The following is a 42,139-nucleotide window of genomic DNA, read 5'->3' on the forward strand; positions in this document are numbered from 1 at the left end:
ACGCCCATCTACCACCCACCCCACACCCCCCCCCCCCCCCCCCCCCCCCCCCCCCCCCCCCCCCCCCCCCCCCCCCCCCGGGCGCCAGCCCCGCGACTACGCCCGGACCGGCAGCCGGGTACAGACCGCCCCCGCCGCCAGCGGCGCGGCCTCGGCGCCCAGCGCGGTCAGGGTGAAGTCCGTGATCAGCGCATTGATGTCGGCGCTCTGCCGGACCAGGTAGTGGCTCCCGCCGGGCACCTCGTACCGCGCGAGGTCGGGCGCGACCTCCCGGGCGCGCAGCGCGTACTCCAGCGACTGGGCGGCGTTGGCCGCGCTGTGGTCGGCGGTGCCGTGCACGATCAGCACCCGCCGCCCGGCGAGCTGGTCGACCCGGTCGCCGGTGGGCAGCCAGGGGGCGAGCCCGGCCACCCCGACGACGTTCGGGTGCCCCGCGCACCAGAACGCGGCCCGTCCACCGAGCGAGTTCCCGATGAGCACCACCGGCACGCCCGGGTAGCGGCGGTCGAGTTCCTCCAGCGCCCACCGGGTGTCGACGGCGGTGTCGGCGTCGGCGCCGTTCCAGCCGCCGTGGCGGTAGCGCAGCAGGTGCACCGCGAGGCCGTGCGGGCGGCCGCGGTCGGCGAGTTCGGCGGTGAGTCCCTGGAGGCCGAGCTCGGCGAGCCGCAGCGGTCCGCGCCGGCTGCGGATGAACCCGCCGGGGAGCAGCAGGGCGACGCCGGAGACCGGTCCGTCGCCCTCCCACGGGGTGAGCTGTGCGGTGTGCGGGCGCTGCGCTCGGAACACGCCGATCCTTCCTGCGGACGGTCGGGGGACGGTGCTGCCAGGGGTGGCCCCTCGGCGGGACGGCCGGATTCCCCGAACGGCAGGGCTCCCGAACGGCCGGGTTCCCGAAGGGCTGGGCTCCCGGAACACCCGGATTCTACGGTTCCGGCGGTGGGTCGCAATGCGTGAGGAGGGACCACCGGACCCAGTCGTTGACCCGATGGCCAGGGGAAGCACCGGGGCACAGCAGAACGAGCGGCTGTGCGTCCACGTACGGTCGGGCGCCGCGACCCACCCGGTCGGGGCGCCCGCCTCCCGCCGCGCCTCAACCCGGCTCGGGAGTACGGTCGTTGGTCACCGGTCGCGACGGAGCGCGGGCGCGTCGAGCACGGCGGCGAGCAGGCCGGGGAGGCGGGCGTCGAGCTCGTCGCGGCGGAGCGTGACCAGGCGGGCCCGGCCGCTGGTGCGGACGGTGACCAGGCCGGCCTCGCGGAGGATCCGCCAGTGGTTGGACAGCGTCGACTTGGGGACGGTGAGCCCCTCGGGGCTGCAGGTGGTCTCGCCCTCCTCGGCGAGGCGGCGGACGAGTTGGAGCCGGACCGGGTCGCCGAGGGCGTGCAGGACGGTGGCGAGGTCGAAGTCCTCGGGGTGGGGCTGGGTCAGGGTCCGCATCGGGGTCCTCGGGCTCCTCGGGTCCGGCACTGGTTCCGGCCGGCCCTGGCGGTGGGGCGGCGCGCTGTCTAGTATCCCAGTTCGACAGTTCGGGAAATTCGAACTGTCCTGACGGTCGACTGGATCCTGCGGAGGTTGTGACGATGAAGGTGCTGGAGACGCTGGCCCGGGTGTACGTGGACGACCTCGACACGGTCCTGCCCACGCTGCGCGAACTCACCGGCGAGCGCGAGGGGTTGCGCTTCCCCTACGCGGGGGTGGAGGTCGCGCGGATCGGCGGCCTGCTGGTCGTCGCCGGCCCGGAGGAGGCGCTGGCGCGCTTCCGCAGGGTGCAGAGCACGCTGCTGGTCGACGACCTGGACGGCCTCGGGCCGCTGCTGGCCGCCTTGGGGGGCGAACTGCTGGACGGCCCCAACGAGGTGCCGACCGGCCGCAACGCGACCGTCCGGCACCCTGGCGGGGCGGTGTTCGAGTACGTCGAGTTCGTGAAGGACCGGGCCGTCTTCGCGGACTGACACGTCGTCCCCACGCGGGTGGGAGCCGGCCTCGGGGTCCGGCCTCGGGGTCCGGCCTCGGGGTCCGGCCTCGGGGTCGGGGAAATCCGGTGCGGACGGGCGCCGACGGGGATAGGGTCCGCCGGTGACTGGTGATCGTGGGGGAATCGTGGAGACCGGCACCACCGAGCCGGAGCCGAAGCCGGAGCCAGCGGCCGAGACGGAGCCCGGGACGGGGCCGGAGCCCGGCCCCGAAGCCGGCGCCCGGGCGCCGCGGGTGGGCTTGCAGGTCGCCCTCGCGGTCGTCCTGGTGGGGGCGCTGCTGGCCGGCCTCTGGTACCTGACCGGGGACGGCCGGGGCCTCGGGCCGAGCAACACGCCGGCGAAGTGCAGTCCGGCGAAGCCGACGGACTCGGCCAGGTACCCGGCGCTGTGCGCCGCGCTCAACCGCCCCGACCTGCCGGTGCTGATGGGCGTGCCGAAGGAGCGGGTGCTGGTGGCGCAGGCCGGGATGACGCTGAGCGGCGGGCCGGGCCTGGACAAGGACGGCTACGGCGCGGCGGAGGTGCAGTTCGGCGAGCTCTACGTCCAGCTCGCGGACAGTACGGACGTCGACGTGGACGACTACGCCCGGCTCTACCCGTCGGCGGACCCGCGCGCACCCGTCCTCGGGCACAAGGCGCTGTTCTACCGCGCCCCCACGATGACGCTGTCCTTCTCCCTCGGCGGCGGCAAGTCCACCACGGGCACCGGCGCCCCCGCCCACGCGCTCGCCGTGGCGAAGAACCCGGACGGGAGCGGCGGCAGCTTCGAGGTCAGCGTCTGGCGCAAGGACTCGCTGCCGATCGACGACGCCGCCCTCTACCGCCTCGCCGAGGCGGTGCTTCCGGGCCTCCCGGGCTGGGCGGCGAGCTGACGACGGGCCGCGGCTGACGAGGAGGGGGCGGAGATGCTGGTGACGCTGACCGGCGGGGCCGGTGCGGGCAAGACAACGCTGGCCGTGACGCTGGCGGCCACCGTCGGCCCGGAGCGGGTGCGGGTGCTGCACGGGGACGACTACTACTTCGCCGAGCCGGGCCGAGCCGGCGTGTGGGCGCCGGACGAGACCGGGGTGCTGCGGCTGGACGTGGGGCACCCGGAGTCGGTGGACGGCGGGCGGCTGGCCGCCGACGTCGACGCCGCGCTCGCCCGGACCCCGGTGGTGGTCGTGGAGGGGCTGTTCGCCCGCCGGGTCGCCCCGCAGCGCCCCTGCCGTCGCGTCGACGTGTTCGTCGACCTGGCGGCGGACCTCCGGCTGGTCCGCAAGATCGATCGCAAGTGCCTCGCGGGCGGCTTTCCGCTGGAGGTGCTGCTGCGCAACTACGTCCGGCACCGGCGGGCCGCCCACGAGCGCCACGTCGAGCCGCTGCGGTGGGAGTGCGACCTGGTGGTCGACGGTGCCCGGGCTCCGGAGGCGCTGGCCGGGCAGGTGTGGGAGGCGGTGCGCGGGGCGGCCGGCCCCGGGGCTGTAGGGCGCGATTCGTAACGATCGCGCCGGTCAGGGCCTCCCATGTGCAGGGCAGGACGTGGTTTTTCCTGCTCTTTGTTCAGGAATTTGCCCTGCTCTGCGACGATCCGATGATCGACGCCCCACTGCGGGGGCGGCGCTTCGCAGGGGAGAGACGGGCATGGCCGAGCGGCCCGAGGACAGCGTCGTCCGGGCAAGGTCGAGGTGGGCCGCCAGGTTCGCCGAGCACAGGGAGACCGGGGCCGTACTGACCGGCGGCGTGCTCGGGGCCCTGTTCGCGAGCATGGGCCTGGCCGTGCTGTTCGGCCCCGCGAACGGGTTCGGCGGCGAGAGCCTGGGCTACCTGGGCGCCATCAGCATCCTCGGCCTGCTGCCCTGCGGCGCCGGCTTCGTCTGGGCGCTGATCCACCCCAGGCGCGGGCTCCCCGCGGCGGCCGTCGGCACCGTGCTGGGCCTGGGGGTCTTCTTCTGCTTCGCCGGGGACGGCCTCAACGACTCCTGGAAGGCCCCGGCGGACCACCCGGCCACCGTCCGCGCCGTCGGCAGCTGGACCAACGGCAGCCTGGTCGTGCGGGTCCGTCCCGACCAGGTGGTGGCCTACCGCAGCGGCGGCGGGTCGGTCGCCTGGCAGTGGACGCCGCCGGGCTCCGACTCCGTGTGCACGATGAGCCGGGGGATCGGAGCGGGTGGCATCGGCCTGGTCGGGCATTCGCCGCGCGGCAAGCCCTGCGCGGCGGTGACCTCGCTGGACCTCGCGGACGGCAAGCAGGGCTGGACCGCCACCGTGAATGCCCCCGCCCGGGACGGGGACAGCGCGGACTCCGACCTCGTCGCGGTGGCGGGCGCCCAGGCCGTGCTGCAGGGCACCGACGGCTGGCGGGCCGTCCGGCTGACCGACGGCCAGGAGCTGTGGCGCAGCGCGCCCGACGCCGGGTGCACCCCGATCGAGGTCGCGGGCGGGGACCAGGACGTGGTGACGGCCGCGGCGTGCGGTGACGGGACGGCGGTCGTGCGCACCCTGGTGCCCGGGGACGGGCAGGGGCGGACGCGGGCGGCCATGGCGGCCGAGGGCGGGCTCAAGAACTTCATGGTGGTGTCCGTCGACCCGCTCGCGGTCTGGGTCGACGCCCAGGCCGAGCGCGGCACCCACGCGGTGCTCAGCTTCGACCGGACGGGCCGCCGGCGCGCGGCGATCCCCGTCTCCGGGGACGAGTACGACCTGGACGTGATGCTGGGCGGGGTCCACGCCTTCGACGAGTTCACCGCCCGGCCCCTGCTCGGCGGGATGGTGGTCGGAGACCTGTTCATCGTGCCGGGGGAGCGGCAGGGCGACGTCAGCATCAGCGGCGGCCCGCACCCGAGCCGCACCGCCACCGGGCGGCTGGTCGCCTACTCCCTCGCGGACGGCACCAAGCAGTGGACGGCGGGCCTGGACGACCAGGTGACGGGCGTGCTGGTCGACGGGACGTCGGTGTGGGCGATGACCCGCGACAAGCTGACCCGGATCGACGCGGCGACCGGACGGCAGAGCCGCGAGCTGGACGTCAACGACACGGCCTCGCTGTACCCGGTGGACCTGTCGGTGGCGGGCAGGGAGCAGTTCACGGTCGTCGCGGAGGACGGGACCAGGGACGAGCCGCCGGTCCGGGGAATCGGCTGAGCACGGCCCGGCCCGTTGGTGAACGGGCCGGGCCGGAGGGTCTGTCAGGCGGTGAAGCGGGGGTCGCGGGCTTCGATGGCCTGGACGAAGGCGGTCCACTCGGCCTGGTCGAAGGCGAGGTGGGGGCGGTTGGGGTTCTTGTCGTCGCCGAGCCAGACGTCGCCATTGGCGAAGCGGGCGATGGTCACGCAGTCGCCGTTGTCATCGGCGGAGAAAGGGGACTTGACCCACTGGGCGTCGGCGGGGTTGTGGTTGTACGGGTTGTGCATGATTGCCTCCCGATGGCCGGTGGCCCTGCTCGTTGTGTCGAGCAGGGCCGCTGTCAGGTTAGGCGGTGAAGTGGGGGGCGCGGGCTTCGATGGCCTGGATGAAGGCGGTCCACTCGGCGTGGTTGAAGGCGAGGTGGGGGCGGTTGGGGTTCTTGTCGTCGCCGAGCCAGACGTCGCCGTTGTCGAAGCGGGCGATGATCACGCAACTGCCGTTGTCGTCACCGGAGAAGGGGGACTTGACCCACTGGGCGTCGGCGGGGTTGTGGTTGTACGGGTTGTGCATGATTGCCTCCCGATGGCCGGTGGCCCTGCTCGTTGTGTCGAGCAGGGCCACTGTCAGGTTAGGCGGTGAAGCGGGGGTCGCGGGCTTCGATGGCCTGGACGAAGGCGGTCCACTCGGCCTGGTCGAAGGCGAGGTGGGGGCGGTCGGGGTTCTTGTCGTCGCCGAGCCAGACGTCGCCGTTGTCGAAGCGGGCGATGATCACGCAGTTGCCGTTGGAGTCGCCGGAGAAAGGGGACTTGACCCAGTCGGCGTCAGCAGGATCGTGGGAGTAGGGGTCGTGCTTGCTGATCACGTCAACTCTTCCAACTTGTGCTCAAGTGCGGTGATGGTGTCCTCCGGCGACAGCGAATGTCGCTTCAGCCGAGCGAAGGCGCGTTCGGCTCGTCGTACATCGCGTCCCGACTTACGCGGGAGCATACCTCCGGCGGCTTCGATGAAGACGAAGCTCTCCTCGCCGGAGAAGTGCATCAGGGTGAGGCCGGAAGAGAGGATTGCTTGGCGTCCTGCGCTCAGCGGGACCATGCGCAGGGTCACGTTCGGCTGCTGTGCCACATCGATGGCATGACGGATCTGACCAGCCAGAATGTCGCGGTCGCCACCGACCAGGAGCGCGACCTCACCGAAGTAAGCCTCCAGATTGATCCGGGGTTCCTCGGTCAGTCGGCGCTGGCGTAGGACTCGAATCTCTGCCGCGGCCTCACGCTGGTCGTCGCTGAGGCCGTCGAGACCGGCGGCGATCACCTCTCGCGCATAACTCTCGGTCTGGAGCAGACCGGGGAAGGCGGACAGGAAGTAGTCGAGCATGTGCGTCGCATCAGCTTCGAGGCCGAGGAACTCCGCGAACGCGGCGCTGATTGTGTCGGCAAACTCGTGGTCTTCCCACCAGTGCTTCGAAGGACTGTCCGTGGCGAGACGCTCGATCTCGGCGCGGTCATCCCCCGTGATCCCGCAGTGGTCCAGGTAGGTGGCCAAGTCGGCGGCGCTCACTGGTAGACGGGCTCGTTCGATCTTGCTCAGCCGGGCAGGATTCCAGCCCCTCAGACCGGCGGTGACGTCGGCCAGCGTCTTGTTGTTCTCCAGCCGCCACTGCCGTAGTTCCTCGCCGAGGCGGATGTTCCTGATCGCTGACGGGTCTGTGCCCAACGCTGCCCTCCCTTGGATGTGCGGCCAGTCTAGCCGCGTTCAAGATCAACTAATTTGTTTCTTCTTTGGTGGCGTTCGGGTTGCAAATTCGAATCGAACTCCCCCACACTCAACGTGACCGCACGGACACGCACCTGACGTCGTGTCGAAGCGAAGGGGCACCCATGTCCGCGTTGAGCACACCTCTCCTCCGCACCTCCGAGCTCACCCTCACCGAGCACTCCACCTCGGTCCGCACCGCCCGCCACCACATCCGCAACCAGCTGGGCTTCTGGGGCTACTGCGGCGACACGGTCGACGACCTCGTCCTCATCGGCTCCGAGCTCGTCACCAACGCCGTCGTCCACGCCTGCCAGGGCCACGGCGAAATCCGCCTCTACCTCCAGGAGTTCGGCGGCGACTGCCGCCTCGAAGTGTGGGACCCGCGCTTCGACCTGCCGCTCCAGAAGCCCCGCCTGCGCCGCTTCAACGAGGGCGGCCGGGGCATCCAGCTCGTCCGTGAGCTCTCGCTCGACTTCGGCGTCGTCGTCCGCCGGGGCTCGGGCAAGCGCGTCTGGGCGCGCGTCCTCCTCACCTGACCCCCGCCGACCCTCCACCTACCCCGAGGAAGTCCACCCGCCATGCACCCCGCCGCGATCGCCTTCCGCAACCCCGCCGCCCTGCACGCCCGTTGCGACTACGGCCGCCCCCGCCGGCTCTACTTCGAGCCCGACTACGAGACCTGCGCCGTCGTCCCCGACCCCGACGCCTGGGAGCCCCTGCCCGGCGGCTACCCCGAGCGGTTCGCCCCCGGCTACTTCACCCCCGCCTCCGGTCTGGTCGAGCTGTTCCGGCTCCCCGACACCGTCACCGACCGCGACACCGTCGCCGCCCTGGTCGAGACCCTCGGCGACCCCCACCCGATCACCCTCGGTGACGCCGAGGACCCGCCGGGCCTGCCCACCACCCACGTCCTCCCCGAGTCCGCCCGACGTCCCGGCCTCCACGTCGACAACCACCAGAACCTCCCCTACGGCGAGCGCCGGAAGGCCCGCCGACGACTCTGCGTGAACCTCGGCCCCGGCCCCCGCTACCTCCTCCTCGCCGACACCGACATCCTGACCATCTGCCGCTGCGTCCAGGACCGCTACGAGGACCACCACCCCTCCACCGACGACCTGCGCGCCTACCTCGCCCTGCACCGCCCGCTGCGCCTGCTCCGCCTGCGCATCGACCCCGGTGAGGGCTGGTTCGCGCCCACCTCCTTCCTCCCGTACGACGAGTCCACCGAGGGCCTGGCCCTGCCCTCCTCCACCTGCTCCTGGCTCGGTCACTGGGAGCCCCACCTCTTCGAGTCCCCGATCTGACCGGACCGTCCGTCCCGCCTGACCGGACTGTCCGTTCCGCGTGCCTGTGTCAGGCTGGTGAGGGAGCACCGCCGAGATCGGGAGGCTCGTGATGGCCGAGATCAGGGTGAACGGGGTCGGGCTGCACTACGAGGCCCAAGGCGAAGGCCCCGGTGTCGTCCTGGTGCACGGCTCGTGGACCGACGGTGACTCGTGGGCCCGGGTGATGCCGGGCCTGGCCGAGTCCACCACCGTCGTCGCCTACGACCGCCGGGGCCACAGCCGCAGCGAGGACCCGCTGACCCAGGGCTCGGTGCACGAGGACGCCGCCGACCTGGCCGGGCTGATCGAGGGCCTCGGGCTCGCTCCGGCCTTCGTCGCCGGGAACTCGTACGGTGCGCTGATCGCGCTGCGGCTCGCCTCCGTCCGGCCCGACCTGCTACGGGGCCTCGCTGTGCACGAGCCGCCCGGCACCGGCATCCTGCTCACCGACCCGGAGCTGCGGCCGATCGCCGCCGCCCTCGCCTCCCGGACCGCCGCCGTCCGGGAGCTGCTGGAGCAGGCGGAGTCGGCCGCGGCAGCGGAGCTGTTCGTGGAGACCGTCGCCTTCGGGCCGGGGGCGTGGGCCCAGTTGCCCGCGCCGGTGCGGCACACCTTCATCCGCAATGCCCCGACCTACCTGGACGAGCTGCGGGACCCGGACGCGCTGGATCTGGACCTGACCGCGCTCAGCGGCTTCAACGAGGCCGTGCTGCTCACGCAGAGCGACGACAGTCCGCCGATGTACGGCGAGGTGCTGGACATCATCGACCTCACCCTCCCGAAGGCGGAACGGCACCTCTACCAGGGCGCCGGTCACGCTCCGCACCTGTCGCAGCCGGAGGAATGGGTGCGGGTGGTGCTCCCGCGCGCGTTGGTGTGAAACGGACCTGAGGGGCGCGAAATCAGGAGCACGCGCCCGCTCATGCGCCCATCGCCGTGCGCTCCGCAGTGCGCTCATCGGTGCGCTCCTCAGTGCGACGTCACCAGCTCCTCCCCGCGCGGCGTCCGCCGGTACAGCACCTCCCGCCCGCTGCGCACCCGGCTGACCAGCCCCGAGCGGTGCAGCACCCCCAGGTGGTACGAGACCGTTCCGGGGCTGAGGAAGTGCCGGGCGGCCAGCGCCGCGGTGGTCGCCGGGTCCACCAGTGCGGCCAGCAGGTCCGCCCGGGTCGGCCCGACCAGCTGGGCCAGGGCGGGTGCGGGTGTCCGGGGCGCGGGCACGGACGGCGTGATCGGGTACATCAGCGTCGGCGCCCGGTGGCAGCCGTCGACCGTGTCGAGGATGACGTGGATCGAGCGGCTGACCAGCGTCGGCATCAGCAGCACCATGCGGGCCGGCAGGTCCACCTCGAAGCGGCTCTCCAGCTGGATCAGCCCGTCCGACCAGGAGAGTTCCGGGGAGAGCGAGTTGAACAGCGACCCGGTGCCGTACCGGGCGACGTGCCGGCCGCGCTGGTCGATCTCGGCCTCCAGTACCGCGCGGGCGTCCGGCCAGTACGGGGCGACCGCCAGCTCCCAGTACCGCCCCAGCTCGTCCGCGACCCGCTCGGCGAAGTGGCGCGGGCCGCGCCGCAGCGCGCTCAGCACCACGTCCGGCAGCGGCCGGCCGGCCAGGTTGGCGGCGGGCAGCCCGTGGCGGACGGTGTCCAACTCGGCCAGCACCCGGTCCGGGTCGGCGCGGCGGACGGCCTCCAGCTGCTCGGCGATCGTCGGGTCCGGCCCGGTCGGGTGCGGGGCGAGGAAGTCGGGGAGGTAGCCGCCGGCCCGCTCCAGCGCCAGCCCGGACAGCAGCTCCAGCCCCTCCCGGCGCAGCACCCGGCGGGACCGGCCGACCCAGGCGTACGGGCCGGTACGGGAGTTGAGCGCGGAGGCGGCCGTCAGGGTGTTGACCGCCTCGTGCAACGGCGAGACGACGAACCGGGTGCGGGCGAGCCCGGTCGAGTCGATCGTGAGCCGGATCATGCCGTCCACCCCTCTGCCAGCCTGCCGGAACGGTCGGGTTTGTCGTCCTTTCGGTCGTCAACCCTTCGACCCTGGTCGAATCCTGGCACGAATGCTCGCCTTCGAAGTCACCCGGGCGCAGGCTTCTTCCCGTGACCGCGTCAGGACGGACGCGGCGCGAGCGGAAGGAACCCCGACGAACATGACGAGCACGCGCGGCCGCATCGCCGCCCTGCTGGGCGCCGTCGCGGTGGTCGCCGGCACCACCCTGGCCGGCCCCGCCGTCGCCGCCCCGGCCGAACCCCAGCGCCACGGCGGCGGCGTCACCGGGCAGGCCCCCTGCCAGGGCGCGCCCGAATTCACCTGTGGAACCATCACCGTGCCGCTCGACCACAGCGGCCGGACCCCCGGCACCCTCCAGCTCGACGTGGCGATGACCGGCAACGCCGACGCCCCCAAGGGCGACCTGCTGTTCCTCACCGGCGGCCCCGGCCAGCCCGGCGTCCCGCTGATCCGCCGGATCGCGGGCAAGATCGCACCCGTCCTCAAGGACTACCGCCTGATCATGTACGACCAGCGCGGCACCGGGGAGCGGGCCCTCCAGTGCCCCGGCCTCCAGGAGGACATGGGCTCCTCCGACCTCGCCTTACCCCGCAAGCAGTCCATCGCCGACTGCGCCACCGCCCTCGGCCCGAACGCCCGCTTCTACAGCAGCGCGGACACCGTCGCCGACATCGACCTGCTCCGCCAGGCCCTCGGCGACCACCGGCTGACCCTGGACGGCGTCTCCTACGGCACCTTCGTCGCCGAGCGCTACGCCCTCGCCCACCCGGCGCACGTGAACCGGCTGGTGCTCGACTCGGTGGTGCCGCAGGGCGGCTACGACCCGATGGACCTGGTCGCGCTGCCCGCCACCGCCCGGGTGCTGCGCACCGCCTGCCAGGCCACCGGCTGCACCACCGACCCGGCCGCCGACCTCGCCGCCACCGTGCGGAAGTACGGCAACGGCGCGCAGATCCTGGACGCGCTCACCAGCTACGAGTTCGCCGACCCCAACTACGGCGGGGTACCGGAAGCCCTGCACGAAGCGGCCGGCGGCAACCCGCAGAAGCTCCAGGCCTTCATCGACGACGTCCACAAGAACGACGCCGCCCCGGCCGAACTGCTCAGCCAGGGCCTGCACGCCGCCACCCTGTGCGCCGACGGGCGCTACCCGTGGGGCTCCTCGGACACCCCGGTGGCGGGGCGGGCGGCCGCGCTGGAGCGCACCCGGCAGCGGCTGACCGCCGAGCAGACCTGGCCGTACGACCCGGCGACCGCGACCGGCCTGGGCAGCCTGCTGGTCTGCCTGGACTGGCCGCGCGAGCCGGTGCCGCCGCTGCCGCCGGCGCACCGCAAGCTGCCCGACGTGCCGGTGCTGCTGCTCGGCGGGGACCGGGACCTCTCCACCCCGTACGAGTGGCTGTACCAGCAGGCGAAGCTGACGCACGACCCGCAGATCGTGATCGTCCCGGGGGCGGCGCACTCGGTGCAGACCCGGGCGGCCAACCCGGTCGGGCGGCAGGCGGTCTACGACTTCCTGCTCAAGTAGCCGGTCGACTTCCTGCTCAAGTAGCCGGTCGGCGGCGGGCCGTTCCGCACAGGGGACGGAACGGCCCGGCGCCGGCTCAGAGTTCGGCCGCACCCCAGCCGTCGTCCGGCAGGGTGCGGTCCCGCTCGGGGCAGTCGGGGTGGTCGTAGCCCCAGAGGCCGACCTTGTACAACAGCCAGTCGTCCAGGGGCGGTTCGTCCCGGGAGATCCGGTCGGCCAGCACGAACGCGACCCGGACGTCCTCGGTCGGCGCCACCTCCAGGGTGCGCTGGTCGGGGATGTTCTCGTAGGTCACGGTCTCCCAGGCGAGGCCGGCCGCCGTCAGCGCGGCGACCAGCGCGGACTCGGTGACGCGGGTGTCGTACGTCAGCAACTCCGGGCCGTCCGCCGGGAGTTCGAGCTCCCCGTGCCAGGTCGGCAGCGAGAAGGAGCGGAGCCGGCGGCAGCGGCAGAACACCGTCCACGCGTCGCCCCAGCCGAAGGCGTGCGGCCAGCGGGTGCCCCTGTGGACCGGCCCCGAGTCGTACGGGTCGCCGAAGCGGGCGGCGAGTCGGGGCAGCGAGGCGTCGTAGCCCAGCCCGCCGAGGTCGGCGGTGGCGGCGAGTCCGATCAGCCGGTCGAGGAACGCCGTCACCCCAGGCACCCGCGCAGCGCCTCGATGAGCCGGTTGGCGCGGGCGTCGCCGTGGCCGATCATCCGGTTGGCGACGTAGCCGAAGCCGACGCCGAACTCGTCGTCGCCGAAGGCGAACTGGCCGCCGGCGCCGTCGTTGCCGAAGCTGCGCGCGCCGAGCAGCGGGCGGAACCCGGCGGAGTCCAGCAGCAGGCCGGAGCCCCAGCGGGCACCCAGGTCGAAGCCCAGGAAGCCCGCACCGGAGGAGACTTCGCGCACCGCGTCGGTCAGGGTGTCGGCGGACAGCAGCCGCTCGCCGCCGTCCAGGCCGGTGGCCGCGGCCGCGTAGAGGCCGGCCAGCCCGGTGGCGGAGGCGACCGCGCCCGCGCCGGGGAGCTCGACCGCGTGCAGGTCGGGGTCGTTCCAGCCGTGCGGCACGTCCAGGCCGGGGAAGACCAGGGCGCCGTTCATGGTGACGATCCGGGTGAGCAGGTGCTCCGGGCCGGGCATCGGGCGGCGGCCGTCGGCCTCCACCAGCCGGGCCAGGTGCGGGAGTTCGCTCTCCGGCAGGCCGATCCACAGCGGCAGGCCGAGCGGCTCGGCGATCTCCTTGCGCAGGAACGCGCCCGGGGTCAGGCCGGTGATCCGGCGGATCACCTCGCCGACCGCGAAGCCGAACACATGGCCGTGGTACTCGTAGGTGGTGCCCGGCTCCCAGAGCGGCTGCTGGGCCTCGATCGCGCGGATCACCGGCTCCCAGGCGGCGACCTCCTCGAACGGCAGCACCGCGTCCAGCGCCGGGATGCCGGCCCGGTGGCCGAGGATCATCCGGGTGGTGATGTCCTGCTTGCCGTGGCGCGCGAACTCGGGCCAGTAGCGGGCGACCGGGGCGTCCAGGTCGAGCCGGCCCCGCTGGGCGAGCAGCAGGGCGCTGATGCTCACCGCGCCCTTGGCGCAGGAGAACACCGGGACGACGGTGTCCTGCGTCCAGGCCCGGCCGGTGCGTTCGTCGGCGGTGCCGCCCCACAGCTCGACCACCTTGCGGCCGCCGACGAAGACCGTGACGGCGGAGCCGAGTTCGGGGAAGTCGGCGAAGTTGCCGGCGAAGGCGTCCGCGACGGCGCCGTAGTGTTCGTCGACCCAGCCCTGGTAGTCCTGCATGGTGTACCGCCCGCTCCGCGTGCTCCAAGATCGTTGACCGGACCACGGTACGGCGTCGGGACGGCCGGGGCGAGGGGAATTCCCCGGGGCGGGGAGGGTGGTACGGATGGGGCGGCCGGGGCGGGCCGTCCGGCTCAGTCCGCGGCGGGGTCGTACAGCGGCAGGAAGTTGACCACCGGCTCCTCGTAGGGGTGGGCGGCGCGTACGGCCGCCAGCACGGCGGCGGCCTGCTCCCGCTCGCAGGAGGACTCCACCCGGCACTCCTCGGCCCGTTCCACCTCGCCGGCCGTGCCCAGGTAGGGCCGGGCGGCGGGGGAGGGCAGCCAACTGCCGGTGATCCGCCAGACGCTGGTGCAGCGGGCGTACTCCCCGAGCCGGCCGGCGCCGGCGGCGTGGAGGGCGTCGACGACCTGCTCGACGTGGCTCTCGGGGACGGAGATCTCGATCTTCACGCGGGTCATGCCGGGGACTCTAGCGGGCGGCCGGTCGGGTCGGTCGGGTCGGTGGGCCGCTTCGGCGAGGCGTGTGCCGGGCGCGGTCAGCGGGGGAAGCGGAGAACGAGCTCCTCCCAGAGACGGCGCTCCAGGGGGCTCAAGCGGTCGGTGGCGAGGGCTTCGGGGTGGCCGGACGGCAGGGCCGGGTGCGGGTCGGGAGCGGCGGTGTGGGCGGCGGGTACCCGGGTGGGCCCCGGACAGTAGGGGGGCGGGGGTGCCCAGCCCATCAGGTATCCCAGGTCGCCGACCCCCTGCCACCAGCGGAGCAGGGCCGGGATGGCGGTGCGCCATCTCGCTCGGTGCGGCATTGCGGTTCCTCCACCGTCCGTGGGTGCCGGTCTCCCAGCCTGTGGAGGTCGATTGTCGGAACGGCCGCTAAGTCGGGGCTAAGTGCTTCCGGCCGCCCCGACCCGGGGGCGGAGGTGCCGGGTCGGGGCGCGAGCAGGCTAGCCGGAGGCAAGTCCTGTATTAGCCCTGCGGGGGACCATGGCCGGGACAACGGCCAGGACGGCGGTTCAGGGAGCACCCGTGGAAGGATCCGGATGGCAGCGAACCGTATCGAAGCACTGAACGACCTGCTGGACGAGCCCCGGGACGACGCGTTCGACCAGGCGGACTTCCGGCGGGTGCTGGGCCACTTCGCCTCCGGCGTGGTGGCGGTGACCGGGACGGACGGCGGGGAGCCGGTCGGGCTGTTGGTGAGCTCGTTCACGTCCGTCTCGCTGGACCCGCCGCTGGTGGCGTTCTGCGTGGCGCACACCAGTACCAGTTGGCCCCGGCTGCGGGGCGGCCGGCGGCACGGCATCTGCTTCCTGGCGGCCGGCCAGTACGGGCAGGCCCGGCGGCTGGCCACGGCCAGCGGGGACTCCAAGTTCCACGGGGTGGCCTGGTCGGCGTCGCCCGCGGGGATGCCGGTCCTCGACGGTGCGTTGGCCTGGCTGGAGTGCTCGGTGGAGGCTGAGCATCCGGCGGGCGACCACATGATCGTGGTCGCCCGGGTGCACCGGCTCGCCAAAACCGGGTGCAGCGCCGAGGCCGGGCCGATGGTGCTGTTCCGCGGTGGCTACGGGCGGTTCACCGCGGTCGCCCCGGCCCCGGTCGACGCCGCCGCGGAGGCCTCGCCGTGAGCCTGCCCGTCGGATCGGGGCTACCGACGCGGTCCTGAGGCCGCCGCCCGGGACGGTGCTCTCCGCGACGCCGGCCCCGGCGTCGCGCCACGCATATACCGTTGGGGGCTTGGACAGTGACGGACATTCAGGTGCCGGCCCGGGGGTGTGCGGGCCTCCGCGAGGGCCGGGCCGGTGCATAGGCTTCGGGCGATGAGAGGAGGACGGGGGCGGCTGACCGTCCGGCGCGTTCCGGCCGGCCCCCTGACCAGCCATGACCGCAGACGAACCGATGGGCATGCGGGCCCGCAACAAGCAGGCCACCCGTGAGGCGATCGGTGCCGCCGCGCTGCGGCTGGCGCTGGAGAAGGGCCCCGAGGGGCTGGCCCTGGTGCGGGTGCGCGACATTGCCGAAGCCGCCGGCGTGGCGCCCCGGACGTACAACAACTACTTCTCCAGCCGGGAGGAGGCGATCTGCGCCGGCCAGACCGACCAGTCCCGCCGCCTCGGCGGGGCGCTGCGGGCCAGGCCCGCGGAGGAGCCGCTCGGCGAGGCCCTCATCGCGGTGGTGGTCGAGGTCTTCGCCGATCCCGAGCCCGACCGGGCCGGGCTCGCGATGATCATGTCCACGCCCGCGCTGCAGGGTGAGGCGCTGAAGGCGTTCAGCATGGCCGAGGAGCCGCTGGCGGACGCGATCGCCGAGCGGACCGGCGCCGAACGCTGGGAACTGGCCCCGGCGGTGACGGCCGCCGTGGTCGCCGGGGCCGTCCGGGTGGCGGGCCGGTACTGGCTCAGCAGCGTCAACCCCCCGTCGTTCGCCGAGGTGCTGCGCGAGGCCCTGCGCCACGCCCTGGGGATCGGCCCCGGGCCCGACGGCCGCGCGGGGTGCGGCTGAGCCGCCGGTTTTAGATCCGACCAGGCTCGCTGTTAGGGACGGCGGCGAACCTGTCCCCGTGGGCACCCACTGAGGGTGCCCAGGGGGGGACGCTTCGTCCCGACGCGGCTCGGCCGATCGGTCGTGCCGCCGGTACCGGCTGCCCGGACAGGCCCAGACGGAGCGGAGCTCCGGCCGGCCCCGGCCGGGTCGAACTCCTGCACCTGGTCGACCGGGAACCCCGGCAGACCCGAGCCACGCCCTGGATCCGCCCGGCGGAAGCGCGCCGCACCGACAACGGCTACGGAGGTACCACCACATGGGTGAGGACAAGGAAGCGATCCTGAAGCTGGTGAGGGACTACCACCAGAGCCAGGCCGAGGGAGAGTTCGTCCCGGGGAGGACCCCGGTGCTCACCTCCGGCGCGGTCCTCGACGAGGAGGACCGCGCGGCGCTGGTCGAGGCGGCGTTGGACATGCGGATCGCGGCGGGCCCCAGCGCGCGCCGCTTCGAGCGCGACCTTGCCAGGTACTTCAAGCGGCGCAAGGCCCACCTGACCAACTCGGGGTCGTCGGCGAACCTGGTCGCGCTGACCGCGCTGACCTCACCGCAGCTGGGGGACGTGCGGCTGCGCCCCGGCGACGAGGTGATCACCGCCGCCGCGGGCTTCCCCACCACCGTCAACCCGATCCTCCAGAACGGGCTCGTCCCGGTCTTCGTCGACGTCGAACTCGGCACCTACAACCCGACGCCGGAGGCCATCGCCGCCGCGATCGGGCCGCGCACCCGGGCGATCATGACCGCGCACGCGCTCGGCAACCCGTTCGCCGCCGAGGAGGTCGCCGAACTGGCGCGTCAGCACGACCTGTTCCTGATCGAGGACAACTGCGACGCCGTCGGCTCGCGCTACCGGGGCAGGCTCACCGGCACGTTCGGCGACCTCTCGACGGTGAGCTTCTACCCGGCCCACCACATCACGGTCGGCGAGGGCGGCTGTGTGGTCACCAACGACCTGGCACTCGCGCGACTGGTGGAGTCGATCCGCGACTGGGGCCGGGACTGCTGGTGCGAGCCGGGCGAGGACGACCGCTGCCTGAAGCGCTTCGACCAGCAGCTCGGCACCCTCCCGCCGGGCTACGACCACAAGTACATCTTCTCCCACGTCGGTTACAACCTGAAGAGCACCGACCTCCAGGCCTCGATGGGCGTGACCCAGCTGCGCCGCATCGAGGAGTTCGGCGAGGCGCGCCGACGCAACTGGCGGCTGCTGCGGGAGGGGCTGGACGGGGTCCCCGGCCTGCTGCTGCCCGAGCCGACCCCCGACTCCGACCCGAGCTGGTTCGGCTTCGTGCTGACCGTCGAGCAGGACGCGCCGTACACCCGCCGCGAGTTGGTGGCGTTCCTGGAGGAGCGGCGGATCGCGACCCGTCGGCTCTTCGGCGGCAACCTCACGCGCCACCCGGCGTACGCGGACGTCACGTTCCGGGTGTCGGGCGACCTCTCGGTCAGCGACATCGTCACCGAGGACACCTTCTGGATCGGGGTGTACCCCGGGATCACCCCCGAGATGATCGACTACGTGGTCGGCTCGATCAGGGAGTTCGCGGGAGTTCCCCGCTGAGGGCGAGTTGGTCCCGCATCGTGGCCAGGGCGTCCTCGATGCGGGAGAACCGCACCCCGAGTACCCGGGTCGCGTGCTCGTTGGACACGTTCAGCCAGCGCGGGTACGGGCGTCCGGCGTCGCGCAGGTAGTCCGCGAGGCGGCCGCGGGCGGCGGGGGCCGCGTCGAGCCCGAAGGTGCGGGCCACCGTCACCGTGAGGTCGTAGGGGGACAGCGAGCTGCCGCCCGCGCAGTGGAACAGGCCCTCCAGCGGCCGGAGTTGTGCCACCCGCTCGACGGCCGCGGCGAACTCGTCGACGAAGGTGGGGGTCACCAGGGTGTCCTCGAACATCGGCGGGATCCGGCCGGCGGCGAGCCAGCCGACCAGCTTGCGGACCAGGTCCTCCTTGCGCCGATAGCGGGCCCGGAACGGGAAGCTGGGGCGGAGGACGGAGAACGCGCAGCCGGACTCCTGCACCTCGCGCTCGGCCCAGAGCTTGGTCCGGCTGTACCAGTCCAGCGGGTCGGGCCGGTCGGTCTCCCGGTACGGCTCCTCCTGGTCGCCGCTGAACACGTAGTCGGTGGAGACGTGGATCAGGTAGCGGCCGTGCCGGCGGCACGCGGCGGCGAGGTTCGCGGTCCCGTCGACGTTCACCCGGTAGCAGGGGCCGTCGCGGTCGCCGGTCTGCGCCGCCGCCGCGTTGAGGTCGGTGAACGCGGCGAAGTGCGCGACCACCTCGGCGGGGCTCTCGGCGACCGCCCGGTCCACCGCGGCGGCGTCCGTGAGGTCGCACTCCAGCTGGTGCCAGCGGTTGCGGCCGCCGAGTTCGGCGGCCCGGTCGCCGACCAGGCCGCGCAGGCCGGTGCCGGCCAGGGGGGACGACTGTTCGGTGTCCACGGGTTCTCCCGTCATCGGTGTCCGACGGCCCGTCGGAGGAGGCCGGCGCACGGCTGGCGACGACCGGCGGGCGCCGGGGCAGACATGGGGGGAGGCCGCCGGAACCGGCGGCCTCCCCCGTGCGGGCGCTCAGTCCTCGATCGACAGCGCCCGGGCCGGGCACAGGCTGACCGCGACCCGCACGGTCGCGGTCGTGCCGGGGTCGGGACGGTCGGTCAGCAGCTCGACCATGCCGTCCTCGTCGTTCTGCTGGAAGACGCGGGGCTCGGTGAGCACGCACTGGCCGGCGCCGATACAGACGTCGCGGTCGACGACGATGCGCACGGGGGGGGTCCTTTCCGTTCGGAGTGGTCCGGGGAGGTGGCCGGGGCGGTCAGGAGCCCGCCCGGCGCCGGGCGGACCGTCACCAGGTGACGGGCAGCTCGTGCAGGCCGTAGGTGTTGGAGTCCTGCTTGAACGGAAGCTCCGACACGGGCACGGCCAGCCGCAGACCCGGCAGCCGCGCGAACAGCGTGGTGAAGACGATCTCCAGCTCCGCCCGGGCGAGGTTCTGGCCCAGGCACTGGTGGATGCCGTAGCCGAACGCCATGTGGTGCCGCGCGCCCCGGTGGATGTCCAGCCGGTCGGGGCTGTCGAAGACCGTCTCGTCCCGGTTGGCCGAGCCCAGGCCGAGCAGGACGCCGTCGTCCTTGCGGATCGTCACGCCGTCGATCTCGATGTCCTCGCGGGCCGTCCTGAGCAGCACGTCCGAGATGGTGAAGTACCGGAGCAGTTCCTCGACGGTCCGGCCGATCCGGCTCGGGTCCGCGATCAGCTCGGCCACCACCTCCGGGTTCTCCAGCAGGCCGGTGGTGCCCAGCGCGATCATGTTCGCGGTCGTCTCGTTGCCGGCGACCAGCAGCAGGTAGGCCATCTGGATCAGGCCCATGTGGGTGAACACCCCGGTCTCCCGGTTGTTCACGACGAGCCGGCCGAGCACGTCGTCGGTCGGCTCCTGTTCCTTCTCCCGGATCAGGCCGTCGATGAAGGTGGCCAGTTCGATCATGGCGGTGCGGCGTTCCTCGGGGGTGCTCGCGCGGCTGAGCATCGCCGAGGTGCGGGTGTGGAAGAACTCGCGGTCGGGCGGGTGGACGCCGAGCAGTTCGGACAGCACCATCGAGGGCACGCGCACCGCGACCGTGCCGACCAGGTCCGCGCCGGGGCCGGCGGCGATCAGGTCGTCGATGCAGCTCTCCACGATCTCCGTGATGCGGGGCCGCAGCTCCTGGATCCGCCGGACGGTGAACTCGGCGATGACCATCCGCCGCGGCGCGGAGTGCTCCGGCGGGTCCAGCCCCACCAGGGTGTTGCCCATCGCCTGGGACTCCCCGCCCTGGGCGCCCTCCTCGGAGAGGCCGAGCGGGACGAGCAGCGGCAGGTTGGGGTGGTGGTGGTCCGAGCTGATCCTCGGATCGGTCACCAGCGCGCGCACGTGCGCGTAGCTCGTGACCAGCCAGGCTTTCTGCCCGCTGGGCAGCGCGACCTGGGTGACCGGCCGCTCGGTGCGCAGCCGCGTGTACATCGGCGCCGGGTCGAGCGGGCAGCCGCGCGACATCGGGAAGTCGGGCACCTCGGGAAGGTCGCCACTGTGCGGTGCCGACGTGGCCTCGGTCATGGCAGCTCCTGTTTCGGCGGCGGTGCGGCACGGCCGGAATCGTCGGATTTCCGGCGCCGCGGGATTACCGACACCACGGGAATACCGGCGTCATGGGATTGCCGGTGCCGCGGTCGTCGGAATTCGTTTGTCCATGGCGGATGTCAGGCTAGCGGTGAAATCTAAAATCTCACTAATATGCGGTCCCGGGTATTTTTTCCCACGACAGGCCGCCGGTTCGTTGATAAATTGGGCCGCTGTCGCGGGCCGCGAAACGGGATTCGCCGGAATCCCGCGGCCCGATACGGGAGGTGTGATGAGCACGGGCGAAACCGTCCGGATGCCGCTGTTCACCGACGGCGGCGCCGAGCTCCTGGAATGGATGCGGCGGATGCGCGACGAGCAGCCGCTCTGGCAGGACGAGCGCGGCCACTATTTCGTCTTCCGGTACGACGACGTCCAGGAGGTGTTCTCCGACCCGGCGCGCTTCTCGTCGAACATCGGCCGGCTCATGCCGGTCTTCGGCGAGGAGAAGCTCAGCGCGAACCTGCCCTGGCAGGATCCGCCGGACCACCGGAAGCTGCGGCAGCTGGTCAGCCAGGCGTTCACCCCGAAGACCGTCGCCGCCCTGCGGCCACGCATCGGTGAGATCGTCCAGGAGCTGCTGGCCGCCGCCCCGGACGACACCTTCGACTTCGTCGAGTACCTGGCCTACCCGCTGCCGGTCATCGTGATCGCCGAACTCCTCGGCATCTCGCCGGCCGACCGGGCGTTCTTCCGGCAGTGCGCCGACCGGCTGCTCGGCATCCGGGCCGACGACTCGGAGTCCGACCAGGCCGCGGCCCAGGCCATCGCGGACACCACCAAGGAGCTCGACGAGTACCTGGTGGCCGAGGTCCGGCGCCGGCGCTCGGACGGGTCGACCGGGGACGTGCTCGGCGCGCTGGCCGCGGCGGAGCTCGACGGGCAGCGGCTGACCGACCTCCAGGTGGCCACCTTCGCGGCCCTGCTGCTCAACACCGGCCACATCACCACCACGCTGCTGCTCGGCAACACCCTGCTCTGCCTGGGGGACACCCCGGAGGCCGAGGCCCGGATCCGGGCCGACCGGTCCCTGGTGCCCGCGGCGCTGGAGGAGGTCGTCCGGTGGCGCCCGCCGTTCCCCCGGGCGCTGCGGATCGCCACCGAGGAGCTGGAGTTGGCCGGCGGCGTCATCCCGGCCAACGGGATCGTCATGCCGTCGATCCTGTCGGCCAACCACGACGAGCGGCAGTTCCGGGAGCCGGAGCGGTTCGACATCGACCGCGACCCGAACCGCCACGTCGGGTTCGGCCACGGCATCCACTTCTGCCTCGGTGCGCCGCTGGCCCGGCTGGAGACCGAGATCGCCCTCAACGGACTCATGGACGCCTTCACCGAGCTGCGGGCCACGGGCGACGCGGTCTTCCACGACTCGGAGTTCTACGGGGTCAAGAAGATGACGGTGTCCGCTCGGCGGTCGTGAACGACGGCCGGCCGGCCGGCCGGACGATGACGGGACGACGACGGGCGGGACGCCTCCCGGTGCCGGGAGGCGTCCCGCCGGGCCGGGGCCGGCCGGTGCGGTCAGGCCAGCTGCTCCAGCGTGCGCACCAGGTCGGCGGGCGACGGGGCGGCGGCGATCTCGTCGCGCATCTTCCGGGCGGCGGCCCGGATCCCGTCGTCGGCGAGCACCGAGTCGACCGCGGCGCCGATGGCCTCGGTGCCGGCATCGGTGCCGCTCAGGGTGATGCCCGCGCCGCTCTCGCAGAAGTTCGCCGCGTTCGGCGGCCGTTCCACCAGGGGGAGCAGGACCTGCGGGGCGCCGAGCGAGGCGGCGGTGAGGATGGTGTTGGTGCCGCCCTCGCTGATCACGGCGGCGCAGTCGGGCACGAGCGCGTGCAGCGGAAGGCCGTCGGCGAGGCGGATCCGGTCCGGGAGCGGGCGGTGCCGGACCCGGTCGATCCCGCTGCCGGTGAGGACGACGTCGACGTCCCGGGCGGCGAGCGCGTCGAGGACGCGGGTGAGGACGGGCGCCTCACCGACCCCGCCGTCGGGCTCGCCCCGCTCGCCCCAGCTGACGCAGACCTGCGGGCGGCCGCTCGGCTCCGGGGTCCGGTCGGGCGCGGCGGCCGCGCCGTCGTACGGGACGAAGCGCACGGGGATGCGGGCGGGTGCGTCCGGTACCTGCACGCTGCCCGGCCAGGGGTCGATGCTGCCCGACGCGTAGTCGTCGCGGACCGCCGCGCCGAACTCCGCGAAGAGCTCGGCCAGCCCGGTGGGCCAGTTGGGGGTGTACTCGTCGCCGGTCGTCGGCCCGTGCATCGGGTTGTGGGTGCGGTGCATGATGTCGGGCCCGGTGAGGTGGCGCAGCAACGGGATGTCCCGCGCCGCCGCGACCAGCGGTGCGGCGAAGGCCATCGGATCGGCGACGACGAGCTGCGGGCGCCAGTACTCGGCGAACCGCACCAGGTCGGGGGCGGTGCGGACGGCCGTGTCGACCAGGGGGGCGAACCTGAGGTCGAGGAGCCTGCGGCGCTCGTCGTCGGATGCCTCGGCGAGGAGGCCGGGAGTGGCGGGCCGGCCGCCGGGAGGGGTGGGCGCCGCGGGTGCCGCCGGGTGCGGTCCGGCACCGATCTCGGCCGGGGTCAGTCCGGCCCGGACCACCGCCTCGGTGAGGTCGGGCGGTGCGGCGATCCGCACCTCGTGCCCGGCCGCCCGGCAGGCCCAGGCCAGCGGTGCGACGAAGTACAGGTGGGAAGCCCTGGGGAGCGGGGCGAAAAGGATACGCACAGGGTCACCTCTCGGGATGCTGGGGGCCCATGGAAGCCCGGTGCGCTAAAGGAGGGCTGAACCCTCCCCGGCTCGGCCGCCGAGCCGTCGTGATCGGCAGACTTCTGCAGAGTCTGCAACTGGTTGCGTGTCACGCAAGCTTGTGGGAGCCTGATGCCGTGATCGAAAGGCCCGGATATGCGGACGTTCGCGAGGGAGTCTGATGGCGCAGAGTTCGAGTGACGCCCAGCCCGCAGGCAAGAGCCAGCCGTTACCACCGGAGCTGCTGAGAGTCGCCGGGGTCGTCCTGATCGGCCTGCTGGTGATGCAGCTCGACGGGACCATGGTCAGCGTGGCGCTCAACACGCTCGCCCACGACCTGTCGGCCTCGGTGGCGACCCTGCAGTGGGTGGTGACCGCCTACCTGCTCGCCCTGATGGTCGGCATGCCGCTCGCCGGCTGGGCCGCGGACCGCTTCGGGCCCCGGACGATGTGGATCGTCTCGCTGGCCGTCTTCCTGGTCGGATCGGTCCTGTGCGGCCTGTCCACCTCGATCTGGATGCTGGTGGCGGCCCGTGTGCTGCAGGGCCTCGGCGGCGGGATGATGGTCCCGGTCGGCCAGGCGATGCTGATGCGGCTCGCCGGCATGGAGCACCGGGCGAAACTGGTCGCCCTGATGGCGATCCCCGGCATGATCGGCCCGACACTCGGCCCGGTCCTCGGCGGGGTCATCGTCGACGGCATCGACTGGCGGTGGATGTTCTTCATCAACATCCCGATCGGGGTGATCGCCTTCCTGGTGGCGGGCCGCAACCTGCCGAACATGAAGGCGGAGACCGCCGCCAAGCTGGACGTGCTCGGGGTGCTGCTGCTCGTCCCCGGCCTGGTGGCCATCGTCTACGGCTTCTCCCGGGCGGGCGCGGTCGGCTTCGGCAGCGGCCAGGTGATCGCGCTGCTCGCGGTCGGCGGAGCGCTGCTCGCCGGATTCGGCGTGCACGCCGCGCGGCCGAACGTCGACGCGCTGGTGTCGATGCAGATGTTCAAGTACCGGGGCTTCGCGACGTCCTGCACCCTGCTGCTGCTGGTCGGGCTCACCATGGGCGCCGGCATCGTCCAGCCGCTGTTCCTGCAGCAGGTCCACGGCGAGAGCCCGATGAGCACCGGCGTGCTGCTGGTCGCCTTCGGGGTGGGCTCGGTGGTCACCTCCGTCCTGCTCGGCCGGGTGTTCAACAAGCTCGGCCCGCGGCTCGTCGGCGTGGTGGGCATCGTCCTGGCGATCGCGGGCGCCGCCTTCTACCCGATGTTCGACGCGGGCACCTCGCGGGTCCTCATCATCACGGCCATGCTGGTCTCCGGCGTGGGCCTGGCGATGGTGGTGCTGACCATGTCGACCGCACTCTACGTCGGGCTGCCGCCGCAGCAGATCGCCCGGGCGACCGGCGCCTCGCGGATCTTCCAGCAACTCGGCCTGTCGGCCGGCACCGCCGTGATCAGTGTGGTGCTCCAGATCCAGCTGTCCGACCAGACTGACCGGGCGCCCGACGGCACCGTCGGCCCGACCGGTCTGGCACACGCCTACAGCACCACCTTCTGGTGGGGCGTCGGCTTCCTGGTCCTCGCGGTCGTGCCGACCCTGTTCCTGCCGAAGACGGTGGTGGCGCCCGCGCCGGTTCCGCGACAGGCGGCCGAGGCCGCCCAGTCGCAGGGGGCCCAGCCGCAGGAGGCGTGACCGGCCCTGTGCGGCGATCCGGCCCGGCGGTGTCCGCACTGCCGGGCCGCGTGCGTCGGGGGCTCCCGACCTGCTCAGACCTGACCTGTCCAACCGACAACCCGAGGATGCACACACATGACCACCACCACGGCCTCCTCCGCCGGAGAATTCCTGCTCGGCGGTGACCTGCGGGTCAACCGGCTCGGTTTCGGAGCGATGCGGATCGCCCTCGGCGGCTCGGTGCGCGACCCCGAGTCGGCCGTCGCCGTCCTGCGCCGCGCCGTCGAACTCGGCGTGAACCACATCGACACCGCGGGCTTCTACGGCTTCGGCGACCTCCAGTCGCACGAGACGATCCGTCAGGCGCTCTCCCCGTACCGCGACGACCTGGTGATCGCCACCAAGGTCGGCCCGATGCTGGAGGGCGGTGTGGTGCCCACCGCCGAGGCCACCCCCGAGCAGCTGCGCGGCCTGGTCGAGGAGGACCTGCGCCGGCTCGGCGTGGACCGCCTCGACCTGGTCTACCTGCGGGTCGGCGGCATGGGCGAGCCGGGTGGCGAGTCGATCGGCGACCGCTTCGAGGCCCTGGCCGAGCTGCACGCCGAGGGGCTGATCCGGCACCTGGGCGTCAGCAACGTCGACGCGGCCCAGCTCGCCGAGGCCCGGGCCATCGCCCCGGTGGCCGCCGTGCAGAACCAGTTCCACGTGCACCGCCGGGCCGACGCCGACCTCCTGGCGATCTGCGAGCGGGCGGGCATCGCCTACGTGCCGTTCTTCCCACTCGGCGGGGGCGGCGAGAAGATCGACCCGGTCCGGGTGGAGGCCGTCGCCGCCCGCCACGGCGCGACCACCCATCAGGTCGCGCTGGCCTGGCTGCTCGCCCACTCGCCGGCGGTGCTGGCGATCCCGGGCACCAGTGTCCTGGAGCACCTGGAGGAGAACGTCGCCGCGGCCGGCCTGCAGCTGACCGCCTCGGACCTGACCGAACTGGCGGGCTGAGGACGCGGCTGCGTCCGGGCGCCACCGGCGCCGCCCGTCGGCGGCCCCGGGCCCGGCGGCAGCGGACCCCCTTCGGCGAGGATCATGTCCTCGCCGAAGGGGGTCCGCTGCGTTCCGGGCAGGTGAGGGCGTTCCGGGCACGTGAGGCCGGTGACGGGTCCGGGCCAGGGGCCCGCGGCCGGGGGGGGGACCGGCCGGAGCCGCTCCCCCCGGCGACGGTCACCCCTGGCGGAACTCGCGGTCGATCAGGTCCATCAGCTCGTCGGCCGAGGCCGTCCCGATCCCGGCGCCGCCCGGGGCGCCGTCGGTCGTGCCGTCGGTGGCCCCGTCCGCGGGTGCGCCTGCGGATCCGTTCCCCGCGCCCGCATCCTGCGGGCCGCCGGGTGCGGTCCTCGGGCGGAAGGCCAGCAGTCGCAGGCGCTGGTCGATCGAGGCGTCCGAGTCCTCCTGGGGCAGCGCCGCCAACGCCGCCTCCAGCTGGTCGAGGTAGGCGAGCACCGTCTCGGCGGGCGACTGCTCCGGCGGGGCGAGACGCTCCCTCAGGTACGCGGCCAGGGCCCCCACCGTCGGGTAGTCGAAGACCAGGGTGGCCGGCAGCGTGAGACCGGTCGCCCGGCTGAGCCGGTTGCGCAGCTCGATCGCGGTCAGCGAGTCGAAGCCCAGCTCCTGGAAGGCGCGGTCGATGGCGATGCCGGCGGGTGAGCCGTGGCCCAGGACGGCGGCCGTGTGGCCGTGCACCACCTCGGCCACCAGGGCCAGCTGGTCGGCCGGTGCCCGGCCGGTGAGCCGTTCGGCGAGGGCGGGGCCGGTGTCGTCCGCCCGGCGCTGCGGCACCCGGACCAGTCCGCGCAGGACCGGCGGCAGGGCGTCGGCGGCCGCCTGGGCGCGCAGTGCCCGCAGGTCGAGTTCGGCCAGGACCAGGGCCGCGGGGCCCGCGTCGAGGGCGGCGTCGAAGCGGTCCAGCGCGTCCGGCGTGGTGAGCCGGGCGAGGCCGCGGCGGACCGGGCCGGTCCCCCGGGCGCCCTCCGTGTGGGCGGTGAGCGCGCTGGTCTGCTCCCACGGGCCCCAGGCCAGGGACACCGCGGGCAGCCCCCGGGCCTGCCGGTGGGTGGCGAGCGCATCGAGGAAGCTGTTGGCGGCGGCGTAGTTGGCCTGGCCGGGGGCGCCGAGGACGCCCGCGGCGGAGGAGAACAGCACGAACGCCGACAGCCCGAGGTGCTCGGTCAGGGCGTGCAGGTGCCACGCGGCGTCGGCCTTCGGGCGCAGCACGCCGTCGAGCCGCTCCGGGGTGAGCCCGGCCACGGTGGCGTCGTCCAGCGTCCCGGCGGCGTGCACCACCGCGGTCAGCGGGTGCTCGTCGGGGACCGCCGCGAGCACCGCGGCGAGTGCCTCGCGGTCCGCCGTGTCGCAGGCGGTGACGGTGACGGTGGCGCCGAGGCCGCCCAGTTCGGCGGCCAGCTCGCCGGCGCCGTCCGCCAGCGGGCCGCTGCGGCTGATCAGCAGCAGGTGGTCGACGCCGTGCGCGGTCACCAGGTGTCGGGCGACGAGGCCGCCCAGGGTGCCGGTGCCGCCGGTGACCAGGACCGTGCCGCCCGGCCCGAAGGACGAGGGCGCCGACCCCGGCACGGGCCCGGACCCCGGCGTGGACCCCGGCACGGACGCAGCCAAGGGCACGGACGCAGCCGAGGGCACGGGCGCGGCGGCCGCCGGCCGGGCCAGCCGAGGCAGGTGGACCCTGCCTCCGCGCACCGCGGCCTGCGGCTCCCCGGCGGCGACGGCCGCGGCGAGCGCGTCCTCGGTGGTGTCCGCGTCCACGTCGACGAGCAGGAACCTGAACGGGTTCTCCGACTGCGCGCTGCGGACCAGCCCCCAGACGGCGGCCGCAGCGAGGTCCGGCACGTCCTCGTGCGCGGTGACGGGCGTGCCGTCCCGGTCCGTGACGGCGACCGCGCCGCGCGAGAGCAGGACCAGCGTCGCCCCGGCGAACGCCTCCTCGGTCAGCCACTGCTGGACCAGTCCCAGCGCGTGGCGGGTCGCCCGGCGCGCCCGTTCGGCCGGGTCGCCCGACCCCGCCCGCGCGGCGCCGCAGTCCACCACCACGGCGTCCGGTGCCGGGGCGCCGGCCGCGACGGCCGCGCGCAGCGCGTCCAGGTCGGCGTACCGGGGGGAGCGGTCGCCGGTGACGCCGGCCACGCCGACCAGGGCCAGCGACGGCGCGGCCTCGCCGGCCGGGCCGGCCTCGACCCACCGGGTGGCCAGCAGCGGCCCCCGGCCGCGGCCGGCCCCGAGCCCACCCGGGCCCTGGGTCAGCGGCCGCAGCCGCAGCGCCCCGATCCGCCCGAGCGGGCGGCCGGCGCCGTCGGCCAGGTCCAGCCCCACGGAGCGGTCGGCGCCGGAGCGCACCCGGACGCGCAGCGTGCGCCCGGCGGCCGCCTCCAGCGAGAGACCGGTCCACGAGAACGGCAGCAGCACCGCCGACCCGTCTGCCGCGTCGGCCGGTGCGGGCGGCGCCGCCATCAGGGCGTGCAGGGCGGCGTCGAGCAGTGCGGGGTGGACACCGAACCCCTCCGGGTCGACGTCCTCGGGGAGAGCGACCTCGGCGTAGAGGTCGCCCTCCCGCCGCCAGACCGCCCGCAAGCCCTGGAACACCGGCCCGTAGACCTGGCCCTTGGCGGTGAAGCGGTCGTACGCGGCGCCGGCGTCGAGCCGTTCGGCCCCGTCCGGCGGCCACACGGTCAGCGGCTCCGCCGCCGGGCCCGCGGCCACGGCCAGCGACCCGGTGGCGTGGAGCGTCCACTCCGCGTCGGGGTCGTCGGACTCGGGGCGCGAGTGCACCGTGACGGGGCGCGCACCGTCCTCCTCGGCCAGGACGACGACCTGCAGCTGGACGGCGCCCTGCTCGGGAAGCACCAGCGGCGCGAGCAGGGTGATCTCGTCCACCGCCGCGCAGCCGGTCTCGCGCGCCGCGTACAGCGCCAGTTCGACGAAGGCGGTGCCGGGCACCAGGGCGGCGTCCTCCACCCGGTGGTCGGACAGCCACGGGTGGCTGCGCAGGGAGACCCGCCCGCTGAGGATCCGCCGGCCGTCGGCAGCGACCGACAGCCCGGCCGAGACCAGCGGGTGCCCGGTGTCGGCCAGTCCGGCGGCCGAGACGTCGCCGGCCACCGTCGAGGGCTTGAGCCAGTACGGGGTGCGCTGGAACGCGTACGTCGGCAGGGCGGGCCGTGCGGTGGCGGGGGCGAGCACCGTCGTCCAGTCGACCGGGGCGCCGTGGGTGTAGGCCCGGGCGAGGGCGGCCAGCAGCTCGCGGCCGCCGTCCTCGTCGCGCCGCAGGGTGCCGAGGGCGTGCGCCGGGACCTCGGCGCGTTCGATGGTCTGCTGCACGCCGACGGTCAGCACCGGGTGCGGCGCGGACTCGACGAACAGCCGGTGGCCGCTGCCCAGCAGCGCCTCGGTGGCCTCGGCGAACCGGACGGTGTGCCGCAGGTTGCGGTACCAGTAGTCGGCGTCCAGTTCGGCGGTGTCGACGATCGTGCCGGTGAGGGTGGAGTAGAACGGCACGGTGCCGGTCCGCGGGCTGACGGGGGCCAGCACCTCCAGCAGCTCGTCGCGCAGCGCGTCGATGTGCGGGGTGTGCGAGGCGTAGTCGACGGGGATCAGCCGGGCCCGGACGCCCTCGGCCCGGTACCGCTCGACGAACGCCCGGACGGCGTCCGCGCCGCCCGCGACGACCGTGCTGTCCGGCCCGTTGACCGCGGCCAGGTGGACGTCGTCGGCCTCGGCCAGGCGGGCGGCCACCTCCTCGGCGGGCAGCGGCACCGAGGCCATGGTGCCCGTCCCGGCGAGCCGGGTCAGGACCTTGCTGCGGAGTGCGACCACGCGGGCCGCGTCGTCCAGCGACAGCGCCCCCGCCACGTAGGCGGCGGCGATCTCCCCCTGGGAGTGGCCGACGACCGCGTCCGGGAGGACACCGGCGGACTTCCAGAGCTCGGCCAGCGAGGTCATCACGGCGAACAGCGCGGGCTGGACCACGTCGACCCGCGACAGGTCGGCCGCGCCCGGTCCGCCGCGCAGGGTGTCGAGCAGCGACCAGTCGGTGTGGCGGTCGATCGCGTCGGCGCAGGCGGCCAGGTGCGCGGCGAACACCGGTGAGCGTTCCAGCAGGTCGAGCGCCATGCCGTCCCACTGCGAGCCCTGGCCGGGGAAGACCAGGACGGTTCGGCCCGGCCCGGAGGCGGCGGCCGGGCCGTGGACCAGTGCCGGGTGCGGCCGGTCGGCGGCGAGCGCGGCCAGCGCTGCCGCCAGGTCGTCGCGGTCGCGGCCGAGGACCACGGCGCGGTGCTCGAACGCCTCCCGGCCGGTGGCCAGCGCCCAGGCCGTGTCGGCCGGGTCGGCCGCGCCGTCGCCCGCCGCGTACCCGGCGAGCCGGGCGGCCTGGGCGCGCAGCGCCGTCGGCGTCCTGCCCGACACCGGCCAGGGCAGCGCGGCGGTGCCCGGGTCCGGTACCAGGACGGCCGGGTCGGCGGCGGCGGGTGCCGGCGCGGTGGCGCGGTCGGCGGCGGCCGGCTGCTCCAGGATGACGTGGGCGTTGGTGCCGCTGATGCCGAACGCGGACACGCCCGCCCGCCGGGCCCGCCCGGTCTCCGGCCACGGCACCGCCCTGGTGAGCACCGAGACGGCTCCGGACTCCCAGTCGACGTGCGGCGTTGGCTCGTCGACGTGCAGGATCGCCGGCAGCCGGCCGTGCCGCATCGCCTGGACCGTCTTGATCACGCTCGCCACGCCGGCGGCCTGCTGGGTGTGGCCGATGTTGGACTTGACCGAGCCGATCCAGAGCGGCTGCCCGTCGGGCCGGTCCTGCCCGTAGGTGGCCAGCAGCGCCTGGGCCTCGATCGGGTCGCCGAGCGTCGTCCCGGTGCCGTGCGCCTCGACCGCGTCCACGTCCGCCGGGGTGATGCCCGCACTGGCGAGGGCCTGCTCGATCACCCGCTGCTGGGAGGGCCCGTTGGGGGCGGTCAGGCCGTTGCTGGTGCCGTCGGAGTTCACGGCGGAGCCGCGCACCACCGCGAGCACCTGGTGCCCGTTGCGCCGGGCGTCCGACAGCCGCTCGACCAGCAGCAGACCGACGCCCTCGGAGAAGACGGTGCCGTCGGCGCCCGCCCCGAACGGCTTGCAGTGCCCGTCCGGCGCCAGGCCGCGCTGGCGGCTGAAGCCGACGAAGACGCTCGGTGAGGGCATCACGGTGACGCCGCCGGCCAGCGCGAGGTCGCACTCGCCGTTGCGCAGCGACTGCGCTGCCAGGTGCAGCGCCACCAGCGACGACGAGCAGGCCGTGTCGACGGTCATCGCCGGGCCCTCCAGGCCGAGGGCGTAGGCGATCCGGCCGGACGCGACGCTGCTGGCCGCACCGGTCAGCAGGTAGCCCTCGACCGCCTCGGCCTCCCGCGACGCGCCGGCCGGGTATCCGTAGGACGTCATGCCGACGAAGACGCCGGTACGGCTGCGCCGCAGCGTCCCGGCGGGAATGCCGGCCCGCTCCAGGGCCTCCCAGGCGGTCTCCAGCAGGACGCGCTGCTGCGGGTCGGTTCCCAGCGCCTCACGCGGGCTCATGCCGAAGAACTCGGCGTCGAAGTGCCCGGCCTCCTCCAGGAAGCCGCCCCGGTCGACGTACGAGGTGCCGGGGTGGTCGGGGTCGGGGTCGAAGAGGGTGTCCAGGTCCCAGCCGCGGTCCTCGGGGAAGCCCGCCACCGTCTCCCGGCCGGTGTCGACCACGTCCCACAGGTCGTCCGGGGACCGGACTCCGCCCGGGAAACGGCAGGCCATCGCGACGATCACGACCGGCTCGTCGGTGCCGCCGGACGCGGCCCTGGCGCTGACGGCGGCGCCCTCGGTCCGGCCGCCCAGCCGCTCGCGCAGGTACTCGGCGAGCGCGGCCGCGCTCGGGTGGTCGAAGACCAGGGTGGCGGGCAGCCGCAGGCCGGTCTCGGTGTTCAGGCGGTTGCGCAGTTCGACGGCGGTCAGCGAGTCGAACCCGATCTCCTGGAACGGGCGCCGGGGGTCGATCGTCTCCGGCGCGGGGTGGCCGAGCACGGCGCCGACGTTGCCGCGCACCAGGTCCAGCAGCAGGCCGCGCTGCTCGGCCGCGGAACGGCCGGCGAGTTCCCGCGCCAGCGAGCCCTGGACGGCGCTCCGGCCGCCGGCCCGGCGGCGGGCGGGGCGCAGGAAGCCGCGCAGTACCGCGGGCGCCGCCCGGGTCTCGGCCGCCGCCCGGACCGCGGCCAGGTTGATCCCGGCGGGGACCAGGTCGGCGCGGCCCCCGGCGAGCCCGGCGTCGAACAACGCGAGCGCCTCGGCGTCGGACATGGTGGTGAGCAGGCTGTGCGCGACGGCGTGCTGCTTCTCCTCGAAGAGGTCGGCGGTGATGCCGCTGGCGCTCTCCCACAGGCCCCAGGCGAGCGAGACCGCGGGCAGGCCCAGCGCGTGCCGGTGCGCCGCCAGCGCGTCGAGGAAGGTGTTGCCCGCCGCGTAGTTGGCCTGCCCCGGGTTGCCGAGAGTGCCGGCGAGCGAGGAGAACAGCACGAACGCGGTGAGGTCGAGGTCGCGGGTGAGCTCGTGCAGGTGCCAGGCGGCGTCGACCTTGGGGCGCAGCACCGGGCCGAGCTGACCGGGCTCCAGGACGGTGACGGCGGCGTCGTCGGTGACGCCCGCGGAGTGCACGACGGCGGTGAGCGGGTGCTCGGGCGGGATCGTGCCGAGCACCCGTCGCAGCTCCTCCCGGTCGGCCGTGTCGCAGGCCAGCACGGTCACCTCGGCGCCCGCCGCGGCCAACTCGGCCCGGAGTTCGCCGGCTCCGGCCGCGTCGGGGCCGCGCCGGCCCACCAGCAGCAGGTGCCGGACGCCGTGCTCGGCGACCAGGTGCCGGGCGACCGCCGCGCCGAGCGTGCCGGTGCCGCCGGTCACCAGCACGGTGCCGTCGGCGGCGAGCGGCCGGGGGACGGTGAGGACGAGCTTGCCGGTGTGCTTGGCCTGGCTCATCAGCCGGAACGCCTGGGGCGCCGCGCGGACGTCGAAGGCGCTGACCGGGAGGGGGTGCAGGACTCCCTCCTCGAACAGCCGGCCCAGCTCCGCGAGCATCCCCCGGACGTGGTCCGGGCCCGCCTCGACCGTCTCGAACGCCCGGTAGTCGACGCCCGGGTGCCGGGTCGCCACCTCGTCGGCGTCGCGGACGTCGGTCTTGCCCATCTCCAGGAAGGACCCGCCGCGGGGCAGCAGGCGGAGCGAGGCGTCCACGAAGTCGCCGGCCAGTGAGTCCAGGACGACGTCGAAGCCCTCCCCGCCGGTCGCGGCCAGGAACTCCTCCTCGAAGGCGAGCGTCCGGGAGTCGGCGATGTGCGCGTCGTCGAAGCCCGCCGAGCGGAGCGCGTCCCACTTGGGGCGGCTGGCGGTCGCGAAGACCTCCGCGCCCCAGTGCCGGGCCAGCTGCACGGCGGCCGTGCCGACCCCGCCGGTGGCGGCGTGCACGAGCAGCCGCTGCCCGGGCCGCAGCCCCGCCAGGTCGTGCAGCGCGTAGTAGGCGGTCAGGAACGCGACCGGTGCCGCGGCGGCCTGGACGAACGTCCAGCCGGACGGCACCCGGGTCAGCGCGCGCCGGTCGGCCACCGCCACGGGGCCGACCGCGCCCTCCGGGAACAGCCCCATGACGGCGTCGCCGGGCGCGAGGCCGGTGACGCCCGGGCCGGTCTCCAGCACCACGCCGGCGGCCTCGCTGCCGATGGCCGCCTCGCCCGGGTACAGGCCGAGCGCGATCAGCACGTCGCGGAAGTTCACCCCGGCGGCCCGGACGGCGACCCGTACCTCCCCGGCCTCCAGCGGCCGTTCGAGGGCGGGGGAGGGCTCCAGGACGAGGTTGTCGACGGTGCCCGCCGCGGTGGTCGACAGCCGCCAGGCGGCGTCCGCGGGCGGGGTCAGCAGGGCCTCGGTGTCGGCGTGGACCAGCCGGGCCGCGAAGGCGGAGCCGTCGCGCAGGGCGAGCTGCGGCTCCTGCGCGGCGAGGGCCTCGGGCAGCCGGCGCACGGAGGACTCCCGGCCGTCGAGGTCCACCAGGGCGAACCGATCCGGCCGCTCCAGCTGGGCGACCCGTACGAAGCCCCAGGCGGGGGCGTCGGCCAGGCCGGTGACGTGCTCCCCGGCCCGGACGGCGACCGCGTGCTCGGTGACCACGACCAGCCGGCTGTCCTCCAGCCGCTCGTCGGCCAGCCACTGCTGGACCAGGCCGTGGATCCGGTGGGTGGTGGCATGGGCGCCGTCGACCGGCTCCCCGGCACCGGTGTCCGGACCCGCCGCGCCCCCGGCTCCGGTGTCCGGACCCGCGGCGCCCCCGGCTCCGGCTGGGCCCCGCGCCGTGGCGAACGCGACCACCGTCGCCGGGAGCGGCACGCCCGCGTCGGCCTCCCGCAGCAGTGCCGCGAGGTCGTCGGCCTCCCGGGGCCGCCCGTCGAGCCACTCGACGGGGTGCGGGAACGCGCCGAGCACCGCCCAGCCGGCCGGGTCGTCGCGCTCGGCGGTTGCCGTCACGGGCTGCCAGGAGAGGCGGTACAGCGCGTCCCGGCGGACGGCCGGCGCGGCGCTCCGCCCGTCGGCGAGCGGCCGTACCGTCAGTGCCTCCACCGAGGCCACCGGTGCGCCGCTCCGGTCCGTGATCGACAGCCCGACGGTCTCCGGCCCGGACAGCGTGAGCCGCACCCGCACCGCCGTCGCCCCGACGGCGTGCACGGCCACCCCGCGCCAGGCGAACGGCAACCTGGTCCGGCCGTCGTGCTCGGCGCCGCTCAGCGCCGTCACGTGCAGTGCGGCGTCGAACAGCGCCGGATGCAGGGCGAACCCGCGGACGTCGGCGCCCGAGGGCAGCTCGACCTCCGCGAACAGGTCGTCACCCAGCCGCCAGGCGGCCCGCAGCCCCCGGAAGACCGGGCCGTACTCCAGGCCGAGGGCGCCGAGCCGCGGATACACCTCCGCCGTCTCCAGCCGGGTCGCCCCCGTCGGCGGCCACTCCTCGACGGGCTGCTCCGCCGGCGGCGCGGACGGGGCCAGCACCCCGGTCGCGTGGCGGGTCCACGGGACGTCCTCGGAGTCCGGGCCGTCGTCCTCCGGCTGCGAGTGGATGCCGACGGCGCGCTCGCCGTCCGGTCCCGGCGCGCCGACCATCACCTGGATCCGGACCGCGTCCCGCCCGGGCAGCACCAGCGGGGCGTGCAGGGTCAGTTCGGCCAGTTCGCCGCAGCCGACCCGGAACGCCGCGTGCAGGGCGAGTTCGGCGAACCCGGTGGCCGGCACGATCACCGAGCCGTGGACCGCGTGGTCGGCCAGCCAGGGATGGGTGCGCAGCGACAGCCGGCCGGAGAACAGGTGGCCGGTGCCGTCGGCCAGCACGGTCTCGGCGGCCAGCAGCGGGTGGTCGGCCGAGCCCAGCCCGGCCGACCGGACGTCGCCGGCGGCCCCGGCCGCGTCCGGCCAGTAGCGCTCCCCGGCGAAGGCGTAGGTCGGCAGGTCGACGGGCGTCGCCGGGCGGCCGGGCGCGATCCGCGTCCAGTCCGGGCGGGCGCCGTTGACGTGCGCCTCGGCGAAGGACTCCAGCAGCCGGGCCCGGTCGCCGTGGTCGCGCCGGAGCGTGCCGTGCGCGACCGCCTCGGCACCGGCGTCCTCGATCGTGTCCTGGATCGAGGCGGTGAGCACCGGGTGGGCGCTCACCTCGATGAACAGCGTGTGCCCGTCGGCCAGCAGGGCCCGGGTGGTCTCCTCGAAGCGCACCGGCTGCCGCAGGTTGCGGTACCAGTACGCCGGGTCGAGGGCCTCCTCCGGGCCGAGCGGAGCCGCCGTGACGGTGGAGTAGAAGGGGACGCCGGTCGGCTGCGGCACGATCCCGGCCAGCGCCTCCCCGATCCGTTCCCTGACGGCCTCCACGAACGGGGTGTGCGAGGCGTAGTCGACCGGGATCAGCCGAGCCGGGATCCGGTCGGCCCGGCACGCGTCGACCAGTTCCCGCAGCTCCTCCGGCGCGCCCGCCACCACCGTGGAGCCCGGTGCGTTGACCGCGGCGACGCTCAGGCTCCGCCGGTCCGGGCGGTCCAGCAGCCGCGCGGTCTCCGCCGCCGGCAGCGGCACGGAGGCCATGCCGCCGGTGCCGGCCAGGTCGAGCAGGGCGCGGCTGCGCAGCGCCACGATCCGCGCGGCGGCGTCCAGCGACAGCGCCCCGGCGATGTGGGCGGCCGCGATCTCGCCCTGGGAGTGGCCCACCACCGCGTCCGGACGGACCCCGGCGGCCTGCCACACGCGGGCCAGCGAGACCATCACGGCGAACAGCGCCGGCTGCACCACGTCGACCCGGTCCAGCGTCGGTGCGTCCGGCGCGCCGTGCAGCACGTCGAGGAGCGACCAGTCGGTGTAGGGGGCGAGGGCGTCGGCGCAGGCGTGCAGGTGCTCGCGGAAGACCGCGGAGTCCTCCAGCAGGTCGACCGCCATGTGCTCCCACTGGGAGCCCTGCCCGGGGAACACGAACACCGTTCGGGCCGTGGTGCCCCGGCCGCGGACGACGTGGGCGCCGGGCTTTCCGTCGGCCAGTGCCCGCAGGCCGTCCAACAGCTCCTCACGGGTGCCGGCGACGACCGCCGCGCGGTGCTCGTGGTGCTCGCGCTCGACGGCCAGCGCGTGCGCGGCGTCGGCGGACGGCAGCTCGGGGCGGGCGGCCGCGAAGTCCAGCAGCCGCTGGGCCTGGCCGCGCAGGGAGCGCTCGCTGCGGGCCGACACCAGCCAGGGGAGGGCGCCGTCGGCCAGCAGGGGCGCGGCGGCGGCCTCGGCGGAAGCGGCGGGCGCGGCGTCGGCGTCGGGAGTGGCGTCGGGGGCGGCGTCGGGGGCGGCGTCGGGGGCGGCCGGCTCCGGGACGGCCGGCTCCGGGCGCGGCGGTGCGGCCTCCAGGACGATGTGAGCGTTGGTTCCGCCGACGCCGAACGAGGAGACGGCGGCGCGGCGCGGCCGCCCGGTCTCCGGCCACGGCCGGGCCGAGGTCAGCAGCCGGACGTTGCCCGCCTCCCAGTTGACGTGCGGTGTCGGGGCGTCGACGTGCAGGGTCCTCGGGAGCAGCCCGTGCTGGAGCGCCAGCACCATCTTGATGACGCCCGCCACCCCGGCGGCGCCCTGCGGGTGGCCGATGTTGGACTTCACCGAGCCGAGCCAGAGCGGCTCGCCGTCGGTCCGGTCCCGTCCGTAGGTGGCGAGCAGCGCCTGGGCCTCGATCGGGTCGCCGAGCGTGGTGCCGGTGCCGTGCGCCTCGACGGCGTCGACGTCCCCGGTGGTCAGCCGGGCATCGGCCAGCGCCAGCTCGATGACCCGCTGCTGGGACGGCCCGTTGGGCGAGGTCAGGCCGTTGCTGGCGCCGTCCGAGTTGACCGCCGAGCCGCGCAGCACGGCCAGCACGCGGTCGCCGTCCCGGTGGGCGTCCGACAGCCGTCGCAGCATCAGCAGGCCGACGCCCTCGCCCCAGCCCAGGCCGTCGGCGGCGGCCGCGAACGGCTTGCAGCGCCCGTCCGGAGCCAGGCCGCGCTGGCGGCTGAACTCGGTGTACCAGGCGGAGGTGGCCATGATGGTGACCCCGCCGGCCAGGGCCCGGTCGCACTCGCCGCCGCGCAGCGCCCGGATCGCCAGGTGCAGGGCCGCCGCAGAGGAGGAGCACGCGGTGTCCACCGTGAGCGCCGGGCCCTCCAGCCCGTACGCGTAGGCGATCCGCCCGGACATGATGCTGCTCTGGGTGCCGGTCAGGACGTAGCCCTCGACCTGGTCGACGGCCGGCGCGAGGCTCTGGTTGTAGGTCTGCCCGATGCTGCCGACGAACACCCCGGTGCGGGTCCCGCGCAGTGCCGCGGGAGGGATTCCGGCCCGCTCGAAGGTCTCCCACGCGACCTCCAGCAGCTGGCGCTGCTGCGGGTCCATCGCGAGGGCCTCACGGGGGCTGATCCCGAAGAAGTCGGCGTCGAAGCGGTCGGCGCCCTCCAGGAACGAGCCGTCCCGGGTGTAGCTCCTGCCGGGGGCGTCGGGGTCGGGGTCGTAGATGTCGTCGATGTCCCACCCGCGGTCGCCGGGGACGCGGGCGACGGCGTCCCGCTCCGACAGCAGCAGTTCCCAGAGCGCCTCGGGCGAGTCCACCCCGCCGGGGAAACGGCAGCCCATGGACACCACCGCGATGGGCTCGTGCTCGCGGTCCTCGACCTCCGCGAGGCGTCGGCGGACCTGACGGAGACCCGCGGTCGTCCGATTCAGATAGTCACGCAGCTTCGCCTCGTTGGCCGTCGGGCCCAGAGCAGCCGAGTCGGAATTCATCCGCTTTCCCCGCCTCGCATCGGTCAATAGGAATTGCCGCCGAGAATCGCACCGGCGGCTAACGGAGGCCTTGGCCGATGCTAAAACCGCATGCCGGAACAGGGGCCTCCGGGCGGGAATTCGGCCGGTTTTAGCGCGGGTTTAAAGCGGGGCGCCACCATATGTGCCGGCGCTTCTGCAGAGGGGTGAATTATGAGCGAAATTCTCAGTCGGCCGTCCGCGTCGGCCGAGGTCCTGCCCGACGGCCCGCGCGTCACGCGGTCGGGGCTGGCCACCGAGGGTGTCCTGACGACGAACGAGGAGTTCGCGGCCTGGCTCGGCGAGCGTGAGACGACCGACCGGATGACGGTCGAGCGGGTCCCGCTGGCCGACCTCAAGGGCTGGCACTTCACCGAGGACAGGGCCTCGCTCGTCCACGACAGCGGGAAGTTCTTCAGCATCCAGGGGGCGGGCGTCACCTCGACCGGGCCCGGACCGCGGGCCTGGCAGCAACCGCTCATCCATCAGCCCGAGGTCGGCATACTCGGCTTGCTGGCCAAGGAGTTCGGGGGCGTCCTGCACTTCCTGATGCAGGCCAAGATCGAGCCGGGAAACCGTCGGCAGCTCCAGCTGTCGCCGACCGTGCAGGCCACCCGGAGCAACTACACCAAGGTGCACGGCGGGGCGGCGATCCCGTATCTGGACCACTTCCTGCCGGAAGGCCGGGGCCGGGTGATCGCCGATGTGCTCCAGTCCGAGCAGGGCGCCTGGTTCCTGGGCAAGCGCAACCGCAACATGGTCGTGGAGACCACCGAGGAGATCGAGGTCCGGGACAACTTCCGGTGGCTGACGTACGGTCAGATACGGCGACTGCTGGCCGTGCCGAACCTGGTCAACATGGACTCCCGGACGGTGCTCGCCTGCGTGCCGATCGCCACGGACGGACTGCCGGACGGCTCGGACGGCCCGTCGGCGGACGCGTCCGACCCGGAGTTCGCCGCCGACCTGTGGCACTCCCTGCGGGCCGCCGACACCGACGGCCGCCACACCGACGCCGAGATCTCCGCCTGGCTCAACGACGTGCGGGTCGACACCCCGCTCGCCGTCGGACCGGTCGAACTGACCGGGCTCCGGGAGTGGCAGGTGTCGGACGACGAGATCGCGCACCGGCAGGGCAAGCACTTCCGCATCATCGGCGTCTCGGTGCGCGGCCGGCGCGAGGTCGACGCGTGGCAGCAGCCCCTGCTGGCCCCCGTCGACGTCGGCGTCGTCGCCTTCCTGACCCGCCGGATCGACGGGGTCCTGCACGTCCTGATGCGCGCGGCGGTCGAACCCGGCTTCCTGGACGTCGTGGAGCTCGGCCCCACCGTGCAGTGCAGCCCCGCCACCTACGCGGACGCTCCGCCGGAGCGGCGGCCCCGCTTCTACGACTACGTGCTCGGCGCGACGGACAACGTCCGCTACGACGTCCTGCTCTCCGAGGAGGGCGGCCGCTTCTACCACGCCGAGTGCCGCTACCTGGTCGTCGACTGCGGTGACCTTCCGGAGGCCCTGGAGCCGCACCCGGACTTCCGCTGGATGACCGTCCGTCAGCTGACGGCCTGGGTGCAGCACCGCAACTGCGTCAACGTCCAGGCGCGCACCCTGCTCGCCTGCCTCAACTCGCTCTGGTAGAACGGCTGTGCGGATCGTCCGGAGGCAGGCGGAGACCGCCGGCCAGGCGGTGGGGGACAGCAGAGGAGACGGCCGGAGGGCGGCCGCGGAGACAGGAGGGGAACCGATGACGACGGTCTCGGACGAGGGCGCCCGCTGGTTCCGGCGATACGTCCCGGAGGCCCGGGATGCGCCGGTGCGGCTGGTCTGCCTGCCGCACGCGGGCGGCGCGGCCAGCTACTTCTTCCCGTTCGCCCAGGCGGTCGGGGAGCGCGTGGACGTCCTGGCGGCGCAGTACCCCGGCCGTCAGGACCGACGGCAGGAGCCCTGCATCGACGACATCGGGGCCCTGGCCGACGCCGCCTTCGCGGCGCTGCGCCCGTTCCTCGACCGGCCGGTGGCACTGTTCGGCCACAGCATGGGGGCCACCCTCGGGTTCGAGCTGGCGCGCCGGATCGAGACCGCCCCGGGGGCGACCCTGGTGCGGCTGTTCGCCTCCGGGCGCCGCGCGCCCTCGCGGCCGGGCGGGGAACTGGTGCACACCTTCGACGACGACCGCCTGCTCGCCGAAGTGGCCCGGCTCAGCGGCACCGACACCCGCGTCCTGGCCGACGACGAGCTGATGCGCTCGGCGCTGCCGGCGATCCGGGCCGACTACAAGGCCGCCGAGTCCTACCGGCTCGCCGGCGAGGCGGAGTTGGGCTGCCCGATCACCGCCCTCGCCGGCGACGCCGACCCCAAGACCTCGCTGGACGACGTCCGCGCCTGGGAACGGCACACGACGGCCGGCTTCGACCTGCACGTCTACGCCGGCGGTCACTTCTTCCTGGCCGAGCACCGGCAACCGATCGTGGACCTGATGACCGAGCGGCTGGCCGCGCACACGGCCCGGCGCTGAACGACGACGAAGGAGATCAACGCGTGCCCACTCGTAGAACACTGCTGAAGGGCGGCGCGCTCGCGCTGGCCGCGGCGGGCCTCGGCTCGATGGGAGCAGGCCCGGCCAGCCTGGCGGAGGCGTCCGACTGGAGCCGGCTGGGGAGCCGGCTGAAGGGCCGCCTGGTCCGGCCGCAGGACCCCGACTACGCGTTCGCCAAGCAGCTGAACTTCATGGCGTTCGACGCCGTGAACCCGGCCGGCATCGCCTACTGCGCGGACGCCGACGACGTCCGGACCTGCCTGTCCTTCGCCCACCACCACGGCATACCGGCCGTGCCCCGCAGCGGCGGGCACAGCTACGGCGGCTACTCCACCACCACCGGCCTGATCATCGACGTGTCGAAGCTCAACGGGATCCGGTTCGGCCCGCAGACCGCCGTCGTGGGCCCCGGCGCCCAGTTGGTGGACGTCGTCGACGCGGCCTCCGCCAACGGCGTGGCGCTCGCGGGCGGGATCTGTCCGACCGTCGCGATGGGCGGCTACCTGCAGGGCGGCGGCGTCGGCTGGCAGACCCGGGCGCTCGGCCTCGGCGCCGACTCGGTGGTGTCGGCGGAGGTCGTGCTCGCCGACGGGAAGGTGGTGACCGCCTCCGAGGAGGAGCACCCCGAGCTGTTCTGGGCGCTGCGCGGCGGCGGTGGCGGCAACTTCGGCATCGTCACCCGCTACGAGCGGCGCCACACCACCATCCCGCGGATGGTCAACTACACGCTGGCCTGGCCCTGGGACAGCGCCGAGAAGGTGCTGGACGGCTGGCAGCACTGGCTGGCCGACTCGGCGCCCCGCGAGATCGGCGCCCGCTGCCTGCTCGGCCTGCTCGACGCCTCCCCGGGCGCCGCACCGTTCCTGCTCACCGACGGCACCTTCATCGGCTCGCCCGAGGAGCTCACGCCGCACCTGAACGCGCTGGCCGCGGCGATCGGCCAGACGCCGCCCTACCGCAACGTGCAGGAGCTGGGATACCGCGGCGGCATGATGTCCTGGTTCAAGTGCTCCACCAGCTCGGTCGCCCAGTGCCACCGGGTCGGCGACAACCCGCAGGCGAACCTGCCCCGCAGCGGGTTCAGCCTGAGCCGGTCGCGACTGTTCCGGGAGAACATGCCGGCCACCGGGTCGGCCGAGGTGCTCGCGGCCTTCGAGGCCGACCGCCGGGCCGGCCACGCCCGGATGGTGCACGTCTTCGCGCTGGGCGGGGCCTCCTCGGACATCGGCCGGACGGCGACCGCCTACGTCCACCGCGACATCCGGTTCTCGGTGGACTGGGCGACCGTGCTGCCGGCGGACAAGGCCACCGACGAGGAACAGGCGGCCGCCCGGGCGTGGATCGACAACGGCTTCGCCGTCACCGACCGGTACTCCGCGCACGAGACCTACCAGAACTACATCGACCCCGCGCTGGCGGACTGGCGGGAGTCGTACTACGCCGAGAACTATCCGCGGCTGGTCGAGGCGAAGAACGCGTACGACCCGCACGGGTTCTTCTCCTTCGAGCAGAGCATCGGCCGCTGACGATCCGTCACCCACCCCGGGGGGGGGGGGGGGGGAACCCCTCCGGGGCGTTGTGGTTTTTTGGGGGTTTCGGGACCCTCCGACACAACAACGTCCCGCGGGCTCGGGAGGTTAGACAAACGA

General features: G+C 74.2%; 33 protein-coding genes. 17 read left to right on the forward strand and 16 right to left on the reverse strand.

The annotated features are described in order from the left end of the window. Positions 1 to 96: 96 nt before the first annotated feature. Entirely contained in the window at positions 97 to 786 is a 690-nt protein-coding gene (locus ACZ4W5_RS18630; protein ID WP_465655569.1) for an alpha/beta hydrolase, read from the reverse strand. 333 nt (positions 787 to 1,119) lie between these two features. After that, positions 1,120 to 1,437 carry an ArsR/SmtB family transcription factor gene (locus tag ACZ4W5_RS18635; RefSeq protein ID WP_360229984.1) on the reverse strand — a complete coding sequence of 106 codons (318 nt, stop codon included), beginning with the start codon at positions 1,435 to 1,437 and terminating at the stop codon, positions 1,120 to 1,122. A 143-nt stretch (positions 1,438 to 1,580) separates the two neighbouring features. On the opposite strand from ACZ4W5_RS18635, the gene ACZ4W5_RS18640 reads away from it, so the two are divergent. The 4 genes from ACZ4W5_RS18640 to ACZ4W5_RS18655 all read left to right on the forward strand — a co-directional run bounded on the left by ACZ4W5_RS18640 (position 1,581) and on the right by ACZ4W5_RS18655 (position 5,098). Beyond that, entirely contained in the window at positions 1,581 to 1,952 is a 372-nt protein-coding gene (locus tag ACZ4W5_RS18640; RefSeq protein ID WP_360229982.1) for a hypothetical protein, read from the forward strand. Between the two features lie 124 nt (positions 1,953 to 2,076). Then, entirely contained in the window at positions 2,077 to 2,847 is a 771-nt protein-coding gene (locus ACZ4W5_RS18645) for a DUF6215 domain-containing protein (protein WP_465655572.1), read from the forward strand. Between the two features lie 33 nt (positions 2,848 to 2,880). Continuing rightward, complete coding sequence (locus ACZ4W5_RS18650; protein WP_465655574.1) at positions 2,881 to 3,456, forward strand: uridine kinase family protein; 576 nt, start codon at positions 2,881 to 2,883, stop codon at positions 3,454 to 3,456. Positions 3,457 to 3,598: 142 nt separating this feature from the next. Continuing rightward, entirely contained in the window at positions 3,599 to 5,098 is a 1,500-nt protein-coding gene (locus tag ACZ4W5_RS18655; protein WP_465655576.1) for an outer membrane protein assembly factor BamB family protein, read from the forward strand. Positions 5,099 to 5,142: 44 nt separating this feature from the next. On the opposite strand, the gene ACZ4W5_RS18660 is transcribed toward ACZ4W5_RS18655, so the two are convergent. The 4 genes from ACZ4W5_RS18660 to ACZ4W5_RS18675 are packed head-to-tail and all read right to left on the reverse strand — an operon-like array spanning position 5,143 to position 6,793. Continuing rightward, complete coding sequence (locus tag ACZ4W5_RS18660; protein WP_465655577.1) at positions 5,143 to 5,367, reverse strand: DUF397 domain-containing protein; 225 nt, start codon at positions 5,365 to 5,367, stop codon at positions 5,143 to 5,145. A gap of 58 nt (positions 5,368 to 5,425) precedes the next feature. Next, entirely contained in the window at positions 5,426 to 5,650 is a 225-nt protein-coding gene (locus tag ACZ4W5_RS18665) for a DUF397 domain-containing protein (protein ID WP_465655578.1), read from the reverse strand. A 58-nt stretch (positions 5,651 to 5,708) separates the two neighbouring features. Beyond that, positions 5,709 to 5,942 (reverse strand): DUF397 domain-containing protein, encoded by a 234-nt coding sequence (locus ACZ4W5_RS18670; RefSeq protein WP_465655580.1) that lies wholly within the window; start codon positions 5,940 to 5,942, stop codon positions 5,709 to 5,711. Further along, complete coding sequence (locus ACZ4W5_RS18675) at positions 5,939 to 6,793, reverse strand: helix-turn-helix domain-containing protein (protein ID WP_360242796.1); 855 nt, start codon at positions 6,791 to 6,793, stop codon at positions 5,939 to 5,941. Before ACZ4W5_RS18675 ends, ACZ4W5_RS18670 begins: the two co-directional genes overlap by 4 nt. Positions 6,794 to 6,957: 164 nt before the next feature. On the opposite strand from ACZ4W5_RS18675, the gene ACZ4W5_RS18680 reads away from it, so the two are divergent. The 3 genes from ACZ4W5_RS18680 to ACZ4W5_RS18690 all read left to right on the forward strand — a co-directional run bounded on the left by ACZ4W5_RS18680 (position 6,958) and on the right by ACZ4W5_RS18690 (position 9,040). Further along, positions 6,958 to 7,371, forward strand: a complete 414-nt coding sequence (locus tag ACZ4W5_RS18680; RefSeq protein ID WP_465655582.1) for an ATP-binding protein — start codon at positions 6,958 to 6,960, stop codon at positions 7,369 to 7,371. A gap of 42 nt (positions 7,372 to 7,413) precedes the next feature. After that, positions 7,414 to 8,139: a hypothetical protein gene (locus ACZ4W5_RS18685; protein ID WP_465655584.1), complete on the forward strand. Its 726-nt coding sequence runs from the start codon at positions 7,414 to 7,416 to the stop codon at positions 8,137 to 8,139. A gap of 91 nt (positions 8,140 to 8,230) precedes the next feature. Then, positions 8,231 to 9,040, forward strand: coding sequence for an alpha/beta fold hydrolase (locus ACZ4W5_RS18690; protein ID WP_360242787.1), 810 nt, complete (start codon positions 8,231 to 8,233; stop codon positions 9,038 to 9,040). A gap of 89 nt (positions 9,041 to 9,129) precedes the next feature. On the opposite strand, the gene ACZ4W5_RS18695 is transcribed toward ACZ4W5_RS18690, so the two are convergent. Further along, positions 9,130 to 10,122, reverse strand: a complete 993-nt coding sequence (locus ACZ4W5_RS18695) for an ArsR/SmtB family transcription factor (RefSeq protein WP_360242784.1) — start codon at positions 10,120 to 10,122, stop codon at positions 9,130 to 9,132. A gap of 181 nt (positions 10,123 to 10,303) precedes the next feature. Between ACZ4W5_RS18695 and ACZ4W5_RS18700 the strand changes: the two genes are divergently transcribed. Continuing rightward, the gene (locus tag ACZ4W5_RS18700) at positions 10,304 to 11,692 is read left to right on the forward strand and encodes an alpha/beta fold hydrolase (protein ID WP_465655587.1); all 1,389 of its coding nucleotides are present in this window, start codon (positions 10,304 to 10,306) and stop codon (positions 11,690 to 11,692) included. 76 nt (positions 11,693 to 11,768) lie between these two features. On the opposite strand, the gene ACZ4W5_RS18705 is transcribed toward ACZ4W5_RS18700, so the two are convergent. From ACZ4W5_RS18705 to ACZ4W5_RS18720, 4 genes are all read right to left on the reverse strand, one after another. Beyond that, positions 11,769 to 12,326 (reverse strand): hypothetical protein, encoded by a 558-nt coding sequence (locus ACZ4W5_RS18705; RefSeq protein WP_465655589.1) that lies wholly within the window; start codon positions 12,324 to 12,326, stop codon positions 11,769 to 11,771. Continuing rightward, complete coding sequence (locus ACZ4W5_RS18710; RefSeq protein WP_360242775.1) at positions 12,323 to 13,465, reverse strand: serine hydrolase domain-containing protein; 1,143 nt, start codon at positions 13,463 to 13,465, stop codon at positions 12,323 to 12,325. Before ACZ4W5_RS18710 ends, ACZ4W5_RS18705 begins: the two co-directional genes overlap by 4 nt. 134 nt (positions 13,466 to 13,599) lie before the next feature. Next, the gene (locus tag ACZ4W5_RS18715; RefSeq protein WP_360242772.1) at positions 13,600 to 13,926 is read right to left on the reverse strand and encodes a YqfO family protein; all 327 of its coding nucleotides are present in this window, start codon (positions 13,924 to 13,926) and stop codon (positions 13,600 to 13,602) included. 77 nt (positions 13,927 to 14,003) lie between these two features. Continuing rightward, positions 14,004 to 14,267: a hypothetical protein gene (locus ACZ4W5_RS18720; protein ID WP_360242769.1), complete on the reverse strand. Its 264-nt coding sequence runs from the start codon at positions 14,265 to 14,267 to the stop codon at positions 14,004 to 14,006. 234 nt (positions 14,268 to 14,501) lie between these two features. Between ACZ4W5_RS18720 and ACZ4W5_RS18725 the strand changes: the two genes are divergently transcribed. The 3 genes from ACZ4W5_RS18725 to rfbH all read left to right on the forward strand — a co-directional run bounded on the left by ACZ4W5_RS18725 (position 14,502) and on the right by rfbH (position 17,560). Continuing rightward, positions 14,502 to 15,086 carry a flavin reductase family protein gene (locus ACZ4W5_RS18725; RefSeq protein WP_465655591.1) on the forward strand — a complete coding sequence of 195 codons (585 nt, stop codon included), beginning with the start codon at positions 14,502 to 14,504 and terminating at the stop codon, positions 15,084 to 15,086. A 253-nt stretch (positions 15,087 to 15,339) separates the two neighbouring features. After that, the gene (locus ACZ4W5_RS18730; RefSeq protein ID WP_465655593.1) at positions 15,340 to 15,960 is read left to right on the forward strand and encodes a TetR/AcrR family transcriptional regulator; all 621 of its coding nucleotides are present in this window, start codon (positions 15,340 to 15,342) and stop codon (positions 15,958 to 15,960) included. A gap of 298 nt (positions 15,961 to 16,258) precedes the next feature. Continuing rightward, positions 16,259 to 17,560: a lipopolysaccharide biosynthesis protein RfbH gene (gene rfbH, locus ACZ4W5_RS18735; RefSeq protein ID WP_360242760.1), complete on the forward strand. Its 1,302-nt coding sequence runs from the start codon at positions 16,259 to 16,261 to the stop codon at positions 17,558 to 17,560. On the opposite strand, the gene ACZ4W5_RS18740 is transcribed toward rfbH, so the two are convergent. From ACZ4W5_RS18740 to ACZ4W5_RS18750, 3 genes are all read right to left on the reverse strand, one after another. After that, positions 17,532 to 18,437 (reverse strand): SDR family oxidoreductase, encoded by a 906-nt coding sequence (locus ACZ4W5_RS18740; protein ID WP_465655595.1) that lies wholly within the window; start codon positions 18,435 to 18,437, stop codon positions 17,532 to 17,534. The two genes, rfbH and ACZ4W5_RS18740, sit on opposite strands and share 29 nt — an antisense overlap. 129 nt (positions 18,438 to 18,566) lie before the next feature. Then, on the reverse strand, positions 18,567 to 18,761 hold the full coding sequence (locus ACZ4W5_RS18745) for a ferredoxin (protein ID WP_465655598.1): 195 nt from the start codon (positions 18,759 to 18,761) through the stop codon (positions 18,567 to 18,569). Positions 18,762 to 18,840: 79 nt separating this feature from the next. After that, positions 18,841 to 20,091, reverse strand: coding sequence for a cytochrome P450 (locus tag ACZ4W5_RS18750; protein WP_360242751.1), 1,251 nt, complete (start codon positions 20,089 to 20,091; stop codon positions 18,841 to 18,843). 295 nt (positions 20,092 to 20,386) lie between these two features. Here ACZ4W5_RS18750 and ACZ4W5_RS18755 point away from each other — a divergent pair, with 295 nt between their 5' ends. Then, entirely contained in the window at positions 20,387 to 21,574 is a 1,188-nt protein-coding gene (locus tag ACZ4W5_RS18755) for a cytochrome P450 (RefSeq protein ID WP_360242748.1), read from the forward strand. A 101-nt stretch (positions 21,575 to 21,675) separates the two neighbouring features. On the opposite strand, the gene ACZ4W5_RS18760 is transcribed toward ACZ4W5_RS18755, so the two are convergent. Further along, positions 21,676 to 22,881: a nucleotide disphospho-sugar-binding domain-containing protein gene (locus tag ACZ4W5_RS18760; protein WP_465655600.1), complete on the reverse strand. Its 1,206-nt coding sequence runs from the start codon at positions 22,879 to 22,881 to the stop codon at positions 21,676 to 21,678. Positions 22,882 to 23,083: 202 nt separating this feature from the next. Between ACZ4W5_RS18760 and ACZ4W5_RS18765 the strand changes: the two genes are divergently transcribed. Together ACZ4W5_RS18765 and ACZ4W5_RS18770 are read left to right on the forward strand one after the other, a co-directional pair. After that, the gene (locus ACZ4W5_RS18765; protein ID WP_465655602.1) at positions 23,084 to 24,589 is read left to right on the forward strand and encodes an MDR family MFS transporter; all 1,506 of its coding nucleotides are present in this window, start codon (positions 23,084 to 23,086) and stop codon (positions 24,587 to 24,589) included. Positions 24,590 to 24,706: 117 nt separating this feature from the next. Next, positions 24,707 to 25,570 (forward strand): aldo/keto reductase, encoded by an 864-nt coding sequence (locus ACZ4W5_RS18770; protein ID WP_465655603.1) that lies wholly within the window; start codon positions 24,707 to 24,709, stop codon positions 25,568 to 25,570. 219 nt (positions 25,571 to 25,789) lie between these two features. Here ACZ4W5_RS18770 and ACZ4W5_RS18775 read toward each other — a convergent pair whose 3' ends face one another. Beyond that, positions 25,790 to 37,939, reverse strand: coding sequence for an SDR family NAD(P)-dependent oxidoreductase (locus ACZ4W5_RS18775; protein WP_465655605.1), 12,150 nt, complete (start codon positions 37,937 to 37,939; stop codon positions 25,790 to 25,792). Positions 37,940 to 38,131: 192 nt separating this feature from the next. Between ACZ4W5_RS18775 and ACZ4W5_RS18780 the strand changes: the two genes are divergently transcribed. The 3 genes from ACZ4W5_RS18780 (at position 38,132) to ACZ4W5_RS18790 (ending at position 42,016) form a co-directional block, all read left to right on the forward strand. Continuing rightward, the gene (locus ACZ4W5_RS18780) at positions 38,132 to 39,592 is read left to right on the forward strand and encodes an NDP-hexose 2,3-dehydratase family protein (RefSeq protein WP_465655607.1); all 1,461 of its coding nucleotides are present in this window, start codon (positions 38,132 to 38,134) and stop codon (positions 39,590 to 39,592) included. 106 nt (positions 39,593 to 39,698) lie between these two features. Further along, positions 39,699 to 40,469 (forward strand): thioesterase II family protein, encoded by a 771-nt coding sequence (locus ACZ4W5_RS18785; RefSeq protein ID WP_465655609.1) that lies wholly within the window; start codon positions 39,699 to 39,701, stop codon positions 40,467 to 40,469. A 23-nt stretch (positions 40,470 to 40,492) separates the two neighbouring features. Further along, positions 40,493 to 42,016, forward strand: coding sequence for an FAD-binding oxidoreductase (locus ACZ4W5_RS18790; RefSeq protein ID WP_360242728.1), 1,524 nt, complete (start codon positions 40,493 to 40,495; stop codon positions 42,014 to 42,016). Positions 42,017 to 42,139 lie beyond the last annotated feature (123 nt).

The sequence above is a fragment of the Kitasatospora sp. NPDC029367 genome (genome assembly GCF_055569135.1).

Coding starts and splice junctions, on each gene's coding strand:
- ACZ4W5_RS18695 (WP_360242784.1), bottom strand. CDS start 10,122: ATGATCCGGCTCACGATCGACTCGACCGGGCTCGCCCGCACCCGGTTC.
- ACZ4W5_RS18730 (WP_465655593.1), top strand. CDS start 15,340: ATGACCGCAGACGAACCGATGGGCATGCGGGCCCGCAACAAGCAGGCC.
- ACZ4W5_RS18720 (WP_360242769.1), bottom strand. CDS start 14,267: ATGCCGCACCGAGCGAGATGGCGCACCGCCATCCCGGCCCTGCTCCGC.
- ACZ4W5_RS18755 (WP_360242748.1), top strand. CDS start 20,387: ATGAGCACGGGCGAAACCGTCCGGATGCCGCTGTTCACCGACGGCGGC.
- ACZ4W5_RS18785 (WP_465655609.1), top strand. CDS start 39,699: ATGACGACGGTCTCGGACGAGGGCGCCCGCTGGTTCCGGCGATACGTC.
- ACZ4W5_RS18770 (WP_465655603.1), top strand. CDS start 24,707: ATGACCACCACCACGGCCTCCTCCGCCGGAGAATTCCTGCTCGGCGGT.
- ACZ4W5_RS18640 (WP_360229982.1), top strand. CDS start 1,581: ATGAAGGTGCTGGAGACGCTGGCCCGGGTGTACGTGGACGACCTCGAC.
- ACZ4W5_RS18680 (WP_465655582.1), top strand. CDS start 6,958: ATGTCCGCGTTGAGCACACCTCTCCTCCGCACCTCCGAGCTCACCCTC.
- ACZ4W5_RS18725 (WP_465655591.1), top strand. CDS start 14,502: ATGGCAGCGAACCGTATCGAAGCACTGAACGACCTGCTGGACGAGCCC.
- ACZ4W5_RS18765 (WP_465655602.1), top strand. CDS start 23,084: ATGGCGCAGAGTTCGAGTGACGCCCAGCCCGCAGGCAAGAGCCAGCCG.
- ACZ4W5_RS18775 (WP_465655605.1), bottom strand. CDS start 37,939: ATGAATTCCGACTCGGCTGCTCTGGGCCCGACGGCCAACGAGGCGAAG.
- ACZ4W5_RS18650 (WP_465655574.1), top strand. CDS start 2,881: ATGCTGGTGACGCTGACCGGCGGGGCCGGTGCGGGCAAGACAACGCTG.
- ACZ4W5_RS18685 (WP_465655584.1), top strand. CDS start 7,414: ATGCACCCCGCCGCGATCGCCTTCCGCAACCCCGCCGCCCTGCACGCC.
- ACZ4W5_RS18750 (WP_360242751.1), bottom strand. CDS start 20,091: ATGACCGAGGCCACGTCGGCACCGCACAGTGGCGACCTTCCCGAGGTG.
- ACZ4W5_RS18700 (WP_465655587.1), top strand. CDS start 10,304: ATGACGAGCACGCGCGGCCGCATCGCCGCCCTGCTGGGCGCCGTCGCG.
- ACZ4W5_RS18635 (WP_360229984.1), bottom strand. CDS start 1,437: ATGCGGACCCTGACCCAGCCCCACCCCGAGGACTTCGACCTCGCCACC.
- ACZ4W5_RS18690 (WP_360242787.1), top strand. CDS start 8,231: ATGGCCGAGATCAGGGTGAACGGGGTCGGGCTGCACTACGAGGCCCAA.
- rfbH (WP_360242760.1), top strand. CDS start 16,259: ATGGGTGAGGACAAGGAAGCGATCCTGAAGCTGGTGAGGGACTACCAC.
- ACZ4W5_RS18715 (WP_360242772.1), bottom strand. CDS start 13,926: ATGACCCGCGTGAAGATCGAGATCTCCGTCCCCGAGAGCCACGTCGAG.
- ACZ4W5_RS18665 (WP_465655578.1), bottom strand. CDS start 5,650: ATGCACAACCCGTACAACCACAACCCCGCCGACGCCCAGTGGGTCAAG.
- ACZ4W5_RS18660 (WP_465655577.1), bottom strand. CDS start 5,367: ATGCACAACCCGTACAACCACAACCCCGCCGACGCCCAGTGGGTCAAG.
- ACZ4W5_RS18710 (WP_360242775.1), bottom strand. CDS start 13,465: ATGCAGGACTACCAGGGCTGGGTCGACGAACACTACGGCGCCGTCGCG.
- ACZ4W5_RS18655 (WP_465655576.1), top strand. CDS start 3,599: ATGGCCGAGCGGCCCGAGGACAGCGTCGTCCGGGCAAGGTCGAGGTGG.
- ACZ4W5_RS18780 (WP_465655607.1), top strand. CDS start 38,132: ATGAGCGAAATTCTCAGTCGGCCGTCCGCGTCGGCCGAGGTCCTGCCC.